Annotated in this window: 57 protein-coding genes; 42 read left to right on the top strand and 15 right to left on the bottom strand. The window is 50.2% G+C overall.

Annotation, left to right across the window (positions count from 1 at the left end):
• Positions 1–211: 211 nt before the first annotated feature.
• The 4 genes from MET42_RS0112740 to MET42_RS0112725 all read left to right on the top strand — a co-directional run bounded on the left by MET42_RS0112740 (position 212) and on the right by MET42_RS0112725 (position 4,177).
• Positions 212–391, top strand: coding sequence for a hypothetical protein (locus MET42_RS0112740; protein WP_019883446.1), 180 nt, complete (start codon positions 212–214; stop codon positions 389–391).
• A gap of 49 nt (positions 392–440) precedes the next feature.
• On the top strand, positions 441–698 hold the full coding sequence (locus MET42_RS0112735) for a hypothetical protein (protein ID WP_019883444.1): 258 nt from the start codon (positions 441–443) through the stop codon (positions 696–698).
• A 144-nt stretch (positions 699–842) separates the two neighbouring features.
• A complete protein-coding gene (pepN, locus tag MET42_RS0112730; RefSeq protein WP_019883443.1) occupies positions 843–3,449 on the top strand; it encodes an aminopeptidase N in 2,607 nt (868 codons plus the stop codon).
• 167 nt (positions 3,450–3,616) lie between these two features.
• Complete coding sequence (locus tag MET42_RS0112725; protein WP_232411576.1) at positions 3,617–4,177, top strand: hypothetical protein; 561 nt, start codon at positions 3,617–3,619, stop codon at positions 4,175–4,177.
• Between the two features lie 125 nt (positions 4,178–4,302).
• Here MET42_RS0112725 and asd read toward each other — a convergent pair whose 3' ends face one another.
• The 4 genes from asd to ilvB all read right to left on the bottom strand — a co-directional run bounded on the left by asd (position 4,303) and on the right by ilvB (position 8,642).
• Positions 4,303–5,151: an archaetidylserine decarboxylase gene (gene asd, locus MET42_RS0112720; protein WP_019883441.1), complete on the bottom strand. Its 849-nt coding sequence runs from the start codon at positions 5,149–5,151 to the stop codon at positions 4,303–4,305.
• Between the two features lie 163 nt (positions 5,152–5,314).
• The gene (ilvC, locus tag MET42_RS0112715; protein WP_019883440.1) at positions 5,315–6,331 is read right to left on the bottom strand and encodes a ketol-acid reductoisomerase; all 1,017 of its coding nucleotides are present in this window, start codon (positions 6,329–6,331) and stop codon (positions 5,315–5,317) included.
• Positions 6,332–6,387: 56 nt separating this feature from the next.
• Positions 6,388–6,879, bottom strand: coding sequence for an acetolactate synthase small subunit (gene ilvN, locus MET42_RS0112710; RefSeq protein WP_018987330.1), 492 nt, complete (start codon positions 6,877–6,879; stop codon positions 6,388–6,390).
• The gene (ilvB, locus tag MET42_RS0112705; protein WP_019883439.1) at positions 6,879–8,642 is read right to left on the bottom strand and encodes a biosynthetic-type acetolactate synthase large subunit; all 1,764 of its coding nucleotides are present in this window, start codon (positions 8,640–8,642) and stop codon (positions 6,879–6,881) included. Before ilvB ends, ilvN begins: the two co-directional genes overlap by 1 nt.
• A 205-nt stretch (positions 8,643–8,847) precedes the next feature.
• On the opposite strand from ilvB, the gene MET42_RS0112700 reads away from it, so the two are divergent.
• From MET42_RS0112700 to MET42_RS0112570, 27 genes are all read left to right on the top strand, one after another.
• Positions 8,848–9,171, top strand: a complete 324-nt coding sequence (locus MET42_RS0112700; RefSeq protein WP_019883438.1) for a hypothetical protein — start codon at positions 8,848–8,850, stop codon at positions 9,169–9,171.
• A 63-nt stretch (positions 9,172–9,234) separates the two neighbouring features.
• Positions 9,235–9,852 (top strand): 30S ribosomal protein S4, encoded by a 618-nt coding sequence (rpsD, locus tag MET42_RS0112695; protein ID WP_019883437.1) that lies wholly within the window; start codon positions 9,235–9,237, stop codon positions 9,850–9,852.
• A gap of 194 nt (positions 9,853–10,046) precedes the next feature.
• Positions 10,047–10,289, top strand: a complete 243-nt coding sequence (gene hemP, locus MET42_RS0112690; RefSeq protein ID WP_019883436.1) for a hemin uptake protein HemP — start codon at positions 10,047–10,049, stop codon at positions 10,287–10,289.
• Positions 10,290–10,370: 81 nt separating this feature from the next.
• The gene (locus tag MET42_RS0112685; RefSeq protein ID WP_019883435.1) at positions 10,371–11,240 is read left to right on the top strand and encodes an energy transducer TonB; all 870 of its coding nucleotides are present in this window, start codon (positions 10,371–10,373) and stop codon (positions 11,238–11,240) included.
• Positions 11,241–11,286: 46 nt separating this feature from the next.
• Positions 11,287–12,030 carry a MotA/TolQ/ExbB proton channel family protein gene (locus MET42_RS0112680; RefSeq protein WP_019883434.1) on the top strand — a complete coding sequence of 248 codons (744 nt, stop codon included), beginning with the start codon at positions 11,287–11,289 and terminating at the stop codon, positions 12,028–12,030.
• Positions 12,030–12,446, top strand: coding sequence for a biopolymer transporter ExbD (locus tag MET42_RS0112675; RefSeq protein ID WP_019883433.1), 417 nt, complete (start codon positions 12,030–12,032; stop codon positions 12,444–12,446). Before MET42_RS0112680 ends, MET42_RS0112675 begins: the two co-directional genes overlap by 1 nt.
• Positions 12,447–12,467: 21 nt before the next feature.
• A complete protein-coding gene (locus MET42_RS0112670; protein WP_019883432.1) occupies positions 12,468–13,607 on the top strand; it encodes a PepSY domain-containing protein in 1,140 nt (379 codons plus the stop codon).
• Between the two features lie 60 nt (positions 13,608–13,667).
• Entirely contained in the window at positions 13,668–13,874 is a 207-nt protein-coding gene (locus MET42_RS0112665) for a hypothetical protein (protein ID WP_019883428.1), read from the top strand.
• Between the two features lie 358 nt (positions 13,875–14,232).
• The gene (locus tag MET42_RS0112660; RefSeq protein ID WP_019883427.1) at positions 14,233–14,781 is read left to right on the top strand and encodes a HugZ family protein; all 549 of its coding nucleotides are present in this window, start codon (positions 14,233–14,235) and stop codon (positions 14,779–14,781) included.
• A 2-nt stretch (positions 14,782–14,783) separates the two neighbouring features.
• Complete coding sequence (locus tag MET42_RS0112655; RefSeq protein ID WP_019883425.1) at positions 14,784–15,827, top strand: hemin-degrading factor; 1,044 nt, start codon at positions 14,784–14,786, stop codon at positions 15,825–15,827.
• Between the two features lie 80 nt (positions 15,828–15,907).
• Positions 15,908–16,753: a hemin ABC transporter substrate-binding protein gene (locus tag MET42_RS0112650; RefSeq protein WP_232411574.1), complete on the top strand. Its 846-nt coding sequence runs from the start codon at positions 15,908–15,910 to the stop codon at positions 16,751–16,753.
• A gap of 46 nt (positions 16,754–16,799) precedes the next feature.
• On the top strand, positions 16,800–17,876 hold the full coding sequence (locus MET42_RS0112645) for an iron ABC transporter permease (RefSeq protein ID WP_019883422.1): 1,077 nt from the start codon (positions 16,800–16,802) through the stop codon (positions 17,874–17,876).
• A gap of 2 nt (positions 17,877–17,878) precedes the next feature.
• Positions 17,879–18,685 carry an ATP-binding cassette domain-containing protein gene (locus MET42_RS0112640; RefSeq protein WP_019883421.1) on the top strand — a complete coding sequence of 269 codons (807 nt, stop codon included), beginning with the start codon at positions 17,879–17,881 and terminating at the stop codon, positions 18,683–18,685.
• Between the two features lie 180 nt (positions 18,686–18,865).
• Positions 18,866–20,959 carry a TonB-dependent siderophore receptor gene (locus MET42_RS0112635; RefSeq protein ID WP_019915187.1) on the top strand — a complete coding sequence of 698 codons (2,094 nt, stop codon included), beginning with the start codon at positions 18,866–18,868 and terminating at the stop codon, positions 20,957–20,959.
• A gap of 302 nt (positions 20,960–21,261) precedes the next feature.
• A complete protein-coding gene (locus MET42_RS0112630) occupies positions 21,262–23,493 on the top strand; it encodes a TonB-dependent siderophore receptor (RefSeq protein WP_232411572.1) in 2,232 nt (743 codons plus the stop codon).
• A gap of 16 nt (positions 23,494–23,509) precedes the next feature.
• Positions 23,510–24,808 carry a PepSY domain-containing protein gene (locus MET42_RS0112625; protein WP_232411569.1) on the top strand — a complete coding sequence of 433 codons (1,299 nt, stop codon included), beginning with the start codon at positions 23,510–23,512 and terminating at the stop codon, positions 24,806–24,808.
• Between the two features lie 211 nt (positions 24,809–25,019).
• Entirely contained in the window at positions 25,020–25,694 is a 675-nt protein-coding gene (locus MET42_RS0112620) for a response regulator transcription factor (protein WP_019883416.1), read from the top strand.
• On the top strand, positions 25,687–26,952 hold the full coding sequence (locus MET42_RS0112615) for a HAMP domain-containing sensor histidine kinase (protein WP_019883415.1): 1,266 nt from the start codon (positions 25,687–25,689) through the stop codon (positions 26,950–26,952). Before MET42_RS0112620 ends, MET42_RS0112615 begins: the two co-directional genes overlap by 8 nt.
• A gap of 144 nt (positions 26,953–27,096) precedes the next feature.
• Complete coding sequence (locus MET42_RS0112610) at positions 27,097–29,271, top strand: TonB-dependent siderophore receptor (protein ID WP_019883414.1); 2,175 nt, start codon at positions 27,097–27,099, stop codon at positions 29,269–29,271.
• Between the two features lie 8 nt (positions 29,272–29,279).
• Complete coding sequence (locus MET42_RS0112605) at positions 29,280–29,960, top strand: Fe2+-dependent dioxygenase (RefSeq protein ID WP_019883413.1); 681 nt, start codon at positions 29,280–29,282, stop codon at positions 29,958–29,960.
• A gap of 6 nt (positions 29,961–29,966) precedes the next feature.
• On the top strand, positions 29,967–31,007 hold the full coding sequence (locus tag MET42_RS0112600) for an alpha-hydroxy-acid oxidizing protein (RefSeq protein ID WP_019883412.1): 1,041 nt from the start codon (positions 29,967–29,969) through the stop codon (positions 31,005–31,007).
• A gap of 19 nt (positions 31,008–31,026) precedes the next feature.
• Positions 31,027–31,308, top strand: coding sequence for a PepSY domain-containing protein (locus MET42_RS0112595; protein WP_019883411.1), 282 nt, complete (start codon positions 31,027–31,029; stop codon positions 31,306–31,308).
• A 7-nt stretch (positions 31,309–31,315) separates the two neighbouring features.
• On the top strand, positions 31,316–31,861 hold the full coding sequence (locus MET42_RS0112590; RefSeq protein ID WP_019883410.1) for a cytochrome b/b6 domain-containing protein: 546 nt from the start codon (positions 31,316–31,318) through the stop codon (positions 31,859–31,861).
• Between the two features lie 195 nt (positions 31,862–32,056).
• A complete protein-coding gene (locus MET42_RS0112585) occupies positions 32,057–33,472 on the top strand; it encodes a TolC family protein (RefSeq protein WP_232411567.1) in 1,416 nt (471 codons plus the stop codon).
• A 15-nt stretch (positions 33,473–33,487) separates the two neighbouring features.
• Entirely contained in the window at positions 33,488–34,741 is a 1,254-nt protein-coding gene (locus MET42_RS0112580) for an efflux RND transporter periplasmic adaptor subunit (protein WP_019883408.1), read from the top strand.
• Positions 34,742–34,745: 4 nt separating this feature from the next.
• Entirely contained in the window at positions 34,746–35,462 is a 717-nt protein-coding gene (locus MET42_RS0112575; RefSeq protein ID WP_019915186.1) for an ABC transporter ATP-binding protein, read from the top strand.
• The gene (locus MET42_RS0112570; RefSeq protein WP_019883406.1) at positions 35,455–36,684 is read left to right on the top strand and encodes an ABC transporter permease; all 1,230 of its coding nucleotides are present in this window, start codon (positions 35,455–35,457) and stop codon (positions 36,682–36,684) included. Before MET42_RS0112575 ends, MET42_RS0112570 begins: the two co-directional genes overlap by 8 nt.
• Before the next feature lie 25 nt (positions 36,685–36,709).
• Here MET42_RS0112570 and MET42_RS0112565 read toward each other — a convergent pair whose 3' ends face one another.
• Both MET42_RS0112565 and nadC read right to left on the bottom strand, forming a co-directional pair.
• Complete coding sequence (locus tag MET42_RS0112565) at positions 36,710–38,500, bottom strand: GspE/PulE family protein (RefSeq protein WP_029512442.1); 1,791 nt, start codon at positions 38,498–38,500, stop codon at positions 36,710–36,712.
• A gap of 794 nt (positions 38,501–39,294) precedes the next feature.
• Positions 39,295–40,167 (bottom strand): carboxylating nicotinate-nucleotide diphosphorylase, encoded by an 873-nt coding sequence (nadC, locus tag MET42_RS0112555; RefSeq protein WP_019883402.1) that lies wholly within the window; start codon positions 40,165–40,167, stop codon positions 39,295–39,297.
• 176 nt (positions 40,168–40,343) lie between these two features.
• Here nadC and MET42_RS0112550 point away from each other — a divergent pair, with 176 nt between their 5' ends.
• The 4 genes from MET42_RS0112550 to MET42_RS0112535 all read left to right on the top strand — a co-directional run bounded on the left by MET42_RS0112550 (position 40,344) and on the right by MET42_RS0112535 (position 44,677).
• Complete coding sequence (locus MET42_RS0112550) at positions 40,344–40,967, top strand: glutathione S-transferase family protein (protein WP_019883401.1); 624 nt, start codon at positions 40,344–40,346, stop codon at positions 40,965–40,967.
• Positions 40,968–41,227: 260 nt separating this feature from the next.
• Entirely contained in the window at positions 41,228–41,416 is a 189-nt protein-coding gene (locus tag MET42_RS0112545) for a hypothetical protein (RefSeq protein ID WP_019883400.1), read from the top strand.
• Between the two features lie 158 nt (positions 41,417–41,574).
• The gene (locus tag MET42_RS0112540) at positions 41,575–42,237 is read left to right on the top strand and encodes a PEP-CTERM sorting domain-containing protein (RefSeq protein WP_019883399.1); all 663 of its coding nucleotides are present in this window, start codon (positions 41,575–41,577) and stop codon (positions 42,235–42,237) included.
• 85 nt (positions 42,238–42,322) lie between these two features.
• A complete protein-coding gene (locus tag MET42_RS0112535; protein WP_232411565.1) occupies positions 42,323–44,677 on the top strand; it encodes a TonB-dependent receptor domain-containing protein in 2,355 nt (784 codons plus the stop codon).
• 67 nt (positions 44,678–44,744) lie between these two features.
• Here the strand turns inward: MET42_RS0112535 and MET42_RS0112530 are convergent, their stop codons facing one another.
• The 7 genes from MET42_RS0112530 to MET42_RS0112500 all read right to left on the bottom strand — a co-directional run bounded on the left by MET42_RS0112530 (position 44,745) and on the right by MET42_RS0112500 (position 51,529).
• Positions 44,745–45,677, bottom strand: coding sequence for a PEP-CTERM sorting domain-containing protein (locus tag MET42_RS0112530; protein ID WP_019883397.1), 933 nt, complete (start codon positions 45,675–45,677; stop codon positions 44,745–44,747).
• Positions 45,674–46,342: a PEP-CTERM sorting domain-containing protein gene (locus tag MET42_RS0112525; RefSeq protein ID WP_019883396.1), complete on the bottom strand. Its 669-nt coding sequence runs from the start codon at positions 46,340–46,342 to the stop codon at positions 45,674–45,676. Before MET42_RS0112525 ends, MET42_RS0112530 begins: the two co-directional genes overlap by 4 nt.
• Before the next feature lie 458 nt (positions 46,343–46,800).
• On the bottom strand, positions 46,801–47,130 hold the full coding sequence (locus MET42_RS0112520; RefSeq protein ID WP_019883395.1) for a hypothetical protein: 330 nt from the start codon (positions 47,128–47,130) through the stop codon (positions 46,801–46,803).
• Between the two features lie 80 nt (positions 47,131–47,210).
• Positions 47,211–48,305, bottom strand: a complete 1,095-nt coding sequence (gene mnmA, locus MET42_RS0112515) for a tRNA 2-thiouridine(34) synthase MnmA (RefSeq protein ID WP_019883394.1) — start codon at positions 48,303–48,305, stop codon at positions 47,211–47,213.
• Entirely contained in the window at positions 48,302–48,733 is a 432-nt protein-coding gene (locus tag MET42_RS0112510; protein WP_019883393.1) for an NUDIX hydrolase, read from the bottom strand. The genes mnmA and MET42_RS0112510 overlap by 4 nt, the downstream gene beginning before the upstream one ends.
• A 145-nt stretch (positions 48,734–48,878) precedes the next feature.
• The gene (locus MET42_RS0112505) at positions 48,879–49,520 is read right to left on the bottom strand and encodes a YchE family NAAT transporter (RefSeq protein ID WP_019883392.1); all 642 of its coding nucleotides are present in this window, start codon (positions 49,518–49,520) and stop codon (positions 48,879–48,881) included.
• Positions 49,521–49,594: 74 nt separating this feature from the next.
• Positions 49,595–51,529, bottom strand: coding sequence for a U32 family peptidase (locus MET42_RS0112500; RefSeq protein WP_019883390.1), 1,935 nt, complete (start codon positions 51,527–51,529; stop codon positions 49,595–49,597).
• A gap of 110 nt (positions 51,530–51,639) precedes the next feature.
• On the opposite strand from MET42_RS0112500, the gene MET42_RS0112495 reads away from it, so the two are divergent.
• The 7 genes from MET42_RS0112495 to MET42_RS0112465 all read left to right on the top strand — a co-directional run bounded on the left by MET42_RS0112495 (position 51,640) and on the right by MET42_RS0112465 (position 56,567).
• Entirely contained in the window at positions 51,640–51,924 is a 285-nt protein-coding gene (locus tag MET42_RS0112495) for a CopG family ribbon-helix-helix protein (RefSeq protein ID WP_019883389.1), read from the top strand.
• The gene (locus MET42_RS0112490; RefSeq protein ID WP_019883388.1) at positions 51,924–52,223 is read left to right on the top strand and encodes a type II toxin-antitoxin system RelE/ParE family toxin; all 300 of its coding nucleotides are present in this window, start codon (positions 51,924–51,926) and stop codon (positions 52,221–52,223) included. The genes MET42_RS0112495 and MET42_RS0112490 overlap by 1 nt, the downstream gene beginning before the upstream one ends.
• Before the next feature lie 134 nt (positions 52,224–52,357).
• Positions 52,358–53,611, top strand: coding sequence for an adenosylmethionine--8-amino-7-oxononanoate transaminase (gene bioA, locus MET42_RS0112485; RefSeq protein ID WP_019883387.1), 1,254 nt, complete (start codon positions 52,358–52,360; stop codon positions 53,609–53,611).
• Complete coding sequence (dacB, locus tag MET42_RS0112480) at positions 53,611–55,020, top strand: D-alanyl-D-alanine carboxypeptidase/D-alanyl-D-alanine-endopeptidase (protein ID WP_019883386.1); 1,410 nt, start codon at positions 53,611–53,613, stop codon at positions 55,018–55,020. The genes bioA and dacB overlap by 1 nt, the downstream gene beginning before the upstream one ends.
• Before the next feature lie 112 nt (positions 55,021–55,132).
• The gene (locus MET42_RS0112475) at positions 55,133–55,546 is read left to right on the top strand and encodes an FKBP-type peptidyl-prolyl cis-trans isomerase (protein WP_198289772.1); all 414 of its coding nucleotides are present in this window, start codon (positions 55,133–55,135) and stop codon (positions 55,544–55,546) included.
• A gap of 169 nt (positions 55,547–55,715) precedes the next feature.
• Entirely contained in the window at positions 55,716–56,141 is a 426-nt protein-coding gene (locus tag MET42_RS0112470; protein ID WP_019883384.1) for an OsmC family protein, read from the top strand.
• Between the two features lie 21 nt (positions 56,142–56,162).
• Entirely contained in the window at positions 56,163–56,567 is a 405-nt protein-coding gene (locus MET42_RS0112465) for a VOC family protein (protein WP_019883383.1), read from the top strand.
• A gap of 86 nt (positions 56,568–56,653) precedes the next feature.
• Here the strand turns inward: MET42_RS0112465 and MET42_RS0112460 are convergent, their stop codons facing one another.
• Both MET42_RS0112460 and coq7 read right to left on the bottom strand, forming a co-directional pair.
• Positions 56,654–56,971 (bottom strand): DUF2322 family protein, encoded by a 318-nt coding sequence (locus MET42_RS0112460; RefSeq protein WP_019883382.1) that lies wholly within the window; start codon positions 56,969–56,971, stop codon positions 56,654–56,656.
• A 25-nt stretch (positions 56,972–56,996) separates the two neighbouring features.
• Positions 56,997–57,656, bottom strand: a complete 660-nt coding sequence (coq7, locus tag MET42_RS0112455; RefSeq protein ID WP_019883380.1) for a 2-polyprenyl-3-methyl-6-methoxy-1,4-benzoquinone monooxygenase — start codon at positions 57,654–57,656, stop codon at positions 56,997–56,999.
• Positions 57,657–57,671: the final 15 nt, after the last annotated feature.

The following is a 57,671-nucleotide window of genomic DNA, read 5'->3' as shown; positions in this document are numbered from 1 at the left end:
AGGAAGCACTTTGATACGATGTAATTTTAGTTGCGAATCTAACACTTTTAAAAGTAAAGATTAATTTGGGAAAAAATGATTTCAAACTGACTAGCTATTCTGCATGGATTTCCACTTTTCCTACACACTTTTCAGCAACTGTCTGATACCACTATCTTTCTCAGAAACTATCATTTAACTACTAAAAATTTAAATTAAATGAGGAGGCTGTATGTCATCGTTCGTTCTGTATCTTATCGGGTTCGCTATTCTGATTGGCGGGATTGCATGGGCGCTAGTTGAAGCGGGTGTGCCGCATTTGTATATCGTGATTGCTTCAGTGATACTCACCGGTATAGGCATATTAAAGGCTGTGTCACATACAAGAACTAAGGATATCTCCCGTAGCTAAAAGGGGGGCGGCTTTACTGTCACCAAATCAAGTTTCTGAAGTGAGTGTAATGAATAATCTGAATAAAACTGATTTAACGCTGGATGGCTTGAGTATTGTTGGTCTGTATCTGGAAGATGTATTTTCGGTATGGGAGCATTTCGACAAAAACGCTAACAAGTACTTTACCGTTTTTATGATCAATAACTCCCGCATCACCGTGCCAGCAACTGAAGCAAATGCGGCGTTGCTTTATAAGAGCGGCCAACCGGTGTCTGAATTTGTCGTGAACGATGGCATTGTGGATGAGATTGAAATTACCAAATAGCAGCGTTGCCCTAGGCAAACTGGGCAGCTGCTGCCCGATTCATGATATTTCGTAGCAACATTTGCATGCAATTGCATTAAACCAATTGGCCTGAGCCAACTCTCAAATATAATCCTTTATATTTCCTATTCTCAGGTTATCCAAATGCGAACCGAAAACGCTGTTGCACCAAAAACCATTTACCTCAAAGACTACACGCCTGCGCCGTATAACGCTGCGCAGGTGAATTTGAGTTTTAACCTTCTGCCAGGTAAAACCATCGTCACGTCTGAAGTGAAGTATGTGAAAAATTCGGCGGGTGTTTCAAATGATCTGGTGTTGGATGGTGATGACCAAACAATCGTTTCTGTTTCGATTAATGGTCAGCCATTTGATGGTTACACCGTGGCTGATGGGCAAATGACGATAGTGAATCCAGGTAATGAATTCACGTTAACCATCGTCGGCGAGATTGACCCGGCGGCGAATACGGCGCTGGAAGGCTTGTATCAATCACAGGGCAACTATTGCACGCAGTGCGAGGCGGAAGGCTTCCGGCGGATTACGTACTATCAAGATCGCCCTGATGTGTTGAGTGTGTTCACCGTGCGCATTGAGGCGGATGCCAAGTTGTATCCGGTGTTGCTCTCAAACGGTAATTTGCAGGAGGAGGGCGGTTTGGCGGATGGCCGTCATTTCCTCGTCTGGCATGACCCATTCCCTAAACCTTGTTATTTGTTTGCATTGGTGGCAGGCGATTTGGAGCGCGTGGCAGATACGTTTACAACTATGTCTGGCCGTAAGGTGGATTTGCATATTTATGTGCGGGCAGGCGATGAAAAGCAGTGCGACCATGCGATGGAATCGCTGAAAAAATCGATGAAGTGGGATGAGGAAGTATATGGTCGCGAGTATCAGCTCGACTTGTTCAATATTGTCGCGGTAAGCGATTTTAATATGGGCGCGATGGAAAACACCTCGCTCAATATTTTCAATACGGCGCTGGTGCTGGCGCATCAGGAAACCGCGACCGACAGCGATTTTATGAGTGTGGAAGGCGTGATTGGTCACGAGTATTTCCACAACTGGACCGGTAACCGCGTGACTTGCCGTGACTGGTTTCAGCTGTCGCTCAAAGAAGGTTTTACTGTGTTCCGCGACCAGGAATTCAGCGCGGATATGAACTCGCGTGCGGTACAACGCATTGACGATGTGAACGGTTTGCGTCGCTTGCAGTTCGCTGAAGATGGCAGCCCGTTGGCGCATTCGGTACAGCCGGACCAGTTTATTGAAATCAGCAACTTTTACACTAAAACCATTTATGAAAAAGGCGCTGAGCTGATTCGCATGCAGCATACTTTGCTGGGCGCGGAGACGTTCCGCAAAGCGACGGATTTGTATTTTGACCGCTATGACGGTCACGCCGTGACCTGTGATGATTTTGTGCAGTGTATGGCGGATGCGTCTGGTCGCGATTTATCGCAGTTCTTCCGCTGGTATAAACAGGCTGGCACGCCAACACTACAAGCCAGCAGCCATTACGATGCAGCGCATAAGACCTATACGCTGACGTTTAAACAATCTCAGCTGGATACCCCAGGGCAGAGTGATAAACAGCCCTTGCATATCCCAATTGCGGTTGGCTTGCTGGATGCCACGGGTAAAGAGATTCTGTCGACACAAGTGCTGGAAATGACGGCACGTGAACAATCATTCACTTTCGCTGGGATTGCCGCCAGGCCAGTGCCTTCCATTTTGCGCGGCTTCTCGGCGCCGGTGAAACTGGAAACGGATTTAAGTGATGATGACCTGCGCTTGCTGCAAGTGCATGACACTGACGGCTTTAACAAATGGGAGGCGGGCCAAACATTGGCTTTGCGCACTATTCAGCGCGTGATGGCAGACCCGCAAGCGGATATTGCCCAGTTTGTCGCTGATTTTGGCCGCTTGATTGAGCAAGGTTTAAATGGGCAGGGTGATAAAGCCTTGCTGGCACGTGCGTTGAGTTTGCCGATGATAGGCGTGATTGGGCAGTATCTGCCCGTGGTCGACCCGGCGGCGATTGATGCGGCGCGCACCAGTATCCTGACGCAGATTAAACGTGCCCATAAAGATACGTTAGCGGCGCTATACGACGCGAACAGCAACCCCGGCACATTCTCGGTAACGCCTGAAGCCATGGGCCGCCGCGCCTTGCAAAGTGCTGTGCTGGAGATTCTCACCGTAACCAACGGCACCGGCTGCGCTGCACGTGCCAAGGCGCACTATGACGCCGCTGATAATATGACTGACCGCGTTGCCGCACTGGCTTGCCTGAGCGACAGCACGCAGCCGCAACGCGCGGAAGCATTCTCGGATTTCTACCAGGAATTTGAAGCTTATCCGCTGGTGGTGGATAAGTGGTTTTCATTGCAAGCCTTGGCTAATCGCGAGGCGATTTTTGATGACCTGGCCATGTTGCGCAAGCACCCGGATTTTAATATCAAGAATCCGAATCGCGTACGCTCACTGTATACCGCGTTTGCGATTAATAACCCGGTCAAGTTCCATGACCCTAGCGGCAAAGGTTATGCTTTCCTGCGTGATGCGATTATCGAGCTCAACACGATTAACCCGCAAATTGCCGCGCGCATGGTGACACCATTGCGCGAGTGGAAGCGCTACACACCTGCATTGCAAGCGCAGATGAAAGCGGCGCTGGAAGCTGTATTGGCCACGCCTAGCTTGTCTGGTGACGTGTTTGAGGTGGTGAGTAAGAGCCTTAACGGCTAGCTAGCGCTTGTAGCGGTAAACAAGGGAGGCAATAGCCTCCCTTTTATTTTTGCATGGTGCGTTGGACAAGGGCATCCAGCGTTTTTGTGCTTTAATTTAATTTACATTTTCTATATATGGTATTGTTCAGATTCGTCTTGGCATTTTCAATCATGATAGGGGGATGTATGAATAAGCGTTTAACAATGACGTGTATCACAACCTTGTTCGCGGGCAGTCTGATATTCACCACGAATCTAGCCATTGCGGATTGTCCCGGTGATCCGCCGAAGATTCGTGTGCCAGGCTCTACGCCATGGATCATCCCTTCTAATACTGTTTTCGAGAGAGGAAAAAATTATTGGTCTCAGGACAATACACTTTTCCTGACTTTTCAAAAGGACACGAATTTGGTGCTCTATAAACAAATTTCATGTCACCCTAAAAAGTTTAAAGCTATCTGGAATACCCGTACCGCTGGGTTGCTGGCAAAAGCGGTCTTCCAAAAAGACGGTAATCTGGTGCTTTATAAGCCGGATGGTGTCTCTAATTATTGGAACTCGATTGCAGAGGCCAAAAAGCGCGATAAGAAATGGACTGACGCTCTACCACCTTATGAAATTGATAGTCAGACTTACACTACTCAATTTGGGCCTGCCATATTGGTGATTCAAAATGACAATAACCTTGTGATTTATGACACTGGTAATAAGCGGCCATTGTGGGATTCTCGGACCGCTGCACATTAATGCTTTTATGATGAGTAACGCTTTTTCGTGAGTCTTGAAGTTAGGCGCTCACAGCTTAGTACAGCGTTGAAATGTAAACGGGCTAGTATATAACTAGCCCGTTTATAATCTGGAAAAGATTCGTTTTAGTGCCCCATGGCCTCACCCAGCCGTATCGGTTTACCTGCATGCCAGCTGTCGTTAAATTTCAATACATCCTTTTCAAACAGCATGACAACGGTAGAGCCCAGCAGGAAGCGGCCCATTTCTTCGCCTTGTTTTAAGGTGATGTTGCGGTCACTGTAATCCCATTGCACCACTTTGCCCGGACGTGGCGGGTTGATAATGCGGTCTTTGGCATCGTGCCAGACGGTGGCCATGCTGCCGACAATGGTGGCGCCGACCAGCACCAATACAAACTTGCCATGCTGCGCGGATTCAAACGTACACACCACGCGCTCATTACGCGCAAACAGGCCAGGTACATTGGCCGCAGTCAGTGGATTCACCGAGAATAAATCGCCAGGCACGTAAGTCATGCTCAGCAGTTTGCCATCGCAAGGCATATGGATGCGGTGATAGTCTTTCGGGCTTAAATACAGGCAGGCAAAACTGCCGTTGGCAAAGTTGGCCGCTAAATTTGCATCGCCGCCGACTAACGCTTGTGCCGTGTAATGGTGACATTTGGCCTGGAATATCTGGCCTTGTTCAATTTTGCCAAACTGGCTGATCGCGCCATCTACCGGGCACACAAAAGCATTGTCTGCCAACGGTCGGGCACCTGGTTTTAATGGGCGGGTAAAGAACAGGTTAAATGAGGCGTAGCTGGCAATATCACCATTGAGTGCTTCTTCCATATTGACATGGTATTTGCGCACAAACCAGCCGATAAAGGCTGTGGTCAGGCCACCTGCTTGCCAGTGCGCCAGTTTGCCGGCGGCAGCGGTGAGTAATTGTTTGGGGGCGATGTATTGCAGCAGAATGGCGAGTTTCACTTCTATCCCTTATTGAGCAGTTCTTGTTTGTTGCAAGAGCTGGTTTTTTATCTTGTATTTATTCGTGATTCTACAAATAAAAAAGCACAGGCGATATATCGGCCTGTGCTTTTTGCCTATGACTGTTAAATTAAACAGTTTTCGGCTTGGTTAAATTCCAAAATTAGTTCTTGGATTGATCAACCAGTTTGTTTTTAGCGATCCAAGGCATCATGGCGCGCAGTTTGTTACCGACTTGCTCGATTGGGTGAGCAGCGTTCAAACGACGGCGTGCAGTCATTTCTGGATAGTTAGTGCGGCCTTCCAGGATGAACTGTTTAGCGTAGTTGCCGTTCTGGATGTTAGCCAGGCACTGACGCATTGCATCTTTAGACTGGCTGTTGATCACTTGTGGGCCAGTCACGTACTCACCATACTCCGCGTTGTTGGAGATGGAGTAGTTCATGTTGGCGATGCCGCCTTCGTACATCAGGTCAACAATCAGTTTCAACTCGTGCAAGCACTCGAAGTAGGCCATTTCTGGCGCATAACCAGCTTCAACCAATGTTTCGAAACCGGCTTTAACCAGTTCAACCGCGCCACCACACAGTACCGCTTGTTCGCCGAACAAGTCAGTTTCTGTTTCTTCACGGAAGTCAGTCTCGATCACGCCACCTTTGGTGCCGCCGTTAGCTGCAGCGTATGACAAAGCGATGTCTTTGGCTTTGCCAGAAGTGTTTTGGTAAACCGCGATCAGTGAAGGAACGCCGCCGCCTTTGAGGTATTCGGAGCGTACAGTGTGGCCTGGGCCTTTAGGGGCGATCATGATCACGTCCAGATCGGCGCGTGGCACGATTTGGTTGTAGTGAATGTTAAAGCCGTGGGCGAATGCCAATGCTGCGCCTTTTTTCAGGTTAGGTGCGATTTCGGCGTGGAAAATTTCTGCCATGGTTTCGTCTGGCAGCAATACCATCACAACATCAGCTTCTTTCACTGCTGCAGCGATTTCGAGTGTTGTGTGGCCAGCGCCTTCAGCTTTAGCCCATGAGCCGCCGCCTTTACGCAAACCGATGGTGACGTTGACGCCGCTGTCGCGCAGGTTAGCTGCGTGCGCGTGGCCTTGGGAGCCGTAGCCCACGATAGTCACTTTTTTGCCTTTAATGATGCTTAAGTCGGCGTCTTTGTCGTAATAAACGTTCATGTCTGCTTTTGCCTTTCAATACAAATGCTTAGGTAATAGTGTAGAAATACTGTCGATTAAACTTTAAGGATGCGGTCGCCGCGACCAATGCCGGACGCGCCCGTACGCACGGTTTCCAGAATCGCACTGCGGTCGATGGCTTCAATAAACGCATCCAGTTTGCTGCAAGAGCCGGTAAGCTCAATGGTGTAACTATTGTCGGCCACATCGATAATACGGCCGCGGAAAATGTCGCACATGCGCTTCATTTCGTCTTTATGGACGCCGGTGGCTTTGACCTTGACCAGCATCAGTTCGCGCTCAATGTGCTTGCCATCGTTGAGGTCCAGCACTTTGACCACGTCAATCAACTTGTTGAGTTGCTTGATAATTTGTTCAATCACATCATCAGAGCCTGTCGTCACAATGGTCATGCGTGACAGGGTGGGGTCTTCAGTGACCGCCACAGTGAGTGATTCAATGTTGTAACCGCGTGCGGAAAACAGGCCTGCCACGCGTGACAGGGCGCCTGCTTCGTTTTCCATCAGCAGTGAAATGATATGACGCATTATTCTTCCCCTTTCAGGCGGCTGGCCGTGCGTGGGCTTAACACCATTTCAGATAAGCCCTTGCCGTTTTCAACCATAGGGAAGACGTTTTCGGTTTGGTCGGTTAAAAAGTTCATAAATACAAACTTATCTTTTTTATCAAACGCTTCTTTGAGCGCACCTTCTACGTCGGCCGGATTGGTGATCTGCATGCCAACGTGGCCATAAGATTCAGCCAGTTTGACGAAGTCCGGCAGACTGTCCATATAAGACTCGGAGTAGCGGTTCTCGTAGAAGAACTCTTGCCACTGACGCACCATGCCAAGGTAGCGGTTGTTGAGCAGAATCACCTTGATCGGCAGGCCGTATTGGGCACAGGTCGACAGTTCCTGGATGTTCATCTGGATACTGCCTTCACCGGTGATACAGGCCACTTGCGCGTTTTTATCGGCAAACTGACAGCCCATGGCGTATGGCAAGCCCACGCCCATGGTGCCAAGACCGCCGGAGTTGATCCAGCGGCGTGGTTTGTCAAATTTATAGTATTGCGCTGCCCACATCTGGTGCTGGCCGACGTCAGAAGTCACATAGGCTTCGCCTTTGGTCACTTCCCATAGTTTCTGCACCACGTATTGTGGTTTGATCACGGTATCTGAATAGGCGTAATCCAGCGATTGCACGCCGCGCCATTCGTTAATCTGTGTCCACCAGTCAGCGGTATCCGTGGTCTGGTTTTCTTCCTGGGCCAGAATTTCATTCATGTCGGACAGGACAGACTGCACATCACCGACGATAGGCACGTCAACCTTCACGCGCTTGGAAATGCTGGATGGGTCAACGTCAATATGAATGATGGTGCGCTTCTGGCTGGAGAAGTGTTTCGGGTTGCCGATGACGCGGTCATCAAAGCGCGCGCCAACAGCCAGCAACACATCACAGTGCTGCATGGACATATTGGCTTCATAGGTGCCGTGCATGCCCAGCATGCCAACAAACTGCCTGTCTGTCGCCGGATAGCCGCCTAAACCCATCAAGGTGTTGGTGACTGGGAAGTTGAGCGCTCTGGCCAGCTTGACCAGCTCAGCTGCGCCGTTACCCAATACCAGGCCGCCGCCGGTGTAAATCATCGGCCGTTTGGCAGCCAGCAGTAATTTGACCGCTTTTTTGATCTGACCGCTGTGACCTTTTAAAATCGGGTTGTAGGAACGCATTTCTACCGTTTTGGGGTAGATAAAGTCAGCCACGTGCGCAGTGATATCTTTAGGAATATCCACCACTACCGGGCCTGGGCGGCCGGTTTTGGCAATATAAAACGCTTTTTTAATCGTTGGCGCGATATCTTTTACGTGCTTCACCAGAAAGTTGTGTTTTACACAGGGGCGCGTTGCACCCACCATGTCGACTTCCTGAAAAGCATCCATGCCGATAGCGGGCACGGGTACCTGGCCGCTGATGACGACCAGTGGGATTGAATCCATATAGGCCGTGGCAATGCCGGTGACCGCATTGGTCGCCCCCGGGCCGCTGGTGACCAGCGCGACGCCGACGTCGCCGGTTGCACGTGAATAGGCATCTGCCGCATGGACGGCCGCCTGTTCGTGGCGCACCAGAATGTGTTTGAAACCATTCTGTTTATAGAGTGCGTCGTAAATGTGCAAGACCGCGCCACCTGGATAGCCAAATACGAATTTGACTTTCTCTTCATTCAGGCAGGAGACAACGATGTCCGCACCTGTCATGGATTTGGCGTGGGTGTCTGTCGCGGAGTGGGCTGAAGCGTCCATAAAACCTTGATTTTTCGGCTAATAAATGTTGAACCCTATACATTAGCTTGCTTTACTAATTTGGTCAAGATTGTCGATCAATCGAGGAGGGTGATATCGCCGGAATGTTGGGTGTATGCCTAATTGCCGGATTGGCTGTGCTGTGGATTGCAAACAATAGTTGACATCATAAATGAGAAACATTATCATTTGCATAAACGATTAAATGAAAGTCATTGCAATGCAAGTGAATTACGCAGCGCCAGCCAGTCATTTGTTTGATCCGGATTTGCCAACGGCCAGTGCGGTGTTGGTCTCGCTGAGTTGTGTCGCCACACGTTATGCCGTGAATCCTTCTGAGGATCTGGCGTTGCTGGGTTGCAGTTTAGCGCAGACGCTGACAGCACCTGAGTATGCGGAAAGTGGTTTGATTCAATCTGCGGCCAAGCAATTGCTGCAGGATTGGCAAGCGTTGCTGCAGGCGCATCAGGAGTTTGCGCTGCAGCAGGCGGTGACTGATTTTGTGGAGCAGTCGGCCACGCTGCAATAGCAGGCTGCTGACGGCAAATTTAAAGAATAGTAATAAAGATAAATCAAGAAAGGCTATAGATTCATGGCAAGAACCACAGGACCCAGACTGAAGATTATGCGCGCATTGGGCGTTGAGCTGCCCGGATTGTCACGTAAGTCAATTGAAAATCGTCCTAATCCACCAGGACAGCATGGCCAGCAGGCATCTCGCCGCCGTCGTTCTGACTTTGCAGTCAAGCTGGTGGAAAAGCAGAAGATTCGTTTTAACTATGGCGTGAGCGAAAAGCAAATGCGCCGTTTGATCCTCGAAGCCCGTAAAGGCAGCGAGCCAACGGGTGAAAAGTTGATGTCTTTGCTGGAACGTCGTTTGGATAACGTGGTGTTCAGGGCTGGTTTTGCGCCGACAGGGATTGCCGCACGCCAACTGGTGAACCATGGTCATGTATTGCTCAATGGTAAATCGGCCAACATTGCGTCTATTCGCTTGCAAGTGGGTGATGTGGTGGCTGTGAAAGAGAAAAGCCGCAAGATCCCGATGGTGGTCGATGCATTGGCAACCCCAAGCCTGACGATTCCTGAGTGGTTGTCAGTAGAAGCAGCATCTGCAACCGCAAAAATCGGGCATTTGCCATCTATTGAAGATGTGCCGTTCCCGGTGGATGTGCAGCAAGTGGTTGAGTATTACTCAAACCGCGTTTAATTTTTCGCTGGTCAGGCCCTGATCAGGTTTGGCCGGTAAAGCATTTGAGCAGTGCTCCTAACCCCAACATGTCATTGCTCAAATTCGGCGTGATGTTATGCGCCAACCTATCCCTGGTAAGGGTGTTCCTTGAAATCCTATGCCGCGATGCTTTTGCATATAAGTCGGCCTTTTTTTAGACTGGATGTTAATGCATGGCTAGCCGCTTGCAATCATCGCGCCACTTGCAATTACCCCTGGGTGAAGCGCAAAATGCGGCCAGTGTTTCTTTGCGTCGCATGCCGACTATTGAAGCAAATCAATTGTTGGGCGATGCTGGTGTGTTGGCGATTGTGCATGGTGGTGATACTTATCAGTTGACCCGTACCAAACAAAATAAATTACTGTTGACCAAGTGTCATGCGATAAAGACATCAGTATTGGTGCAACAAGATTAGTTGAGGTTTTCTGCGTGAAATGTGTATGTAATACTGGCAACCTAGCGTTGCCTTTTGTGGTTTTGCCGGAGGAGTGTGCGAATGGTGCAACGTGAGTCTTTGCAAGGGTTGTCATTAAAGCCCGCGCGTGCGTCAGCGCCCCAGCTACCTGAGCTGAGCCTGCATCGTCGTCAACTGGGTGAGTTAGCCGGGATTTTCCGCTGGTCTGTACTGGCCACCGAGGATTGGCTACAACGCGATAAGCGCCAGGACTGGCATGGCTTGGGTATGCTGCTGGTGGTTGCCTTGCATGCCGCAGTCATTGCCTCGCTGGTGTTATATCAGGAGCCAATTGTTATTGAGCCAAAGCCTGAGCCAATGACGGTTTCCCTGATCACGTTGCCGGCCAAGAAAGAAGAGGCGCCTGCGCCGGAAGTGGTGCCTATCATCAAGCAGCAACCGGTGGTGAAACCGGTCATCAAGCCTAAAGATACACCGGTGAAGCCGATTGAGCGCCCGGTGCCCGTGGTCGAACGTATTGTGGAAGCTGCGCCTGACCAGCCGCGTTTTGAGGCCAGCACGCAGGCATCCGCACCACCGTTAGAAGCGCCAGCGGCCGCCGCGCCAAGCAAGCCCGCGCCCGTTGCCTCTGCACCTCCCAAGCAGGAGGTGGTAGAAGAAAAAGAAGAGCCGCCGAAATTTGGTGTGGCCTACCTGAATAATCCGAGACCTGAATATCCTAGACTCTCCCACCGTGCTGGTGAAGAGGGTAAAGTGCTGATGAAGGTGCTGGTCTCTGTGGAAGGTCGCCCGGAGTCGGTAGACGTGATTAGTAGCAGTGGTTTCGAGCGCCTGGATAAGGCGGCAGTTGCCGCGGTCAAGCAATGGCGTTTTGAGCCAGCACGCAAGGGTGGCAAAGCATTGAGTGCTTATGTCAATGTACCATTGTCATTCTCGCTGACGCAGAATTAAGCAAGTTTCGAGAATAAGTTAAGTTTCAAGTGAAAGGGAATTTTTGATGCAATCAACAAGTGGTTTGGCTTTTATCACCGAAGGCGGTGTGGTGTCGGTTTTAGTGGCACTGATTTTACTGACGATGTCGGTGCTGAGCTGGTATTTTATTCTGGTTAAAACCTGGCAAGTATTCAAGCGCAAGCGCGATGTGTCTGCTTATGTGCGTCAATTCTGGCGTAAGGCAACCTTGCAAGAAGCCTTACAAGAGCCGCAGTTGCAATCGCCGGCGTTTCGCCTGGCAGTGACGGCAGCCGAATCTACCCAGCATCACCAGCAGTATGCCAGCCAGTCATTGGGTGCGGCTTGCAGCCAGGATGAGTTTATTGCGCGCCAATTGCGTCGCACTCTGTCGCAAGAACAAGCGGCATTAGAGAGTGGCCTGTCAGTGTTGGCTTCTGTTGGCAGCGTGGCACCGTTTGTCGGTTTGTTTGGTACGGTGTGGGGGATTTACCACGCTTTAACAGCGATCGGTCAATCTGGCGTTGCCACCATTGATAAAGTGGCTGGTCCGGTGGGTGAAGCGTTGATCATGACGGCGATTGGTCTGGCGGTGGCGATTCCTGCTGTGCTGGCTTATAACGCGTTTATCAAGGCTAATCGCGGCATCATGGCCGAGCTGGAGAGTTTTGCGCAAGACTTGCATACCTTGCTGACGACCGGCGCGCCATTAGTGATTAAAGCAGGCGGCAAACCAGCAAATGTGACTGAACTGCATGCCAAAGTGGCAAACAAAGGTGGCAATGTATGATGGGGCAAAATCCATTTAGCGCCGGTGAGCACACTCAACCCATGAGTGAAATCAACACCACGCCGTTGGTGGATGTGATGCTGGTGCTGTTGGTGATCTTTATTATTACTGCGCCATTGCTGACGCATGCGGTCAAGATTGATTTGCCGCAAGCGACCTCGCAACCGCTGGAAGAGAAACCGGAAGTGATTGACCTGGCAGTCGATGTGGATGGCAAAATTTTCTGGAATGACAGCGAAGTGTCAGTCGCTGACTTATCTGCACGTATGACAGATGAAGCGGCCAAGCAACAACAGCCGGAATTGCAGATTCGCGCTGATAAAAACACACGCTATCAAGTATTGGCTGAGGTGCTGGCAAAGGCGCAAACGGCTGGCATGAAAAAAGTGGGTTTTGTCAGCCAGCCGCAACCATAAGCCCGCAAACTGAGTATTTCTATGTCGACGCAGTCCTCTATCCGTACCTGGGCGTGGGTGCATAAATGGTCCAGCCTGGTCTGCACGGTCTTTATGTTATTGCTGTGCCTGACCGGCCTGCCATTGATCTTCCACCACGAGATTGGTGACTGGCTGGGCAATCATATCGAAACACCACAGATTGCGCATCAAGGGCCGCTGGCCAGTATGGATGCCTTGCTCGCATCGGCCAAAACCAAGCAGCCAGGCATGGTGCCTTTGTATATGTACCGTGAAGAGGATGAGCCGCTGCAATGGGTCATCAGCATGGCCAAAACTGCGACAGCCGAAAGTGGTTTCAAGCAGGTGGTGCTGGATGCACGTACCGCGCAAGTGCTTGGCGAGCCGCCAGTGGAAGAGGGCTTTATGTACGTCATGTTCAAGTTGCATGTCGACTTGTTCGCTGGCTTGCCTGGCATGCTGTTTTTAGGCTTGATGGGTTTTTTGCTATTGGTGGCGATTATCTCTGGCGTCGTGCTGTATGCGCCATTTATGCGCAAGCTGGCATTTGGTGAAATTCGCCGTCAGCGTGGCAAAAAGCTCAAGCGGCTGGATGTACATAATTTCCTCGGGATTGTCATTCTCAGTTGGGCCTTGGTGGTGGCTGCCACCGGAGTGATTAATGCCTGGTCAGACTTGCTAATTAAGTACTGGCAGTTTGACCAGATGTCACAAATGATTGCGCCTTATAAAAACTTGCCGCCACCTGATCGCTTTGCGTCATTGCAGGCGTCTGTACAAGTGGCACAACAAACTGAACCGGACATGCAATTGGGCTTTATTGCCTTCCCCGGTACCGCCTATGCCAGCCCGCATCATTACGGTATTTTCATGCGTGGCGATTCCCCTATCACCAAGCGTTTGTTTAAGCCTGTGCTGGTGGATGCGCGTACGGCAACCTTGACCGATAGTCGTGACTTGCCGTGGTACCTGGTGGCTTTGCTGGTGTCGCAGCCGCTGCATTTTGGCGATTACGGCGGCATGACCTTGAAATGGTTATGGGCCGTGCTGGATGTGATCACGATTATTGTGTTGTGGACCGGTTTGATGCTGTGGTGGAAAAAGCGGCATCAGTATGTGCCGGATATCCGTTCGAGAATTACGCTAAGTGAGGCCTATTAAACGCAGGACTACTGTGGGTTAGGCATTGCAAATGCGCTTAACCTACAAGTGAGGTGAATAATGGTGACACATCTATTTATGCCGAATAAACAACTTTCGCAAATCTTCTTCTGGCCGTTGCTGATCGCTGTGGTCTCAATGGCTGGCTTGATCTTCGCCCTGGTCGTCGATGATGCGCGCGAATACCTGGCTAATGCAGCTATCGCGATTCCTGTGCTGGTTGCGGTGTTTTTCTACTGGATATACCCGCTGTTTTCACGTCGCTAACCACCTCTTGGTGAGCGACCTATGCTCGCTTCCGGGTGGCCATTCTGCATTCGCTTTAATGATCAGGCGCCCGCCTGCTAGTGCTTCATATTTCACATCAGCTCGCTAGCGCTGATAGTGAGCATCTTTTCTTTTTTCCTTACCCTCGTTTTGCGCTGTATGCATGATTCATTAATTCTTTGTTGTAAATAAGAATGATTATCATATAGAATATCATTAATTGATATGTCACTCATTCATGGGTGAGATGGCGACCATAGCCCAAATCAGCGCATGTTGAAGAAGCGTATTTTCAGCAAGCATTGTGCAAGCAAAAATAAACAATGCCTTGTTTCATGAATCTAAGGAGAAGAAGTAGATGAGCGATACCGAAAAGTTGCAAGCCATAGGCGCGGAAGCCGCGGCATTTCAGGGCCAGTTTCAATCAATCCAGCTGGCCACTACCAACGCACAAGGCTTGCCAGAGGCCAGTTATGCTGCCTATGTTGCACATGAGCATAAATTCTATGTCTACGTGAGTGAATTGGCGACGCATTGTGCCAACCTGCGCGACACCGGCCGTTGCTCCATGATGTTTATTGAAGCAGAAAAAGAAGCGGCGCATTTGTTCGCCAGAAAACGTCTGGTATTTCAATGCGCTGCTCAAGAAGTGGCCAGGGATGATGCCAAATTCGACCTCGTCATGGGCTTGTTCTTTGACAAGTTTGGCAAGTTTATGGATGTGATCAGCAAACTGACGGACTTTCACCTGATTGAATTAACGCCTGCGCATGGCAGCTATGTGTCCGGGTTTGCCAAAGCCTATCATTTGAATGGTCAGGACTTGACGCAAGTCACGCACCGCAATGATCAGGGCCACGCGTCTCCAGACAAGGCCACACAGCAAAAGATGGATCAATTGGCCTGATCATGAATTTGCCGTTAACGAATGACCTTTTAGCTGCTATTCGTGAACAGTTTGCACTGGCACGGGAGGCTGGTCTCGCGCGTCATCGTGAGATTGCAGAAAACTTGCATATTTCTGAAGGGGAGCTGATTGCCGCACATATTGGTGCGGAAGCTACCACTTTGATGCGGGCAACACGATTACAACCGCGTTGGGCTGAGGTGCTGACGGCACTGGCATCTTTGGGTGAGGTGATGGCGCTCACACGGAATGCCTCCTGTGTGCATGAGAAAGAAGGCCGCTACGCTGCGGTGACTGGCGCCAGTGTGTGTGGCGTGCATATTGATTTGCATTGCCATTTTGCGCAGTGGCAGCATGGGTTTGCGGTAGAGGAGTCTGGTGAAAAAGGCGTGCAACGTAGCCTGCAGTTTTATGATGCGACAGGGACTGCGGTGCATAAAGTGTTTTTACGGCCGCATAGTGATTTGTCTGCTTATCTGGCGCTCGTTGATCACTATGCCGATGCGAATCAGCAGCCTGGAATCACTGTGCAGTCACTGCCAGTCGCAGGAGTGGAGGCAGATTTCCCTGCATTCCTGGCTGCCTGGGATGCGGTGAATGATGCCCGTGACCTGCATACGCTGCTGGCGCAAAGCCAGGGCAGCGCGCTGCCTTATTTGCAGCAAATGCGCGCTGAGTCGGTGCAAGCTGTGTCCGTCAATGCAGCCAGAACATTGCTGGAAAATGCAGCGACTGAAGCTGTTTCAGTATGCATCCTGGTGGGTAATGCGGGTGTCACGCAAGCGCATCAAGGTGCCGTAGATAAAGTTGTCGTCATGGGGCCATGGCTGAATGTACTGGATCCTGGCTTCAACTTGCATTTGCGCGAAGATCATATTGCGTCTGCATGGGTGGTGGTTCAGTCCAGTGTGCAAGGTATGTTCTCAGCGCTTACTTTATTGGATCAGTCTGGCGCCTTAATCGCATTGTTTGCTGCTGATCGTGTGGCTGGCAAGCCTGAGGCTGGCGCCTGGGTAGCACTGATCGATCGTTTACCAAAGGCTTAATCTGTATGTTGACTCTTGATGACTTAGAAAAAACTGTCAAACCTCTGCCTCGCCGTCACTTTTTAACTCAGCTGGGCGCGATGATGACAACGATTGCTTTGCCGCAGCTTGCATTAGCGAATGAGTCTGGCAAAAAAGTCGCCCGTCGCATTGTCAGTGTGGGTGGCGGGTTGACTGAAATCATTTATGCCTTGGGTGCCGAAAAAGAGCTGGTAGGGGTCGATACGACCTCGCTGTATCCGCAGGCGGCGACCAAGCTGCCTAGCGTAGGCTATGCCAGGGCATTATCCAGCGAAGGCATTTTGGCTTTGAGTCCGACGCTGGTATTGGCCAGTGAAGATGCCGGGCCACCAACTGTGTTAAGGCAGATTGGCACGGCAGGCGTACCGGTGACCGTGTTGTCTGCCAATGATAGATTCGAGGGCGTAGTTGAACGCATTCAGCGCGTCGGTGCATTGATTGACCGTAGTGCACAGGCCAGCCAGCTCGAAAATCAGTTAAAACAGGATTGGCAGCGCGCACGTGCACCTATCATCGCGCGCAAAACGCCAGCCCCCCGTGTGTTATTTATCTTATCGCATAGCCCTGGGCAGGTGATGGTCGGCGGTAAAGGCAGTAGTGCGGATGCCATGATTGCCTATGTCGGTGCGCGTAATGCCATCGAAGGCTTTGAGGGTTTTAAGCCATTAACACCAGAGGCGGTCATTGCCGCCCAGCCGGATATCATCTTGCTGACAGAGCAGGGTATGAGTGTGGTCGGCGGCGTGGATGGGGTCTTGAAGTTACCCGGTCTGGCTCAGACAACCGCTGGTCAAAAACGTCGCGTGGTCGCACTGGAAGCCATGTTTATGTTGGGCTTTGGCCCACGCTTGCCGCAAGCCGTTTCGGCATTGGATCAAGTGCTCACCAAAGCCATGCAAGGCTAGCTCTCCACAAGGAAGGTTGTGCCTGTAACAGGCATGACCAATCACTATGACACTTTCAATTTCACCGCCATCCCGTATGGTCAAATCACGTTTGTTTTTCTCTCAACAGCTCACACACCGGCCGGCATGGTTGCTCATGCTGGTATTGATATTGGGCGTATGGGCGGCTGCTACCATGGGCGCAGTCACCATCACCTGGAGTGATTGGTTGGCGATATTGCAAGGCGACGATGAGCCGCTGTCAGGCGGGGCTTATGTCTTGTGGCATTTACGGCTACCACGCATCTTGTTTGCCGTGATGATAGGCGCGGCCTTGGCATTATCTGGTGCGCTTACGCAAGGCTTGTTTCGTAATCCGCTGGCTGACCCGGGCTTGCTGGGCGTCACTAGCGGTGCCGCCTGTGCTGCCGCATTGACCATTGTGCTATTGGCTGGCAGTGGCATTGAAGTCCCGGTTGCCTTGCGTTACTGGTTGCTACCGGCAGCGGCTTTTGCTGGCGCAGTCGCAGTCTGTTTTATTTTAGATAGCGTGGCACGCTGGCTAACTGCAGATTCGATCGCCGGGTTGCTATTGACCGGCATCGCACTCAACGCCCTGGCGGCGGCAGTGATCGGCTTATGCACCTATCTGGCCACAGACGAGCAATTGCGCAGTTTGACTTTCTGGACACTGGGCTCACTGGCTGGTGCAAACTGGGCATTAACCACGGCATTGCTGGTTGCGCTTATATTGGCTTTCTGGGCATTGCGTCGCTTGACGCATACGATGAATGCATTGGCATTGGGGGAGGCCGCAGCCGCGCATGTGGGTGTTAATGTGCGCGCGTTGCGGGTGCGTGTCATCATGCTGGTGGCCGTCTTGTGCGGGTTCGCGGTGGCATGGTGCGGCATGATTGGCTTTATCGGTCTGGTCGCGCCGCACATTGTGCGTTTGCTGGTCGGACCAGACCAGCGCCGCCTGGCACCGCTGGCCATGTTGGTTGGCGCCATTTTGCTGCTGCTGGCGGATACTGCTGCCAGAACCGTGGCCATTCCGGCTGAAATCCCGGTCGGTATTTTTACCGCATTGCTAGGCGCGCCTTTTTTCCTCATCCTGTTAGCCAGAATGCGTAGAGGGAGTTAGGCATGTCACATTCGCACACGTCTGCAACCGAGTTGCTGTTGTTTAACCAGGTCACCGTCGCGCTTGGTAAACGTCAATTTGGCCCGTTCACCCTGTCTATTCAGCCGGGAGAGCAAGTTGCCATTTTAGGCCCCAGTGGCGCGGGTAAGTCTACCTTGCTCAAGCTGCTGGCACGCGAATTAACCCCTGCCAGCGGGCAGGCACAGTTTGAACAACGGTCCCTGCATGACTGGTCACTGGCAGAGCTCAGCCGTCGCCGGGCCATTTTGCCGCAGTCGCATGAGGTCGCCTTCGGTTTGCCGGTTGATTTAGTCATTGGCCTCGGTCGTGTGGCGCGCACTTATGACCCGCAGTTAAGCAGCATTGTGCAGCAGGCGGCCGAACAGGCCTGTGCGGCACATCTGCTTGGCCGCCGCTTTGATACCTTATCCGGCGGTGAAAAAGCGCGCGTGCAAATGGCCCGGGTATTTGCCCAGCTGTGGGACGTCGAGCAGGGCTTATTGCTGGTGGATGAGCCGTTAGCCGCGTTGGACCCGGGTTTGCAGTTCAGCTTGATGGAAGCGATTTATACCTTCGCTTCCAAACGAGGTCACGCCATTTTGGCCATCCTGCACGATATTAATCAGGCGCTGCAAGGCTTTGAACGCCTGATTTTTATCAAACATGGCGCCATGGTGGGCGACTATCAAACGCCACATGTCACTCTGCCATTGCTTGAGGCTTTGTATGAGGTCAGATTGGCCAGCGCCGTGACTGACACTGGTGAGGTGATTGTGGCACCTAGCTTGAAGCAGAAAATATCTGCGTAAAATTTGCACCAATATGTTTTATTCTGCTTTAAATATTGAATGATAATTGTTATCATTCAATATTTAAAGCAAGCCAACGAGTCATTACTCCTGTAGCCAGCAATTTATTGACAGGGGAGCCTCGTGCGCAATTCAAAATTACAATATTCATTCCGTCGTCGTAGCCTGGTAGCCGCGCTAATGCTGGCTATCCCTTATTTAGGATATGCTGAAGAGTCGGGACATAAGGAAGAGATAGAGTCTCTGCCAGAGGTGAAGGTCACCTCTCAGGTAGAAAAAGATCAACCCTCAGAAAAAACAAAATCTTATACGGTGAAGTCTACTTCAACCGCCACGCGTTTAAATACCAGAATCCGTGAGACCCCGCAGTCCATCTCGGTCGTGACACGTGAGCAATTGGATGATTTTCGTGTCTTGACCGTCAATGATGCATTGTCTTACGCAACCGGCATCAAAGTTGAGCAGTTTGAGACAGACCGTACCGAATATACCTCGCGTGGCTTTAATATCACCAACTTTCAGGTAGACGGCCTGAGCACGCCGATTAGTTTTAGCGGGACAAACTACGGCGATCTGGATATTGCCACGTATGACCGTATTGAAGTGCTGCGTGGCGCCAATGGATTGTTAACTGGTCCTGGCAATCCTTCTGCAACCATCAATTTTATTCGTAAACGTGCGACAAGAGATTTTCAGGCTAAAGCCAGCGCCTCCCTTGGTTCTTGGGATAACAGGCGCCTGGATGCCGATATCTCTGGCGCTGTGAATAGTGATGGCAGTGTACGTGCACGCTTGGTCGCAGCCCATCAGGAGAAGAACTCTTATCTTGACCGTTACAGTAGTACACGAGATGTGGTCTACGGCATTATTGAGGCAGACCTCACAGAGAACACCAGTTTCTCGATTGGCCATACCTATCAAAGAAACGACGCCAGCGGCAATATGTTTGGTGGTTTGAGTTTATTGTATTCTGATGGCAGCAAGCGTCCTTACAAAGTGTCTGATTCGACCGCGCCGAGCTGGAGTCAGCGGAATGTAGATACCAATATCAGTTTTGCTGAGTTAACGCATTACTTTAATAATGAATGGAAGATTAAAGGCCAGCTTACGCAAAAGGCCGTCACCTCTGCTGGGCCGCATGATTATGTTTCAGGTAGTGAAGACCGGACCACTGGCCTTGGCTTACAAACCAATCCATTCTTTTATACCTTCAAGACACAAGATTATGTGGCGGATATTTATGCCAGTGGGCCGTTTGAGTTGGCCGGCCGCAAGCATGAGTTGGTCGTCGGTACCACTTTAAGCCGCAGTAATATGAGGGAGTTTTCTCGCAGCGTGGCGGGCGTGTCACTCGACAGCTTTGATGCTGCCGGGGATGTTCCTTATCCTGCATTTGGGGCTGAAAGTAAAAGCTCTGATTATTCAATGAGAACGACCAATATTTATACTGCTGCCAAGTTGAACCCGGTGGAGGGTTTAAAAGTGACCGTGGGCGGCAATTTGTTAAGCTACAAATTGGACGGTAATGCTTATACTTTGCCTCAGGAGGCCAAGGAAGATAATAAGTTCACTCCTTATGTGGGTGCTATATACGATTTGACCAATGCGCATTCGTTATATGCCAGTTATGCGGGCATTTACAGGCCGCAAATCGAACGAGGCACCAACGGCAAGGTACTTGCGCCATTGCAAGGTAAAAACCATGAAGTGGGCGTTAAGAGTGAGTGGTTTAACAAAACGCTTAATAGTTCATTTGCGTTGTTTAAAACCGAACAGGAAAATCAACCGGTAGTCAGCCCACTGTCGACACCCACTAACACCGTGTACGAGGCCATAGAGGCGACGAGCAAAGGCTATGAGTTTGATGTCTCCGGTGAAGTGAATGACCATTTGAGCATGAGTGCAGGCTATACACGCTTGACGAGTATTAAAGGGCAGGGTGGGGCGAGTGCAAACACTTACACGCCCAAGCATATGGCGCATTTGAGCCTAGTGTATAAAGTGCCATTTGTGCAGAATTTAAAAGTCGGCGCAAGCGTCAATTGGCAGAGTGACATCTATGTGGATATTGGCACCGTGCGCTATGTGCAAGATAGTTATGCTGTTTTAAACCTGATGGCTAATTATAAAATCGACAATCACTGGGATGCTGCCGTCAATGTCTATAACGTGACAGATGAAAAGTATTTGTCGAGCTTTAGATATTCCGCGTATGGACAAGCTTTTTACGCAGCGCCAGTGAATGCCATGGCTACGCTTACCTGGAAATATTAACCAAACAAATCATATGGGTATTTGAGCGATTGGCTTGGGTTAAAAATGGCATGATCAACATTGGCTGTTAAGGTCCGCACCGGAAAGTGACGTTGTCGGGGCGACCTTGCAATATCCGCTTAATCCATCAGTTGTTTTTATGCAAAATAATTATCGAGATAGGTGTTTTTGTGTAAAATAGCTTGTGTTAATAAATGAGAATTATTATCATCAATTCATGTAAATAGCTGGCAGTCAAATAAGCTAAAAAAAGGCTACTGAATGTTCAGTGGCCTTTTTTATTGATGGTAATTTTTTAACGAATGATGAGAGCTTTAATGATCTTTATAGATAAAAGTGGCGTTTCCAATATGCAGCTGCTACCCAAGAAATCGGTTGTGGTTGTCATGTTGGCTTTTGCTGCAATCCCTGTATTTGCACAAGATACCGCATCTGAAAAGGATGACACGGTCACGTTGGAAGAGGTCAAGGTAAAAGCATCGGCAGATGCAAACGCTAAAGGCTTGATGAAGCCATATGCTGGCGGCCAGGTGGCCAAAGGCGGCCGGGTTGGCGTGATGGGCAATCAGGATGCTATGGATACGCCTTTTTCAATCAATGCTTACACCAATGAACTCATTCAAAACCAGCAAGCTAAAAGCGTCGGTGACGTGCTATTGAACGACCCTTCTGTGAGGGTTGCACGTGGCTTTGGTAACTTCCAGGAATCGTATTTTATTCGTGGTTTTCAATTGTATTCAGACAGCGTTGCTTATAACGGCTTGTATGGACTGTTACCCAGGCAATATATTGCGGCAGAGCTTTTTGAACGTGTAGAAGTGTTGCGTGGTGCTTCTGCATTCTTAAATGGCGCCAGCCCCAATGGAGATGGTATCGGTGGCTCTATTTCATTATTGCCAAAGCGTGCGCCAAATGAGCCGCTAAGCGTGGTGAATGCTGGCTGGAGTTCTGGTAACCAGCAATTAATTTCTGCCGATGTTGCCAGACGTTTTGGACCAGATGATCGTGCTGGTATTCGACTGAATGTTTCCAAGCGTGATGGCGGTACAGCGGTTAATAAAGAACATGCTGATGTGGATCTGGTTTCACTGGCGTTAGATTGGCGCGGTGAAAAATTACGCTTGTCCGGTGATATTGGTTATCAGGATAACCACTTGAAGCAAACGCGCACCAATGTCACTCTAGATGCTGCGACCGGTGTACCTCGTGCACCAAAGAGCGATTCAAACTGGGCTCAGCCCTGGTCCTACTCTAACGAGAGGGATACTTTTGGTAGCTTACGTGGTGAATATGATCTCTCTGAAAAGATCACTGCTTATTTTGCTGGTGGCTTTCGAGAGTCACATGAAGCTAACTCTTTGGCAAATATGACTGTAAGTAATTCAGCGACTGGTGCCGGTAGTTTCTTTAGATTTGATAATACCCGCGAAGATTCTGTTAGAACGGGTGAGGTAGGCTTAAAGGGTAAGTTTGAAACTGGCTCTATCAGCCATGATGTAGTTTTGAATGCAAACTTGTATCATTTTGAAAAGAAAGCCGCTTATGCGTTTGGTAGCTCTTTGGCTACCAATTTGTATTCGCCTACTTATTACGCCCTGCCAACAGCAGGATTTGGTGCCGGTGTTCTAAGTAACCCAAGTACGACAGGTAGAACTATTTTGCGAAGTGTGGCATTAGGTGACACAGTCTCTATGTTAGATAGTCAGTTGTTGGTAACCTTAGGTTTAAGGCACCAAGAGATTGTCGGGACAACTTATAGCTACACTGGCGTGTTTACTGATTCTTATGATAAGAGTAAGTTGAGTCCAGTTCTGGGCGTAGTTGTCAAACCTTGGGATGGTATCTCGTTATATGCCAATTACATTGAAGGCTTGTCGCAGGGAGCAACAGCGCCTGGAACTTCAGCTAATCCAGGACAGACGCTTGCTCCATATGAAACAAAGCAAAAAGAAGTTGGCGCCAAATTCGACTTCGGTAAAGTTCGTGTCACTACGGCTTACTTTACTACTGACAAACCGCGCGGTTTTGTAAATGCGGCCAATGTCTTTACTTCGCAAGGTAAGGAAGAGCATCAAGGACTAGAGTTGATGACTTATGGCCAAATTTTGCCAAGTTTAAGGGTGCTAGGGGGTATTACCTGGTTGGATACCAAGCAGAAAAATACAGAAAATGCTGCCTCTGAGGGCAAGCAAACGATTGGTATTCCAGATCGACAAGCAAATTTTGGCGTAGAGTGGGATGCATTTATGCTACCTGGATTAACTTTCGATGCGCGAGTGATTACAACGGGACATTTTTATGCCAACAGCTCGAATACACAACGTGTTCCAGGCTGGACGCGATTAGATATCGGGGCTAGATATGCAACCGACATCAAAGGTCATTTGTTTACTGTACGCAGCCGTATTGATAACGTTACAGACCGTGACTATTGGGCTTCTGCTGGTGGCTCTGCAAGTGATACCGGTAATTATGGCTATCTTGTATTAGGCGCCCCACGCACTGTGACGATTAGTGCACAACTTGATTTCTAGTTTGAGGTGATGTGATTTGCGTTCGTCTTTGTTATTGATTCATCGCTGGCTAGGCCTGGCAAGCGCCTTATTCTTATTGCTTACCGGCCTGACTGGCGCAGTGATTTCCTGGGATCACGAGTTAGACGAGTGGCTGAATCCCGCCTGGATGCATAGTGAGTCACAAGGTTTGCATCAATCGACACTAGCACTTGCAAAACAGGTGGCTGAGCGCTATCCACAAGTGCAAGTCAGTTCTATTCCGCTGAAGGTGGAGCCGGGGCATACGCTGGCGATTGGTGTGCGGCCGCTACCGAACCCTCCCAATGGACTTGAGCCAGTCACGTTTAACCAGGTGTTTATCGACCCTGTGACTGGTGACGAGTTAGGCAAGCGCGAGTGGGGTGCCGTGTGGCCTGTGGATCGCACCAATGCAGTCTCGTTTCTGTATAAATTACATTACAGCCTGCACCTGCCCGAAATGTGGGGCATAGACCGCTGGGGCATCTGGTTGTTGGGTGGAGTGGCGATCATCTGGCTCATTGATAGTTTTATCGGCTTTTACCTGACCTTGCCCAAGTCTGCCAATAGGCCTAAAACCAAGCTGCATAAAGCACAGCGACATAGCCATCAAGCAACATTTTTGCAGCGCTGGTGGCCAGCCTGGAAAATGCGCTGGAACAGCAGTACGCATAAGCGCTATTTTGATATGCATCGGGCATTTGGCTTATGGACATGGCTGTTGCTGATTATTCTGGCATTTTCGGCGTTTGCGCTGAATCTGCGGCGAGAAGTGTTTATGCCAGTCATGAAGTCTGCTTTCACGCTGACGCCTACGCCTTCGGATGTGCGTCCACGTTTACCCGGGCCGCAACAATTGCCGCCGAAGGTGGATTATGAAAAGGTGCTGGATCTAGCGATCAATGACGCGCGTGCGCAAGGTTGGCAAGAGCCTGCGGGGCGTATTTCATATAGCGCAGCTTACCAATTATTTAATGTGGATTTTTATCACCCTGATGCCGATCATGGCGTGGCAGGCGCTGGACATAAGCGGTTGTATTACGATGGGCTGGATGCACACTATGTTGGCAAGCGTATTCCCTGGGAAGGTGGCGTTGGGGATGTGATCGTGCAGGCACAGTTCCCGCTGCATTCTGGCCGGATTCTTGGCTTGCCAGGCCGCATCCTTATTTCAGTCATGGGGCTGGTGGTTGCAATGCTTTCTGTGACCGGTGTTTATCTCTGGTGGAAAAAGCGTAAAGCCAGGAAAGTATCTTCCACTATTGTGCAAGGACAGGCACCTGCACCTGGCCGCATGCGTTCTGCCACACGCTGACCTGAGATTTCGAAGACTTCGACATCGCTCAAGGTCAACTCTCATTATCCAGTATTGATCAAGTATTGAGGTAAGGCCGCCGGGCCGCCTCAATAGCATTAGTTTTTTCTATGGCTGATATGCAATAATTTAGCCTTTATCCCCGCCACTGTTTATTTCACAAGTGAAAGTCAGTCTTACCAAATGGGCGGCCAGCTAAGGAAGAACTCACATGCGTATTTTGGTCATTGAAGATAACAAGGATATTCTGGCGAATATTCTTGATTACTTTTCAAAAGAGCATAAGGTCGATTGCGCACAGGATGGCCTGTCCGGGCTGCATTTGGCGGTGACGCAGGAGTTTGACCTCATCATCCTTGATGTCATGTTGCCCGGAATAGATGGCCTGCAATTAGCCAGCCGCTTAAGAAATGATGGCAATGTGTTCACCCCTATTATCATGCTGACTGCGCGTGATACCTTGGCCGACCGATTGAAAGGCTTCGAATCTGGCTCCGATGACTACTTGGTGAAGCCTTTTTCACTGGCTGAATTAGAAGCCCGCGCACTGGCGATATACAGGCGCAGCAAAGGCATTAATAACAATATACTCATGGTGCACGACCTAACCTTTGATATGAAGGGCTTGGTCGTCAGGCGTGCAGGAGTCATCCTGAAAATTCCGCCTTTGGGGCTGAAGCTTTTGGAAACGCTCATGCAGCACAGTCCTAACACCGTTAAACGCGGTGACCTGGAAGAGCAGTTCTGGGGGGATGCCGTCACCCGCGGCGATAACTTGCGCGCGCACATACATCAGTTGCGTACTGAAATTGACAAGCCATTTGATGTGCCATTAGTGCACACCATTCACGGCATTGGTTATCGTATCGGGCTTGAAAATGAATAAGGTCTCAATCAGATGGCGGATTGTGATCGCTTTTGCGCTGATCACTTTATTTGTCGCTGGCGCCTTTACCCTTGGCATTTATAAAATTGTCCATGCCATGGAGGATGAATTGCTCTCGCAGGAGATGCATGCAAAACTCGGACTGATTGTGGCTAACCCAGCTCGCTCGGATGACACTTTGAAAACGCTGGGCCTGCATTTATTCAGTGCTGATACGCCAGCAGACCCTAATATTTCTAAATATTTAGTGAATCTTAAACCTGGCTTTACTGAGGTTGAGGCCAGCCCATACAGTTATTATTTCTATCGACAAATAATTGATGGGCAAGATTACATCCTGGTGCAAGACCAAAGCATGTATGAAGATGGATTCGAACGGAATTTGTTTCTTGCCTTGAAGTCAGGCTTCTTTCTGACTATTTTGCTGGGTATTCTGGTTGGCTGGTTATTGGCCCGGCAAATCATCTCACCAATCAGCAGGCTCTCCGAGTTATTTTCTCGCCGGACATTGGACTCGCTTGATGACGAGTCAATCGCCAGCAAGTTTTCGCAGGATGAAATTGGACAGGTCGCCCAGGCGTTCGAGGATGCCTATGCCAGAGTCAAGGATGCATTATGGCGTGAACGGCTATTCACCAGTGATGTGAGTCATGAGTTTCGTAGCGGGCTGATGATTATTTCTTCCAGCTGTGAATTGTTAATGCAATCCAGGGCGAAGGACACCGCTGATTACGCAAGAGTTGAGCGCATTGCCCGTGCGAGTCTGGAACTGCAGCAATTGATCGAGTCATTACTGATCGTGGCGCGCGCAGAATATACCGCCATCAACCCCACCAAAACGCAAACGCTGGAACAAATTGCGCAGGAAGCATTTCAACGCTGGCAACCCGGGTTTGAGGAAAAAAATATTATCTTTAGTTTGATCAAGAAGCAGGCGCCCGAGTCTCGTCTATTGAACGCTGATTTATTGTTGACTGCCTTATCAAACCTGTTGAAAAATGCATTGAATTACACCCACAGTGGTAAAGTGGAAATCATCATTAATCAAGCGTCTATTTCAGTTGTAGATACAGGCATCGGCATTGATTTTGATCAGCAAAGCCAGGTCCTGAGGCCATTTATACGTGGCAACGAACTCCCGTTGGATGGGCTGGGTATGGGGCTGTCTTTAGTCCAGCGGATCTGTGAAAACCAAGGTTGGCGTCTCAGTTTGTTTTCTGAGCCTGGACGCGGGTCTACATTCACGATCAATTTGTAGCTTATTCACAAAAAAATCACAAAATACCCACGAAATACTAATGCTGCTTTATTTATCATGACTGCTTATGAGAAGTATTCTCATTAACAGATAATTAGCATTACGCATAAAAGGGATATGATGACACGAAATAATACGCTACGCATGCGGCCGATTGCCGTCATGGTTAGCTTGCTTAGTTTGGGTGGGCAAATGGCATATGCTGAGGGCGATGACCAAAAAAGCCAAACACTGCCAGAAGTTGAAGTTAAAACTCAACGTATTCAAGACAAGCCAAATAAAGGCTATCAGGCGACCAAAACCCGCGTTGGTAAAACTTACCAGGATCCACAAGATGTACCACAAGCGGTGACCACGCTGACCAGGGAATTGCTGCATGATCAGCAAGTGGGCTCATTGCGTGAAGCTTTGCGTAACGTGGTTGGTTTGTCTGTCAATGCTGCTGAGGGCGGCCGTGCTGGCGATAACTTCAACCTGCGTGGTTTCTACACTTTCGGTGACTTGTATCTGGATAACATGCGTGATACTGCACAGTACAACCGCGAAACATTTAACCTGGAGCAGGTAGATGTATTACGTGGTTCTGCAGCCATGTTGTTTGGTCGCGGCCAAGCGGGCGGCGTGATTAACCAGGTTTCCAAACTGGCTGAATTGCGTGATAAAAATACTCTGACCGCAAGTGGCGGTGAATACAACTATCACCAGTTTACCGGTGACTTTAATAAACAACTGACTGAAACAGCAGCCATTCGTGTCAATGTGATGGATAGACACGATGAAACTTATCGTAAGAATCCTGCAACGGGTGATCACCCATCATTTGACCGTCAAGGGATTGCGGTGAGTTTTGGTGCTGGTATCGGAACAGAAAATGAGTTCTACCTGAACCATATTTACACGCAAACTCGTGATGTGCCGGACTTCGGTATTCGTTTCTTTAACAAGCGTCCGTTAAACGATGCTGCTAATGGTCGTTCTGATAGAACTTTCTGGGGTAGCAATCAAAACTTTGATGACAGTGATACGCGTATGACTACGGGTATTTTCACGCACAAATTTAGCGATGATACACAGTTGCGCACCCAATTGCGCCATGCGAATTACAAGCGGGCGTATTGGGCCAAGACACCATATAACAACGGTACACTTCCTTTGCCATTTGAGACGAATGCTAATAATGTCACACGTTACATGGATTATGAAACCATTAACTTGCAATCTGACTTTAGTACCAAGTTTGAGCTGGCCGGGATGAAGCACTCGGTGATTACTGGTATTGAATATTTGAGAGAAGACTCTTTCAGATCCTCATTGTTGGATACAAATCCAAGCGCGACTATTGCTAGCTTTTCACGCCACATCAAAAACTATGCTGCACGTGTTACATTCGAAGCTAATAACTATGCTGCCTATGCACAGGACAGTATCGAGTTTATGCCTAACTGGACATTGCTGGCCGGTGTTCGTCGTGACTATATGAGCTCAGATAACTACACGGCAAACAACGACACCATGCGTCATTTGAAGTTTGGTGAGAACAGCTACCGTACAGGCTTGTCCTGGCAGCCAAACCCTGACCGTCATTATTACCTGACATATAGTGATTCTTTCAGCCCAACAGCTGATTTGTATCAGTTGTCAGTTAAAGCGCAACCGCCTGAGCGTAGCCGTTCTTATGAGTTGGGTAGCAAATGGCTGTTCCTGGATGGCGACCTGTCTTTCCGTACGGCTTTGTTCAGTACAACAAAAGACTGGGAGCGTAACCAGGACTTGGAAGCAACGGCTGCAATCCTGACCAACCGTCGCCGTACCAATGGTGTCGAATTTGAAATGACCGGTAAGTTGACCGATCGTTGGGATGTGTTTGCAGGCGTTGCTTTCCTGGATGCACGTATTATCAACGTAGCGCAGATACTGAATACCACGACAGGTGCGGTGACTTATGCAGACGAGCGCCTGGCTGGTCAGCGTGCACGTAACACCCCAATTGGTACGTTCAACTTGTGGACAACCTATGCATTGAACGATGCGTGGAAAGTCGGCGGCGGTGTTGAAGCCAAAGGCGAGCGTTATGCTTACAACCCGAGTGCAGCGAACGCCAATGCCAGCTTTACGAATGGTCACTTCAACCCGAATGCTGCACCAGGTTACGCTCGCGTTGACTTGATGGCCGCATACGAGCAACCTAAGTGGGCCGTGCGCTTGAACATCAAAAACTTGCTGAATAAAGAGTATTATGATGCCGTGTATGACAACGGTGGTTTGGTGACTCCGGGCAATAAACGCCAGGCGATCATCACTACCGAATATAAATTCTAGGAGTTGATTTGCTGCTGACGTTACCGGATGTATTGCTGGAAGATGAACTAACTACCATCCGAGGCCTGCTTAAACAGGCGCAATGGATAGATGGTCGCAATACTGCCGGGGCGCAGGCAGCACAAGTCAAAAATAACCAGCAACTGGCCGAACAGGATCCGTTGCTGGCAAACATTCGAGGGATCGTGTTGCAGGCATTGCATCGCGATCCTTTATTTTTTTCGGCAGCCTTGCCGGATAAAATTTTGCCACCGTTTGTGAACCGTTATGCGGGGCAAAACAATCACTATGGCTTTCATGTGGATAGTGCGATGCGTAGCATGCCGGATGGCAGTGCGCGCGTGCGGGCAGATGTGTCTGCCACCTTGTTTTTTAATGATCCGGATGAGTACGATGGCGGCGAACTGGTGGTGCAGGATGTGTTTGGCGATCAGCGCATCAAGCTCAAGGCCGGGTCTATTGTGATTTACCCTTCCAGTTCAGTGCACGCGGTGACGCCCGTCACGCGTGGTGAGCGCTTGGCCAGTTTTATGTTTATTCAGAGCATGGTGCGTGACGCTGCACACCGGCGCATGTTGTTTGATATGGATATGGCATTGGTCAGGTTACGTCAGCAGCACGGTGAAACGGCTGAAGTGGTTCAGCTCACTGGGATTTATCACAATCTTTTACGGCAGTGGGCTTTATAAACACGCATGCAAGTACTCCCCTTATTGCAACACTACGCGCAACAAGCGCAATCTGGTTTGCCTGCTGATATCTGGCACTATTTACAATCTGATGCAGGCAGCGGGCAGCAGAGCCTGGCGAATGTGCAAGGCTGGCAGTCGATCAAGCTTTACCCGCGCCCGCTGGCAACTTTAAGCCATCCTAATACCCGTTGCGAGCTGTTTGGTGAGCGTTGGGAGCATCCGATTATGCTGGCGCCGGTGGCTTATCAAAAGTTGTTTCATGCCGACGGCGAAGTAGGCACTGCGGTGGCGTGTAATGCCCAGCAAGGGCAAATGCTGGTGAGCAGCCTGGCTAGCCAGTCGCTTGCCGAGATTATTGCGCAGGCACAGCAACCATTATGGTTTCAGTTGTATTGGCAGGGTGACCGTCCGCGCACATTGGCCTTGCTGCAAAAAGCCCTGGCTGCCGGATATAGCGTCGTGGTGTTTACTGTGGATGCGCCAGTCAAGCAGGCGGTGATGGATTTGCCCGAAGGTATTGCTGCTGTTAATTTGAGCCAACCCTTGACGCCTAAGGCGATTGGGCCTGGACAAAGCCAGGTGTTTGATGGCTGGATGTCGCAAGCCCCTGATTGGGAGGATGTCGCCTGGCTGCGCGAGCAATGCCCCGTGCCGTTCTTACTTAAGGGTCTGATGCATGTCGAAGACGCCATACAGGCCGCAGGCCTTGGCTGTGATGGACTTGTTATTTCCAACCACGGTGGGCGCGTACTGGATACGACGCCCACCGTGGTGGACGTATTGCCTGCGATTGCGGATGCTGTCGGCGGACAATGCAAACTGATTGTCGATAGTGGTATACGTAGTGGGCAAGATGTATTTAAAGCGCTGGCATTGGGCGCGGATGCAGTCTGTATCGGGCGGCCTTATGTCTGGGGGCTGGCAGCAGAAGGGGCGCTGGGCGTCGCTAAAGTCATCCGCACACTACGTGATGAACTGGAAATGACCATGGCATTGACCGGGGTTGCCAATTTAAAGGCGCTACACAAAGTAGCCCTGTTTTAATGATTGAAAAGGAAGTAACGTGAATACATTATTCATTCGCATAGTATTGGCTGCAACACTCTCTATCTCAGCCACGAGTGCGTTTGCCGCTGCAGACTGCAAGTCCTACCCTAAAGAAGAGTGGGCTTCTGAGGATACGCTGAAAGAAGCCATGGAGGCTGAAGGATATACCATCAAGAAATTCAAGATTGATGGTAACTGCTATGAAATTTATGGCCGTAGCAAAGAGGGTAAAAAGGTCGAGATTTATTTCGATATGAAAACGCTGGCGATTGTGAAAGCGATTGGCCTCAAAGACTAATATTTTCATGCAAGCACGCGCGGATATCTTGTGGCCCTGGTGGCTGCGGCTTAGTCACTGGCTGGTGGCCGCTGGCGTGATTGCTTTGTGGTTGATGAGTTATGCCTGGTATGAAACCGACTGGATACACCGTTCAGTCGGCTATGCGGTGCTGGGCATTGTGGCTGTGCGTATCACGCTAGGCTGTTGCACCAGGCTCAGCAGTGGGCGTTTTTATCTGCCGCGCTGGCGTGCTATACGCACGCATATCGCCGAGATGCGGCAAGGACATCTTAGTCCTTATCAAGGGCACAATCCCTTGGGGCAATGGTCGGTCTACCTGATCTGGCTACTGATTGCCGCGCTCTCACTGACTGGCTGGCTCAGCCGTACAGATGCCTTATGGGGCGAAGACTGGCCGGTAGATCTGCATGCTGTGCTTAGCCTGGGTTTGCTTGGTCTGATTGTGGTACATGTGCTGGCAGTGGTTGTGGTGTCACGGCTGTCTGGCCAGCATTTGTTATCACAAATGATACATGGGCGTTCGGCGCCACTTAAACGCAAATCTCGCTGAATGCGGATGCCAGCTGGCATGCTCTCCGTATTCTCCCCCCAAATCCTGCCTGTTTTTACTTTGTATAAAAGTATCAAAATGTATCGCTCTCTTTAGTCGCACAGCGGCTTCATTTAAGATGGCACATCTGCTGATATCCGTGATGATTTATGAATCTTATTCTGTGGCGCTGTCTTGTTGATTTCGAGTGATCGCATGCGCAAATATTTATGTTTAATGTTGCTGCCTGGCCTGGTGTATGCGCAGGAGTCGCTTTGGTACGATGATGGTGATCCGCTGGACACACAGGTACACACGCTGCCAAAAATCCCGGGTGAGTATCGCGGCAATGCCGCTGACTGCAGCCCTGTAGACCTGCAGCAGCCACTGACGCTGGCCGATGTGGTCGACATCAGTTTGTGCCATAACCCGCAGACCAGCGAAGTCTGGGCCAGCGCCCGTGTGCAGGCAGCGCAATTGGGTGTGGCTAAATCGGCCTATTTACCCAGTGTGACCAATACCGTCTCCAGCAATATGGGCGTGCTCAGCCCTGAATCTGCAACGCGCGGTAATCCCAATCTGAATATCGCTAACAGTGTGGTGGCGAGCTATCTTTTGTATGACTTCGGCAACCGTAAAGCCAATGTAGAGAATGCGCGCCAGTTACTGCTAGCTGCCAGTGCTACCCAGAGCCGTACGGTACAAACCGTGTTGCTGAATACCATTATTGCCTACTACCAGGTACAGGCCAATATTGCGGCACTGACAGCCGCCCAACAGGCAGAGCGTGCAGCAGAGGAAAGTTTTAAAGCGGCCAATGCGCGTTACCAGGCTGGTGTGGCGACGCCCGCCGATAAATTACAGGCGCAAACTGCCTATGCCCAGCTCACGTTGCAACGCATTACCATAGAAGGCACACTCCGCGTCGCTTATGGTGCATTGGTGAACCTGATGGGATCGCCTGCCAACCGGCCTGTGAAGTTAGCCGCCAGTATGAATGACGCACCGCCCAGCATTCTTGACGATGTCAGCGCATTGATTGAGCAGGCCGGGCAGCGCCGCCCGGATTTGATGGCCAGTGAAGCACAGGTACGCGCGGCCGAGGCCAGCATTGCTGCCAGTCAAGCGGCCAGCAAACCGACCATCAGCATGGGTGTTTCCAATAATCTGCAAGATGGCTCACAGTATGCAGCCAATAGCGCAACCACATTGGGCGTCACCGTTTCTATTCCACTGTTTGCCGGCTACGCGCCCACCTACCGCATACGCGCGGCTGAAGCGACGGCTGACCTGCGGCTTGCCCAGCGTGACCGTTTACGTTTGCAGATTTCGCTGGATGTGTGGAGTGCCTATCAAAACTTGCGCACCGCATTGCAAGCGATGACAGCCAGCAAAACCCTGCTGGAAAGTGCCGAGCAATCGTATCGGGTGGCGCTAGGGCGGTATAAGGCCGGTGTCGGCAATATCATTGATACACTCAATGCGCAAAGCGCACTGGCGTTGGCACGTCAGCAAAACATCCAGGCCGGACTGAATGCCAATATCGCACGTGCCACCCTGGCACAAGCCATTGGCGAGCTTGACCATGCCATGATTCAGTCACTGCCAGGCGCTCACGCGACCTCTAACTAAAACGGACACGTATTTATGAAGCGCATCAAAAACATACTGGTGGTATTGCTGTTAATCGCGATAGCCGCGACAGCCTATTGGTATTACAAGCAGACCCACCAACCCAAGCCGGAAGATTTATACCGATTGGATGAAGTGACACAAGGACATGTTGAGCAAACGGTATCGGCGAATGGTACGCTCAATCCGGTTAGCCTGATCAGCGTTGGTACCCAGGTCTCAGGTATTGTGAGAAAAATGTATGTCGATTTTAATGATGTGGTTAAAAAAGACCAGGTGCTGCTAGAGCTGGACAGTACTTTATTCAATGCGCAGATTGCGCAATCTAAAGGCAGCGTTAGGAATAATGAGGCTGCGGTGGAACTGGCGATTGCCAATGAAAAACGTATGCGCCAGTTATATGCGCAAGAGTATGTGTCCAAGCAGGAGCTGGATACCGCCGTGCAGGTATTGAAGTCAGCCAGGGCGCAACTGGAGACTGCACGCGGCTTACTGGCACGCGATGTGACCAACCTCAATTTCAGTATTATCCGCTCGCCGGTATCTGGTGTTGTTGTCAACCGGGTGGTCGATGTAGGGCAAACGGTGGCTGCCAGTTTCCAGACGCCGACCTTGATCCAAATTGCACAAGACTTGGCCAATATGCAGATTGACACCAGTTTTGCCGAGGCGGATATCGGCAAGATTAAAGAAGGGCAGAAAGTGAATTTTAATGTCGATGCCTTCCCTGACCGTAGCTTTGAAGGGGTAGTGAAACAACTGCGTTTGAATTCAACCAACACTTCGAATGTGGTGACCTATAACGTGGTGGTGTCGGTTGATAACCAGGATCTAACCTTGCTGCCTGGCATGACTGCCTACGTGAATATTATTGTGGATAAAGCCCGGCATGCTTTGCTGGTGCCGAATGCCGCCTTGCGCTATAAACCAAAACTGAGTGCCTCTGCGACGCCCGATCGGTCAGCACCAGAGGTGGGTGGCGGTGAAGGCAAGCGTGGCTGGCGCAAACATGGCGCTAAAGGCGAAGGGCAAGGCCCATCCACTAGCGCAGCAATGGGTGGGGCCATGGGCAAAATTTATGTATTGAGGGCTGGCCAACCGGTGATGATACGCGTGCATACCGGCATTACCGATGGTCGCTCAACCGCAGTGTCTGGTGAGGGCCTGGCTGCGGGTGACAAGGTGATTGTCAGCGAGTTGCAAAGTGACAACTCTGCCAATAAAGGGCAGGGTAATAATAATGGCCCGCGTGGGCCGAGAATGTTCTAAACGCATGCAAAAATCAGTGATTGAGGTACATCATCTCTACAAAGCCTATCAAACGGCGGCAGGGGATTTTCCGGTATTAAAGGACGTCAACTTGCAGGTGTTGGCTGGGGATTATGTCGCCATCATGGGTCCTTCCGGCTCTGGAAAATCGACCTTTATGAATATTCTGGGTTGCCTCGACATGCCTACGGCAGGCAGTTATGTGCTGGATGGCTACGCGGTGGCGACCATGGCTGCGGATCAGGTGGCAAAGGTGCGTAATCAAACGATAGGTTTTGTGTTTCAGGGCTTTAACCTGCTGGCACGCGCCAGCTTGCTGGATAACGTGGCCTTGCCGCTGGTTTATGCCGGTGTCAGCAAAGAAGAGCGTCATGCACGTGCCAGGGTATTGCTGGAGAAAGTGGGGCTGAGCAAGCACATGCATTCCCATCCCAACCAGATTTCTGGCGGGCAGCAGCAGCGGGTCGCCATTGCCCGTGCTTTGGTTAATCAGCCACGCTTGATTCTGGCTGATGAGCCCACTGGTAACTTGGACAGTACCACCAGTGAAGAAATCATGGCCATTTTTGACAGCCTCAACCAGGAAGGCATCACCATTGTGCTGGTTACACACGAAACTGATATTGCCGAACATGCCAAGCGGCAGGTGCGGTTTCTGGATGGCAAGATAGTGCAGGATACCGGTAGTGCATCAAGTGTCGCCGGAAGTGAGTATGTTTAGCGCCATGCTGGGGGAAGCCTGGCATGCCATGGGCGCTAATCGCTTACGCACGTTTCTGACCATGCTGGGGATGGTGATCGGTGTGGGTGCGGTGGTGCTGATGATGGCGATCGGTCAAGGGGCTGAGGCTTCGGTCAAACGTTCTATCAGCGCCATGGGCAGCCATTTGTTCGTGGTACTTTCCGGCCCACCAAGAATGGGCGGGGCTCGCACCGCAACCGGTAATGCGCCTTCGCTCAATGTACGCGATGCGAATGCGATTGGTGAGCTATATGGCGTGGTCGGCGTCGCGCCAGTGACCATGGGCAAAGGGCAAGTCGTCTATGCCAGCAATAACTGGAATACCGATATTATTGGCACCACGGCAGAGTATATGGACATCCGTGGCTGGGGATTATCGGCCGGCTATCCGTTTTCAGCTTCGGACACCCGCTCTGCTACACGCGTTGCCTTGCTGGGTAGAACCGTGGTGCAAAACCTGTTTGGTGAAGACGAGGATGTTGATCCCATCGGCAAAAAAATCCGTATTAACCAGCGCCCATTTGTTGTGCTGGGCGTACTTGATAGCAAGGGGCAGACACTGGACGGGCGTGACCAGGATGACACTATTATTGTGCCACTAACGACGGCGCAGCGAAAATTATTTGGTAACCAGTTGCCCGGCACTGTGCGGCAGATCATGGTGCAGGCCGAGTCTGATAATGTGATGAGTATGGTAGAAGAGGCGCTGAATAGTTTGCTCAACCAGCGTCACAATATCCGCGAAGGTGCCGACAGCGATTTTTCGGTACGTAACCTGACGGCGATTGCCAATTCGGCGGCCGAAACTGCGCGCACCATGTCTTTGCTGTTAGGGGCGATTGCTTCAGTGTCTTTACTGGTCGGTGGCATCGGCATTATGAATATTATGCTGGTGTCAGTGACTGAGCGTACGCGCGAAATTGGTATCCGCATGGCCATTGGGGCGAGGGAAACAGATATTCTGATGCAGTTTTTGCTGGAGGCCATCATGATCTCCATCGTTGGCTGCCTGATCGGCATCGTCATTGGTGTGACGGGCGCGGTGCTGGTGAGTGTGTTCACGCAGGCCGAGGTGATTATCTCAAGCGCATCAGTATTGATTGCATTTAGCGTCGCCGCCAGTATTGGTGTGTTTTTCGGCTTTTATCCGGCCAGAAAAGCGGCCCGCTTAAATCCGATTGAAGCTCTGCGCTATCAATAGCAATGCATTGTTTGGGATAGGACTGCTAGTCCATTTCAATCGGTGGGGCGACTTTAAGCACTTCTTCGACCGTGGTCAGGCCAGCTGCCACTTTTTCTGCCCCATTTAACATCAATGGTTGCAGGCCTGCCTGTGTGGCGGCTTGCCGTAACTGCAACAAGTCCGTTTCCGGGGTAATCAGTTTGCGCAAGGCCGGTGTAAGGGTCAACATTTCATAAATGCCGGTGCGGCCACGGTAGCCGGTTTTCCGGCACTCCTGACATCCCACGGCCTTCATGACTTTTGCCGGTTTTTTGGCTTTAAACGGGCGCGTGACGCTGGCCCATTCATCGTCTGAAATCTCAGTTTCGGTTTTGCAATGCGGGCATAGCGTGCGCACCAGGCGTTGTGCCATGATGCCAAGCAAGCTGGAGTGAATCAGGTAGGCCGGCACGCCCAGGTCCAGTAAACGGGTCACGGCAGAAGGGGCATCGTTAGTGTGCAGGGTGGATAACACCAGGTGGCCAGTCAGTGCAGCCTGAATCGCCATATCCGCGGTTTCCTGGTCGCGAATCTCGCCCACCATAATAATGTCTGGGTCCTGCCGCATCAGGGTGCGTATGCCTTCGGCAAAGCCCAACCCAATATTTTGCGTCACCTGCATTTGGTTGAAAGCAGGTTCAATCATCTCAATCGGGTCTTCCACCGTACACACATTCACTTCATCGGTCGCCAGTTGTTTCAGCGTGGTGTAGAGCGTGGTGGTTTTACCAGAACCCGTCGGCCCGGTGACCAGAATGATGCCATTCGGTTGACGCGTCCATTGCGCCCATTGTTCACTCTGGCGTTTAGAAAAGCCAAGTAGCTGGAAGTCTTGTACCAGAATATCCGGTTTGAAAATCCGCATCACCAGCTTCTCGCCAAACGCAGTGGGCATGGTCGATAAACGTAATTCGATTTCCTTGCCATCTCCGCTGACCGTTTTGACACGGCCATCCTGCGGGCGGCGTTTTTCCACCATGTCCATGCGGCCCAGCAGTTTAATCCGGCTGGTAATCGCGTTCATGATATTGCTGGGTAATTGATACACCTGATGCAATACGCCATCAATACGAAAGCGCATCAAGCCCATATTACGGCGCGGTTCGAGGTGGATATCACTGGCACGTTGCTCAAACGCATATTTAAACAACCAGTCGACGATATTCACTACATGTTGCTCATTGGCATCCAGCTGGCGGTCTTTGCCCAGCTCAATTAATTGTTCAAAATTTTGTACGCCGACAATTTGCCCGGCCTTGGCCGCGTTGGCAGATTGAATCGCCGCAGAGAGTTGGTATATCTCGGGCAAATAGCGCTGCAAGTCCAGCGGATTCACCATCACCACCTGTATGCGTAATTTGAGCAGGCGCTCCAGGTCGTGCAGCCACGCCTGGTGAAACGGATCGGCGGTGGCAATGGTCGCGATGCCATCCTTGACCGTGATTGGCATGATGCGCAAACGTTCGGCATAGGCTTGTGACACAATTTGCGCGGCAGCACTGAAATCGAGTTTCAGCGGGTCAATATGGTAGTAAGGGACTTCGGCCTTATCCGCCACATAGCGGCTTAGGCTCTCCACCGTCAGTAATTGTGATGGCTGCTGCTGGTCTGGCCATTTTTGCTCAGCCACAATCACAATCGGGTGAATTTTGGAGCTGTCCCGCTTGCGGTCTTGATGCAGTTTTTCTGCCCATGCCTTGTCGATACAGCCATCCGAAACCAGCATGCGCAGCAAATCACCCAGACGCAGGCTTTCCAAGGTTTTGGGTAGATTAAATGGGGCTGGGCTATTCATGTCATGTTTGGGCAGGAGTACCAGCCTATGGTGCAAAAATCATGCCATGGAAAAGTGGCAGGAATGGTCACTTTGGGGTAAGTGATCATGCAGAGAAAAAGTATTCTTTTTTCGCCTTGTTGGCGAGTTACTTTTCTTTATTTTCCCAAAGCGAAGGCTATCTCTATGATCGATCTATTTCGCCTCTCGGCGACCATTCTTTCTTATGCTTGTCCATAAGAAAGAAGGCAAAGAACAAGACACCCCAACTTCCGCTTTTATCCTGTGCTACTCGGTTTGCCGGGCGTCCATCGAAACTCGCCCTGACAAGCCACACAGAACGTGGCTTGTTGCGGAGCTCGGACAGCCGATGGCCGAAGACTCCCGCCAACCCTGCGTTGCTCGGCGCGGCAGATGGGGACCCCGAACACCTAATGAGCGCCATCGTTTAGAAGGTTTAACAAAAGAATCTGGTTTTTGAATCGTCCGAACTAAACCAATGCAAGTTAGATGAGACAAATCCCATCCCATCCCATCACGCTGAGTAGCGGAGACAAAATAAGAGTAGAGGGAGCGACTGTCTGAATCCAGCGGTGGGCTGCGTAGTGTGCAGCCCGCTAGGTTGAGTTTCGTGACCGGCTTATTTTGTTGAGCAACGTAAGGGAGCCTTTAGGCCGTGATGGCTGGGTGCCCTCTTCTTTGGTTACTTTCTGAGGGGCAAGCATCAGAAAATAACTCGCCAGCAAGGCGAAAGAGTTTCTGCTTCAAGCATCACTGCCTGTGCCGTTTGCTCAAAGAGTTACTTTCAAAATGATCTATAGCTTCATCTGAATCCGCATACTCAAGTCCACCGCTTGTATGTTTTTAGTCAGCGCACCAATCGAAATTCTGTCCACGCCTGTTTCTGCAATCGCCCGCACTGTTGTTAAATCCACATTGCCCGAGGCCTCGAGCAAAGCGCGTTTCTGGTTCATGGCGACGGCTTGACGCAGCGCTTCCAGCGTAAAATTATCCAGCAAAATGCTGGTGGCACCAGCAGTCAGCGCTTGTTGCAGTTCATCCAGGTTTTCCACCTCAATCTGGATATTCTCAGTCTGCCGTAATGCAAACGCGGCTTGTAACACGGCGGTGATTGAGCCTGCAGCAGCAATATGATTTTCCTTGATCAGAATGCCGTCGTATAAAGCTAGCCGCTGGTTGGCGCCACCGCCGGTGAGCACGGCGTACTTTTGCGCCAGGCGTAAGCCGGGCAGCGTTTTTCGCGTGTCGAGAATTTGTGCCGGTAAACCAGCAATGGCATCTACATAGTGGCGGGTATGTGTTGCCACGGCCGACAAGGTTTGCAGAAAATTAAGGGCTGGCCGTTCTGCACTCAGCATGGCGCGCGCATCCCCATGAATATTGACCAATGGCTGATTGGCTTGCACACGTTCACCATCCTTTACCAGCCAGGTCAGTTGTATCGCCGGGTCCAACTGCTCAAAGCACTGTGCGAGCCAGGCGCAGCCACAAATGACGGCGTCTTCGCGGCTAATGATGGTCGCTGAGGCTTGTGTGCCAGCCGGAATCAGGGCGGCTGTCAGGTCGCCGTTACCGATATCTTCTGCCAGGGTCGCGCGTACCTGTTCAGCGATGATGGTCTGGTCGAGATAATCGGGTAAGTGTTGGTAAAGCGGGAATGTGGTCATCTGGTTGCCAGCAAGGTTAAAAAATATGCATGTGACATTCTAAGCCCATGCTAAAAGCTATTATAATAAAAGCGCCCCAAGACATGCGATAAGACCAGCGTTTTTTAAGCATAAGCTTTTCGTGATGGGGTATTTTTTTCGGTTAAAAGTATCAATCTTCTGGCTCACATCACACTATGCAGCTTTTATATACGGTAAACAGTCCTTACGCGCGCAAAGTGCGTATTGTGGCCATCGAAAAACATGTCGATCTGACCTTAACCGAGGTGGTGTTGTCGGCGCCGGATTGCCCGGTGAGCCAGCATAATCCCTTAGGTAAAGTGCCAGTGCTGGTGCTGGATGATGGCGATGCCTTGTATGATTCGCGCGTCATTGTTGAATACCTGGATCACCGTACGCCGGTGGCGCACCTGATTCCACAAGATCATTCAGCCAAAATTAAAGTACGCCGCTGGGAAGCCCTGGCGGATGGCATCTGTGATGCGGCAGTCGCGGTGATGCTGGAACAACGCAAACCAGAGGCACAACAGTCTGCCGGCTGGATTGAAAAGCAGTTTGCCAAGGTGACCGCTGGTTTGACCGCGCTGGATGAAAATTTGCTCAAAAAGAAGTGGTGTGTCAACGAAACCTTCAGCTTGGCCGATATTGCGCTGGGCACCGCCCTGGGTTACCTGGATTTGCGTTTTAAGAGTGTCCAGTGGGAAGGTAAATACTGGCAAGAGAAGTTTCCCAACCTGGCCAAGCATTATGGCGTGCTGGTGAAGCGCCCTAGCTTCAAACAAACCATGCCACAGCCCTAACCTGGCTTCATGACAGAGTGCCTGCTATCAATGCGGGTATTCTGCTTCGTTTTTCCTCTATTTTACGGTCTTGTTCCTGACGATAGTCACAGGGTGAGACGCTATTCGCCTAAGCCATTGTTCCGGTTTTGTTTTTCTCTGAAATTCCCATTTTTACCATTAACTATTCTTTACGCGTGCACTTTGTTAATTTATTATTGATAAACTAAATGATAATTGTTATCATTTAAAAATAAACAAGACAATGATGAATAAATTCTATGCAAGCTGTCAATGCGCCGGTTAAAAAAAGATTGCTCGAATTACTGGATGAGCTGATTGCTCATGATGGTTTCGGCAGCATCAAGGTGGATATTCGCTTGTTAAAACGTGGGCAAAAAGAAGTAATTATCGATTGCGGCAAGCAATACCGCTTTGTGGTCGACTTTGACGCCATCGTAGAAAAATAAGCAGAACTTATTCTCTCCATTTCAGTTTTACAACCATGCGAATATCAGCATGGAGATTGAAATACTCAACGGTGTGGGTCCGTGAGACTTAATTTTAGAGGTAGCGCGATGGCCTTCGAGAGGAAGGGGAACAAGCGCTCGTTGAGGAGAATTAAATTATGAAAGTTTCAGCGTTAATTATCGCTTTGGGTATGGCATTCAGCAGTTCTGCTTTTGCGACGACGGAAAAATGGGATTCAGCAACCCCTTGGGGTAGCGCCACTACTGCGCAATATGCAGAGTGGAATGTATTTTCTTATGTAGATCCTTTCGTTAAGCAAGACAATACACCTGACGTTGCATTGACTGGCGCCACTGCCACGCTGACCGAAACGTCTGGTACAAGCTTTATTACCGGCAGCCAGAATATTTACAGCTTCTCATCTCCAACTGCCTTCACAGCAACGTTAACTGGCGCCACTAGTGGTGTTTTTGATGTTTACCTGCGTGTGGCTGCATTTGGTGTGATGCCTTCATTGACTGCAACCTTAAACGGTACTTCTGCGACGGCAGTGACTCAGCTTTTAGGTACCACTAACAGTTCATTCGGTACTGTGGATGAAGGTGAGTACTACTGGAAATGGAGCAATGTCACAGCTTCGTCCTTGTATACCTTTAAATTCAACGCTTCTAGCTCAAGCATGAGCTTGGATCAGTTGGCATTGGCTACTGTTTCTGTTCCAACTGTGACACCTGTTCCAGAACCAGAAGCATTCAGCATGATGGCATTGGGCTTGGGCCTGATGGCATTTGCTGCACGCCGCTCTGCAAAAAAAGCCTAATTTAGCTTAGTGCGATGACAACAAAGGGGCTGATAAAGCCCCTTTGTTTTTATATACCGCTTATGAATGAAGTAGTGAACGCTTTATGATGACACGTCTCAACGATTACTGGCGATTGATAATAAAAAACACTTACGCTGTTTGCCAATGCGGTCTGGTCTGTTTAGTGTTGGTATTTTCGCTGCAGCATCAGGTGCTAGCAGCAGAAGATGCTGTGAAAGATAAAGAGTCTGACAAAGTTGAGAACTCTTCAGAAAATCTCGAACAACAGGCAGTCACGCCTAAACAGAATAAAAAAGCGGAGTTGGACGATGTTGATACCTTGCCTGAAGTGTCCGTCAAAGACGTCAGAGTAAAAGAGGATTCTGGGATTAACTCAACGCAATCCATTACAACAATTACCTCAGAACAATTACAACGCTCACAGTTCAGTAATATTTTTGAGGCAGTGCGATCCGTGCCTGGCGTTTCTACCTCTGGTGGACCACGTGCCAGCGGCATGACTTTCAGTATACGTGGCTTTGCGGATAACGAAGATGTTGTGGTTAAAGTAGATGGCGCACCGAAGGCTTTTGAGAAGTACCGAATGGGAGGGACTTTTATTGAGCCAGAGCTGCTTAGAAGTATTGAAGTGCAACGTGGGCCTCAAATTTCCAGTGGCTCTGGTGCCCTGGGCGGCACCATTATTGCGCAGACAAAAAATGCTGCCGACTTTTTGCGGCCGGGGCAAACCGTTGGTGCTAAAGCCAAATTCGGCTATGGCAATAATAATGATGAATATTCGCGCTCATACATGCTTTATGCACGCCCTCATGAGCGTATAGATATTCTTTACAATTACTCTAACCGTCAATCCAATAATATCACCCTGGCAGACAAAACTAAGCTCGACAATTCTGCCATTGAGTCAATCTCGCAGTTACTTAAAGTTTCAATCTTTCCTAGAGATGATCTGGAAATGATTACCTCTCTGGTGAAGTTTACTGATACAGGCATGCAGCCTTATGATGCCACTGGCGGCCAACCAGGGTTTTTTGGATATGTTCGTCGCGCGACTGATGATTTCAGTTGGACCGAAACTTTAAATTACACGCCGGACAATCCCTTGCTTAATCTGAAGGCAGTGTTTGCCGGGGGCTATACAAACTTACACGATCTTCTGAAACCTGGCTGGTCCAACATTAACCCCAGCAATAGTTTCTGTAATGGCATCATTTTTACACCTAATCCCAGTAATAAAACAATTTGTCCGGGTGACCTGAATGATTACTACAATTACAAAACCAGAACGATAGATTTGAGTAATACCGCTATCATTGCCAAAACTGACAATGTGGAGCTAAGCCTTCTGGCTGGCTGGCAATACAATAGTCGCGAGCGCGAAGTGTCAAGGTTCTATGAGAACAGTAATTCATCTGTCCAAGTGAATAGTTATCCCGGAGGGCAAAACCTCACTGCGCCATCAGGTAATCGGTCCTATAAGGCGTTTTATCTGCAGCCAAATATACAATGGGGGCAGCTCAATATTAAACCCGGTTACCGGCGAGATGATTATGAGGTGGAAGTTACTGGCGCACTCACGAAAAAGCGGCTGGCTCAATTTGGCCAGTCAGACAAAATAGAGTTTACTGCGGAGACTTTTAGTCTGGGTCTCGCTTATGACCTGTTCCGGCGTAATAGTCCTGAAAAATTGACGATTTATAGTAATTATGCGCAAGGATTCAGGCCGCCTTTGTTAGATGAGTATTTTACTGCTGGTGGTTTTGGCAGCAGATGCCTGTTTCCACAAACGCCGTCAACAATCTGTGGTGATTTATATAATTTGCAGAATTCCGAGTCAACTGAGGCAGGTATCAGTTATCAGAACCCAAGGCTATGGGGGACGAATGTTTTTCTGAGTAGCAAACTTAACTTTTACCATATCTATACTGGAAATTTATTTACTTCAATGCGCTATGATACCGCGCAAGGAAAATATACGCAGGATGGCTGGGAGCGGCGTAATGGCATAGAGTTTGAGAGTTTCCTGCAATACCAAGGGTGGTTTATGCGAGGATCTTACTCAAAAATCTCGGGTGAGTTGAACAATGGATTAACGGCTGTGCCTTTGTATACCGTTCCTGGCAATGCATTGAATATCAATATCGGTAAAGAAATTACGAGCAGTATTGATGCCAATCTGACTTTCCGTAAGATATCAGATCGTGATGTGATTTTGTCAGGGGACGGCAGCGCTTCTTCCCCTTATACCTATGGTATACAGAACGGTTATGTATTATGGAATGCGGGTGTTAACTGGCGAGCATCGCCGAATGTGACTTTGCGGTTGATTGGTGAGAATTTGACTAACAATCAATATCGATTTGACAACGCCATGGGAGGTTCGGGTATTCTTGGCCCCGGTCGTAATGTGAAGTTTTTTGCTGAACTCATGTATTAATCTTGCAAAAGAGCCGGTTAAAAAAAGCCCCAGAAAAATTCTGGGGCTTTTTTTACGGATGGCGAACTTAAGCTGCCCGGCGACGCGCTGATAAACCGATCAAAGCCAACCCTGTCAGTAGCAGGGCGTAAGTATCAGGTTCAGGCACAGTGGTTACATTGACCTGCCAGCCAATATCTTTGAAGGCGGCATAATCTAATAGGGTTGGTAGTTCACGGGTGCCTGGCGTTGTACTTGGATCCATCAATGTTTCCTGTGCCACGCCCTGATAGGTGCTCATGGTGTCATTGGCCCAATGGCTGCCATATTGATCAAGTGGCACGGCGCTGCCGTAAGCAGCAACGGAGGCAGCTCCGGTGAAGTAGCCGTTATCAATTTGTGCCAGCCAGGAGTCTGCTTCGCCGTAACCCAGAATGTGCCCAAGTTCATGTGTTGCTGTGGTCAGGAAGTCTGGGTGGCCAGCGGTCAGGCCGCTGGTATCGCTGCCAAAATACCAGTCATTGGCAGCATTGAACCAGATCATCCCGCCCCAAACTCCATAATCTGTTGCTGTTGATCCAGTGGTATTTTCTTGTCCACGTGTGGTGACTGCATCAATAAAGGTATCAGAACCACTGGCTATCAGATTGAATCCTGTGTTGGCAAAGCCCAGAACGCCGGGCGCAGAGTTTGAGCCGCCGACATAAATACGCAAGGTGTCCGCAGCAATATCGATATTGCTCAGTGTGATCAAGGGGCCGCCTAAGCTTGGATGCGTGATTTGCACCGACCAGCTATCGCCTGCTTGTGGTGTAATGGCGGTCAGGGCGTCTGTAAAGCCACTATAGAATGACGCAGCTTGCTCTAGTAAAGCCCTGCGTTCAGTCATCGGCGTGCCTGTCGTCAGGTCGGTAAAAAAGCCTCTGGTGTCATAAGTATAGTCAAACTCTATGGTCAAGGCATGTGCGGGCAGGGTGAGCAGCAAGCCTGCTGCCGTGAGTACTTTGTGTAATGATTTCATGTGGGCTTTCTTTCTCGTCGGCCAAGTATTAACAGTGACAGTCCGGCCATCAGTAATGCCCAGGTGTTCGGTTCAGGCACCGTTGACAGTGGTGTGACTGAACCAAGCCCTGCGCCATATACATTTTGGAGTGCCGTGATCATCATGCTATCTAATGGGAAAGTGGGGCCGGTATATGCAGCATTTGCTATTGTGTCGTCAGGCGACTCATCTGCATTGATGTAATGACCCATGCCTAAAGAGTGTCCAAGTTCATGTTGGGCAACTGAATAGAAGATTGTTTGCGTCCAGCCCAGGCCAAAACGCTGGCCATTAAAGACGACATCACCAGCCAGTCCATTGGCCGCTGTATTTTGTGGAAAATAAGCGTAGGCATTTGCATCGCTGATGTAAGGGACGACACCGATACGGATATCTGCCAAGCCTGTGGGATCGTATTGCCCGGTTTCCGGCAATGGGCCGCCGGCGTCAGCAACTTCAATAAAGTGAATGGGTAAGACTGCAGCATAGTCAGCAAACGCCTGTTCAAATGCGCTGCGCATGATGTCTACTGAAAGCGATTGCCCATTGGTGCTGATCACGCCGCCGTCGAACAGATTGCTGAAGCTGTAGGTCAGCGTGATGTCTGAGCCTATGCCATTAGGCTGTGGCCAACTCGCGTACATAGGATAGTAACCACCCCACGCGGTGCCAGAGAGCAGGCATGTCAGTAGCGATGCGTTTCGTATACGTTTCAACCAGGGGCTCATCGCTGCCCCCTGCTTCTTTTCGCGGCAAATATGCATGCCAGTGAAATCAGTACGCCGTGAATGCGTGTCATGTGAACCTCTCCTCATTATTTTATAAATCCTTTGGGAATCTATATGCTAATTGATAATGAGAATGATTGTCAATTTCAACTATAGGTGGCAATAGGCATTGAGATTATGCGACATGGGTGAGCAATGATGCTGAATTAAAAGCTTTGTCGATTGCTGAGGCAGGGTATAAGTGAGTGAACACTTTTGTAGCTGGTGAAGCTGTCCGCTGCAACATATATAGATATCAGGCAGCAGGGCGGGGCGTACAGTATTGTTACAGGAATTTTCTGATTAAGCAGACAATTCCTGCACGTGCATAGGGATTACAGCGGCGGTATGTCGTCGTCAGCCAGCAATTGCAGGTTGTTTTTATGACGCAGGGTTTGCCGTTCATTCAGGCGTTTTTGCGCCGGGCTAGGGAAGTCAGTAAAGCTGATCAGGCTGCGATCAATCAATATGCTGATTAAGTCTTCCAGCACACGTGCCAACTGGATATCACTTTCACGAAAGGTGTGATGTTTTTTTAGCTCATCATCCAGAAAACACAGATATTCGGTATCTGCATTATCAATTTCAACCCAGTCTGCGGCCACTTGCGTATCTGGGCTTGTCGCAATAATTGCACCTTCTTTATTTTTTAATACGTAGGCCATTAGGTGTCATTCCTCGTCACTTGGCGTTCATTTTGATTATATTATGCAAGCAGAAGCAATAACCATGCCTTGCGAATGGGTTAAATGGCGCCGGTAATAATGCCGCCGCCCAGGCAGACATTACTTTCATACACCACCACGCTCTGACCAGGGGTGATGGCCCACTGGTGCTGGCCAAAGCGAATGGTGGCTTCTTCAGCATTCACCGCATCCACTTCACAAGGCGCATCGGGTTGGCGGTAACGTGTTTTGGCCGCATATACCCAGTTAGTTTGAGGCTCTTCACCGCTGATCCAATGTAACTGGCCCGCTTTTAAACCATCGCTTTGCAGCAGTGGGTGGTCATGACCTTGCACGACAATCAACTCGTTATCCGCCATATGCTTGGCGGCAACAAACCATGGCTCGCCATTGCTCTCGCGGCTACCGCCAATTTTAAGGCCCTGGCGCTGGCCGATGGTGTAATACATCAAGCCTTCGTGTTCACCAACCACTTTGCCTTCAGGCGTGCGCATGATGCCAGGATGGCGCGGTAAATAGCGTTGCAAAAACTCCTGGAACGGACGTTCGCCAATAAAGCAAATACCGGTGGAATCCTTTTTTTCTGCATTGGCCAGGCCATGCTCACGTGCAATTTCACGCACTTCACGTTTGAGGTGTTTACCCAGTGGAAACAGTGTTTTTGAAAGCTGTGCCTGATTCAGGCGCGACAAAAAGTAACTTTGGTCTTTACTGCCGTCATCGGCTTTGAGCAGTTGAAAGTTGCCAGGTTGAATCGGGTTTTCACGTACTTGCGCATAGTGGCCGGTGGCGATCAAATCCGCCCCCATGCCCATGGCATGGTCTAAAAATGCCTTGAATTTGATTTCGGCATTACACAGAATATCCGGATTAGGCGTGCGGCCAGCCTGGTATTCCTGTAAAAAGTTAGCGAACACTCGCTCTTTATACTCGGCGCTAAAATTCACGGTTTCGATGTCGATACCGATCTTGTCAGCCGCCGAAACGGCATCAATTAAATCCTGGCGTGAAGAACAGTATTCGTCAGTATCATCGTCTTCCCAGTTCTTCATAAACAAACCGGTGACCTGGTAGCCTTGTTGTTTCAACAACAAGGCCGTGACGGAGGAATCTACGCCGCCGGACAATCCGACGATGACATGTGGCTTACTCATAATGCTTGGCCCAAATGCTTCAAAATGTCTAAAGAATAACGTTTACCTGCCAGGTAATCCTGCACACACAATAACACTTGCGGACTACGCATCAGCTCGCCTTCCGCAGCGATCTCGGCTTCAGATTTCCACACCGTGCGGAGTATGCCATCGTCCAATGCCTGCGCTGGGTAATGCGCGCCCAGCTTGCCGGTAAAGGCAAAGCGCAAATAGGTAATACCATTGAGCGGATGTTGCCAGTGGTAAATGCCCACCAATGCTTCAGGCGTGAAGTCGTAAGCGGTTTCTTCCAGCGTCTCACGGATCGCCGCAGCGATAATCGTCTCATTTTCTTCCAGGTGCCCGGCAGGCTGGTTAAAGCGGTTGCCACGGTCTGTGGTTTCCTCAACCAGCAAAAACTTGCCGTCCTGTTCAATGATGGCAGCCACGGTGACGTTAGGCTTCCATTGCTGGGAGGATTTCGATGGATTTGAAGCGGAGGAATTCAAAATACGCAGGTTTCGTTAAAAGCGCTATTTTACCGCTAAGTGATTGATTGGGGGAGGGTTAATTTAGCTGTGTGCGATTGTTTTACTATGCGGCTCCAGCGAGTTGCGGAAACAACCCGGTCAACCCATGCGCGATAAATTCCACCGACATTGCCGCCAGAATCAGCCCCATCAAGCGCGTAACAATATTGATACCTATGGTGCCGAGGTAGTGTGTAATACCATCGGCGAGTTGCAATAATCCCCAGATAAACAGTGCAATGAGTGCAATCGGTAGCATCAGGCTGATGTGCCCCCAAAAGCCGGGATGCTGTTGTGCGGTAAGAATCATGCTGGAAATTGCCCCTGGCCCGGCCAGTAGCGGGATGCTGAGCGGCACAATTGCAATTACCTCACGCTCGCTTAAGTCTTGTGCTTCTTCGGCGGTTTGGCGTGTGCCGCTTTGTTTGCCATGCATCATCGAGATCGAAATCAGCAGGAGTAAGATGCCGCCGCCGACTTGAAACGAGGGAATGGTGATGCCGAAGAAATCCAGAATCAGGTCACCAATAAAAGCGGAGACACCTAATACAATCATGACGGTGATCGCTACCGTGCGTGCGGTGCGCGCCCGTTCAGCCTTGCTCCAGCCGCTGGTGGCGCTGATAAAGATCGGCAGGCTGCCAATCGGATTGACAATGGCGATGAGGGCAATTGCGACTTTGAGCAGGTAGGCGTATTCAGTCATGGCCGATGATAATGTTAAGGTGCTCAAAGCTTGCCTGAAAACAATAGCCTTGGCAAATGACCAAGGCGATGCATTTAGGCCGGGCGTTTGTCGAAGAAAGTAACCGGCTGCGGTGGTGCAATTTGCAAAATATGCTTGCGCACTTTGCCCATGACATGCATTTCGCATGGTTTGCAGTCAAATTTGAGCGTATAGCGATCGTTGCCGCTGATAAGCGTCATCGGCTCTGCCGTCACTGTGCCTTGTACGCCAATCACGCCTTTAGCCTCTTTTGGACACAAGCCGTGGCTAAAGCGTAAACAGTGTTTGGTGATCATGACCGGCACTTCGTCCAGCTCTTCATTGGCTTCATAGGCGCTGGCGATCAGTTTGACGCCGTGCTTGTGATAAAAGTCGCGTGCTTTCTGGTTGTAGACGTTGGCCAGGTAGCTCAGGCTATCTTGCGGGTAAATGGCTGGTGGTTCGGCCGTAGCGCGTAGTGGCGGGCGCTCATAGCCCATGGTTCTGATTTCCAGCAATTGTTCAACAGCATCACGGCGTAATTGATTAACGGCGGAAGCTGGTAAAAACCAGAATTGAGTGAGTTCCAGGCTGATTTCTCTGGCAACAAAGTCGGTATTGCCTAGTTTGGCTAGATTCTCCCTGAGCGAGGCTTCGGCTTTTTGCGTGTCGTTAGCAAGCTGTTTCTCGGCATCGTATTGAGCCGTGGCGCTAAAGCCTTGTTCGTCATTCAGTGTGAGTGCAAAGCCATCTTTGGTTTCGTAAAACACAGCATCCAGTGCGATTTTGCGTGTGGCTGAGTCTTTTTCCAGTAAGCGCATAAACGCATGGTCGCGGTTGCGATACAGTTGCGTATTGTTGCGGATATCCGCTGGCATTTCGTTTGGAAACAGGCGGTACGTGTATTTGTCCAGTGCCTGTACCGTGTTCACACGCAAGCCGACCAACTCTTTATGCACATCAAAAAAGCAGACGCCGTCACCATTGTGCAATGCAATGTCAGTGGCCACATCGATAAAATCCTTACCGACTTTGCGTACCGTACCCAATGTTTCTCCCGAGAATTTTGGAGTATCAAACGCACCAATATCCGCCTGGCGGCCATTGGCAAAATAATCGGTGGCACTACGGTTAAAGGTTTTTTCCGGCTGCGGCGTGAAGGTGTAAGTAGCGTGACCGGCGGAAGATTTAGCGTATTGCGGCATCTCTTCCAGAATCTCGTCCAGCAACTCGCGATAATGCGCCGTGGCATTTTTGACATAAGGCAGGTCTTTGTAGCGACCTTCAATCTTGAAGCTGCTCACGCCCGCTGCGATCAGGGCGCGCAGGTTGGCACTCTGGTCGTTATCTTTCATCGACAAATAATGTTTGTCTTTGCCGATGATGCGGCCTTTCTGGTCTTCCAGCGTATAAGGCAAGCGGCATTCCTGCGAGCATTCGCCACGGTTGGCGCTACGCCCCGTATGCGCGTGACTGATAAAGCACTGACCGCTAAACGCCACACATAGTGCGCCGTGGATAAAGTATTCCAGATTGGCTGTGGTCGCGTCTGCGATTTTTCTCACCGTGGCAATATCCAGCTCACGCGCCAGCACAATCTGGCTAAAGCCTACCTGGTCCAGAAACTGTGCTTTTTCAACGGTGCGGATATCGGTTTGGGTGCTGGCATGTAGCTGGATAGGTGGTAAATCCAGTTCCAGCAAGCCCATGTCCTGCACAATCAGGGCGTCGACGCCGCTGTCATACAGTTGATGCACCAGCTGGCGCACGCCTTCAAGCTCGTTATCGTGAAAGATGGTATTCAGTGCGACAAACACTTCGGCATGAAATTTATGCGCATGTTGCACCAGGCGCGCAATGTCCTGCACCGTATTCGGCGCCTTGGCGCGCGCACCAAAGGCCGGGCCGCCGATATACACCGCATCGGCGCCGTGATTAATGGCTTCAATGCCGTAATCGGCATTTTTGGCCGGGGCGAGCAGTTCGAGATGTTTGCGGGTTTTTTGCATGGATTATGCATATAAATCAATAAGATGCGAACTATATCACAAAGCGGCGTTTGACAGGTAAAGGTTGAGGTGTTACCTTGGTAACACTTTTGTATATGAAAGGCCCTGCAATGGCTACAACCAGTTTAAAGCTTTCGGAAGAACTTAAAGAGCGCGTGGCGAAACTTGCAGAAGCGAGTGGCAAAAGTGCGCATGCATTCATGGTGGATGCGATCGCGACGGAGGCTCAGCGCATCGAAGAAGATCAAGCATTTTTGGCGCGTGCAGAAGCTTCGCTCAAACATTACAAAGAAACTGGTATTTCTTACGCTGCAGAGGATGTGCATGCTTACATCTATGCAAAGCTCAAGGGTGAACCACTGCCAGCGCTTATCCCGGTAAGAGATAAGAAATAATGGTTGCTAAAGCCACACTTGAATACTCGTTAGAGTCACAAAGTGACCTTCTCAGATTAAGTCTTTTTCTGTTTGAAAAAGATCCAGAAGCGGCCTTGGACGTATTTGAAATTATCAAAAGTGCGATAGCAATGCTTGCAGACCACCCGTTGGCCGGTCGCTTAGTCGGACTTGCATTGAGAGAGCTAGTGATTTCTCACGGAAGGACTGGATATGTGGCCAGCTACCATTACGACAGGCTGGAACATAAAGTACTCATTCTTGCGATCAAACACCAGCGGGAAAATGATTACCATTAGTCGCATGCACATGGTGTTACCTACTGCCGCTCAAGTCATGGAACTCAACGCTCTTGAAAAATAATAGCCAGCCTTTATCAAATCAACTTCTTCTGTCTCGCTCCCTGCAAGCCGTCTGGCATCCTTGCACGCAAATGAAACACCACGAACGTTACCCGCTGGTGCCTATTGCCCGCGGCGAAGGTGCATGGCTGTTCGATAGCGAAGGCAAAGCTTATCTGGATGCGGTGAGTAGCTGGTGGGTGAATCTGTTTGGGCATAACCAGCCGGTGATTAAAGATGCGATCAAAGCGCAGCTTGATCAGTTGGAGCACGTGATGCTGGCCGGGTTTACACATGCGCCCGTCGTTGAGTTGTCAGAAAAACTTGCCGCGTTAACAGGCTTGGGCCACGCGTTTTATGGCTCAGACGGCGCCAGTGCTACCGAGATTGCGCTCAAAATGAGTTTTCATTATTGGCGCAATATTGGGCAGCCGCAAAAAACCAAATTTATCAGCCTGCAAAACAGTTATCACGGCGAAACATTAGGGGCGCTTAGTGTCACTGATGTAGCGATTTTTAAAGATACCTATGCGCCATTGATTCTACAATCGGCGCAAATGCCGAGTCCGGATAGTCGTTTGGCTGAATCAGGTGAATCAGACGAGGCTTACGCTTTACGTTGTGCCGAGGCTCTGGAAACGTATGTGGCTGAGCATCATGCCGAATTAGCCGCGTTTATTATTGAGCCGCTGGTACAAGGTGCTGCGGGCATGGCAATGTATCACCCGGTGTATTTGCAGCGGGCGCGTGAAATTTGCAGCTGTTACCAGGTGCATATCATCGCTGATGAAATCGCCGTCGGTTTTGGCCGCACCGGCACTTTGTTTGCATGTGAGCAAGCGGGTGAGCGCGTGAGTGATATTGCGGATTTTATCTGCCTTTCAAAAGGTATTACCGGCGGTTATTTGCCGCTGTCGGTGGTGCTGACGACCGATAAGGTTTATCAGGCCTTTTATCATGACCAGACAGTAAAAGGTTTTTTGCATAGTCATAGCTACACCGGCAATCCCTTGGCGTGTGCTGCCGCATTGGCAACCTTGAAACTGTTTGAAACGCGTGATGTACTTGGTGATAACCAGCACACTGCGCAGCAATTATGGTCGGCGGCCACAGGATATGATTTGCCGCTGGGGCATGTGCGGCAACGCGGCATGATTACTGCATTTGAAGTGGATACCCGGAACCAGCAATTTGCCCGTGACTGCTATGCCACTGCCTTGAAGCATGGCTTGCTGTTAAGGCCGATAGGCAACACGGTGTACTGGATGCCGCCCTATTGTCTGACCGCAGCCGATATTGCGCATCTGGTACAAACAACGCGAGCCGCCATCGTGGAGAGCTTGTAATGCGCTGGCTGCTGATATTGTGTGGTTGCTGGGTGACCGTGGCCCGCGCTGTGTTACCAACCAACTTGCAAGAGGCGTTAAACAAAGCACAATTGCCTGCTGATAGCGTGGCAGTCGTGGTGCAGCCTGTGGATGGCGGCGGGCCTATCATCAGCCATAATGCCGCCAAAGCCATGAATCCGGCCAGCGTGATGAAGCTGGTCACCACATATGCAGCACTTGAAGCACTCACGCCCGCTTACCGCTGGAAAACAGAGGTTTATCGCAATGGCACACTGAATCAGGGCGTGCTCGATGGTGATTTAATCATCAAGGGCTATGGCGACCCCGCATTGAATATCACTGAGTTTTGGCGCCTGTTGCAACAAGTGCAGCAGCAAGGCATCCGTCAGGTCAAAGGCAATCTCATTCTGGACTTGTCCGTGTATGCGCCAGAAGTCAGCCAGCGGCCCGTGCTGGACGACGAGCCCTGGCGTGCCTATAACGCTAATCCGAGCGCCTTGTTGCTCAATGGCCGCAACACCAGTTTCCGTTTTTCTGTGGCAAATGCAGGCAATAAGCCCGCAGTGCAAATCTCGCAAGAATTCGAGTTGCCGCAAATCCGTGTGATTAATACCATGCAGACTCGCAAAGGGGCGTGTAACGATTGGCGTGGCGACTTGCATTACAGCATCACGCCGCAAGCGGATGGCGTGACGGTGGCGTTTAGTGGTACCTTGCCTGACCAGTGCGATGAGCGCTACCTGGAGCTAAGCGTGCTTAGCGACACGCAATATGTATTTTTCAGCTTTAAAAAATTGTGGGCGCAATTGGGTGGGCAGTTCAACGGCCAGTTAGTGCTGGCGCCAGCGACGGACGCCAATACACTGGTGACGACCTGGTTATCTCCACCTTTGGATAGCGTGGTGCGCGATATCAATAAGTGGAGCAATAATGTGATGGCGCGCCAGTTGCTGCTGACCATCGGGCAAGAGGCTGGATTTACTCCAGCAGATGAGGCAGGTGCGGCATTGGCGCTTAAACAGGTCTTGCGTCAGCGTGGCTTGCAGTTCCCTGAGCTGGTGCTGGAAAATGGTTCCGGCTTATCGCGCAATGAGCGTATCAGTGCGGAACATTTGGCACAGTTGCTCGTCACAGCCTACCAGCGCCCGCTGATGCCGGTACTTATGGCATCTATGCCCATACTCGGCATGGACGGCACTACCAAAAAGCGCTTGGCAGAGGGGAGTAGCAAAGGCATGGCTTACCTCAAAACTGGCTCGCTGGAGGGGGTGAGCAGCATTGCGGGGTATGTGCAGGATATGGCTGGTAAACGTTATGTGCTGGTGGTGATTGCCAATCACGCGCGTGCTTCTGCAGTCCGCACGGTGCAGGATGCCTTGCTTAAACAATTGATTGAAGGCCGTTAGCCTGTGTCTGATAATTTGACGTTAAAAACGCGTAAAATAATGGTCGTTTTCTGGGAGTAAACAAGTGAAATCTGCAATCAAACTAATCGGTCTCAGCGTATTGCTGCTGGCCATGACAGGTTGCCAAGCGCAATCTAACTCGTCAAATACGAAGGAATCTGCACAAATGTCTGCCAATGTGACTGAATTACAAAAAATTGATACGGTGGTCGGTTCAGGTCGCGAAGCTGAAGTCGGCTTTAACGTCACCGTGCATTACACCGGCTGGCTGTACGACGCCAGCAAAGAAGACCACAAAGGCCAAAAATTCGACAGCAGCCTGGACCGTAATTCGCCATTCAATTTCTTTTTAGGTGGCAGCCAGGTCATCGAGGGTTGGGATGTCGGTGTGCAAGGCATGAAAGTGGGAGGCAAGCGTACGCTGATTATTCCTTCTGACATGGGCTATGGCGCACGTGGTGCAGGTGGCGTGATTCCACCGAATGCGGCCTTGGTGTTTGATGTTGAACTACTGGGCGTGAAATAAAAAATTTCTAGTTTCGTCGCCATACGTTGTTGCAAGCTCAAAAAATCTCGCTTACATACGTGATGTATGCCGCGCGATCTTTTTTTGAACTTGCGCCTAGTCTGGCTTAGAAACTGAAAATTTTTCCCGTTGTCGGGTACGTTTTTATACTTGTGAAATGAGAGTCTAAATGCAAGTCCAAGTGAAATGGATAGATGGTGTCAGTTTTGTCGGTGAATCCGAAACGGGTCATGCCGTGGTATTAGACGGCGCGCCTGAAAATGGCGGCCGCAATATTGGTATGCGCCCAATGGAAATGTTGCTGATAGGCATGGGCGCGTGTACTTCGTTTGATGTGGTGACCATCTTGAAAAAGTCCCGTCAGCCGATTGTCGATTGTGTAGCCGAGATTCAGGCGGAACGTGCTGACACGGTGCCTAAGGTATTCACCAAAATTCACGTGCATTTTGTGGTGACCGGTGAAGGTTTGAATGAGTCACAGGTGGAGCGTGCAGTGAAACTGTCTGCTGAGAAGTATTGCTCAGCCAGCATCATGCTGCAAAAAGCGTGTGAGATTACGCACGGTTATGAAATCAAAGCGCCCAGCTTTGAGTGAGCTTGATTAACGGAGCATTGCATGAGCATTCCTAAAGGCATGGTAGGCATCCGCCATGTGGCCTTGTTTATCAAAGAGCTTGAGTCTGCGATTGATTTTTATACGCGGATTGTCGGTATGCACATTGAGTGGCAGCCTGATCCGGACAATATTTATTTAAGCAATCATGGCGATGTGTTTGCCTTGCATCGCGTAGATTACAAAGCAGACCCATTACAGCGCCTGGATCATATCGGCTTCGTGCTGACAGATGCGCAGGCCGTGGATGACTGGTATGCGCATATGGTCGCCAATGGGGTGCGGATTACCGAGGTGCCAAAAAGTCATCGCGATGGTTCGCGCGGGTTTTATTGCCTGGACAGTGTAGGGCATTTGCTGGAGTTTATTTATCACCCGCCGATTACGCGCCATTTGCAAAGTGCATGATGTCTGGTGTGTCGGCACATTGACCTTGCCAGATAGTAAAAAAGCCTCCAACGATTGGAGGCTTTTTTATGGCTGCTTGTGCGGGCTTATTCGGTCACAAGCTTGATTGAAAGCGTTTGCTCTTTATCCAGCACATTGAGCAGGCGATCAATATTCGGGTGTTTGCCCGGGTGGTCTTCGGCGTCCTCTGTGTGCTCGGCGTAAAGCGCCAGGCCTTCTACCGCTGCATCGGTATTGATCTCACCAAACACCTTGAACAAGTGATGATAGACCTTGATGGAGCCCTGGGTGCCTGGCTTGTTTTCAAGCACACCAACTGGCTGGTTGTTTTCATCATACAGTTCAATGCGTTTCACGTGATCGGCATTGTCCAGTGTGAGGAGGTTGTCACTAAATTTTTGCATGGTTGACTCTAGGTTACTACAAATCTTACAAGTGATACGCCGTGCGGGTCATCACTTTTGAGGCCAAGCGCATCGCCAGCTTGACCGGGGCAGGTAAGGCGGCACCGCCCAATTGTTCGGCTGTTTGCGCGTGGTGCTCTTCGTCTTCTTTCATCTGAGCGACAATGGCGCGCGAAGCATGATCTTGTGCGGGCAGTTCCTGCAAATGGCTCTGCAAATGTGTTGAGACCTGATGTTCAGTTTCTGCCAAAAAGCCCAGGTTCCATTTGTCTCCCAGCAGGCCTGCCGTAATTCCCAGGCCAAAGCTGGCGCCAAACCACAGGGGGTTCAACAGGCTCTTGCGGCCACCCAACTCCTGCATGCGCTGCTCACACCAGGCCAAATGGTCGACTTCATCCCGTGAGGCTTGTTTCAAGGCTTCCACATTGGCTGGGTCACGCGACACCAGTGCCTGGCCGCTATACAGCGCTTGTGCACAGACTTCACCGACATGATTGATGCGCATCAGTGCTGCCGCATGTTTGCGTTCACTCTCCGTGAGTGCCGAGTCAGCGCCGATGTCGGCTGCCGGATAAGGTCGACTGGCAATGGCCGGGCTAAACACCGTGCGCAGGCCCATGTCCAGCACATGAATGGCTTTATCCAAGCTTAGTGGAGGTAGGCTCAATGGTGGTAAAGTCAACATGTACGCTTCCTTAGA

It is taken from the genome of Methylophilus sp. 42, assembly GCF_000384155.1.
Classification (GTDB): Bacteria; Pseudomonadota; Gammaproteobacteria; order Burkholderiales; family Methylophilaceae; genus Methylophilus.
The sequence above is the reverse complement of the archived record's forward strand: the minus strand, read 5'-3'. Positions and strand labels throughout refer to the sequence as shown.

Coding starts and splice junctions, on each gene's coding strand:
- MET42_RS0112740 (WP_019883446.1), top strand. CDS start 212: ATGTCATCGTTCGTTCTGTATCTTATCGGGTTCGCTATTCTGATTGGC.
- MET42_RS0112735 (WP_019883444.1), top strand. CDS start 441: ATGAATAATCTGAATAAAACTGATTTAACGCTGGATGGCTTGAGTATT.
- pepN (WP_019883443.1), top strand. CDS start 843: ATGCGAACCGAAAACGCTGTTGCACCAAAAACCATTTACCTCAAAGAC.
- MET42_RS0112725 (WP_232411576.1), top strand. CDS start 3,617: ATGAATAAGCGTTTAACAATGACGTGTATCACAACCTTGTTCGCGGGC.
- ilvC (WP_019883440.1), bottom strand. CDS start 6,331: ATGAACGTTTATTACGACAAAGACGCCGACTTAAGCATCATTAAAGGC.
- ilvN (WP_018987330.1), bottom strand. CDS start 6,879: ATGCGTCATATCATTTCACTGCTGATGGAAAACGAAGCAGGCGCCCTG.
- ilvB (WP_019883439.1), bottom strand. CDS start 8,642: ATGGACGCTTCAGCCCACTCCGCGACAGACACCCACGCCAAATCCATG.
- MET42_RS0112700 (WP_019883438.1), top strand. CDS start 8,848: ATGAAAGTCATTGCAATGCAAGTGAATTACGCAGCGCCAGCCAGTCAT.
- rpsD (WP_019883437.1), top strand. CDS start 9,235: ATGGCAAGAACCACAGGACCCAGACTGAAGATTATGCGCGCATTGGGC.
- hemP (WP_019883436.1), top strand. CDS start 10,047: ATGGCTAGCCGCTTGCAATCATCGCGCCACTTGCAATTACCCCTGGGT.
- MET42_RS0112685 (WP_019883435.1), top strand. CDS start 10,371: ATGGTGCAACGTGAGTCTTTGCAAGGGTTGTCATTAAAGCCCGCGCGT.
- MET42_RS0112680 (WP_019883434.1), top strand. CDS start 11,287: ATGCAATCAACAAGTGGTTTGGCTTTTATCACCGAAGGCGGTGTGGTG.
- MET42_RS0112675 (WP_019883433.1), top strand. CDS start 12,030: ATGGGGCAAAATCCATTTAGCGCCGGTGAGCACACTCAACCCATGAGT.
- MET42_RS0112670 (WP_019883432.1), top strand. CDS start 12,468: ATGTCGACGCAGTCCTCTATCCGTACCTGGGCGTGGGTGCATAAATGG.
- MET42_RS0112665 (WP_019883428.1), top strand. CDS start 13,668: ATGGTGACACATCTATTTATGCCGAATAAACAACTTTCGCAAATCTTC.
- MET42_RS0112660 (WP_019883427.1), top strand. CDS start 14,233: ATGAGCGATACCGAAAAGTTGCAAGCCATAGGCGCGGAAGCCGCGGCA.
- MET42_RS0112655 (WP_019883425.1), top strand. CDS start 14,784: ATGAATTTGCCGTTAACGAATGACCTTTTAGCTGCTATTCGTGAACAG.
- MET42_RS0112650 (WP_232411574.1), top strand. CDS start 15,908: ATGATGACAACGATTGCTTTGCCGCAGCTTGCATTAGCGAATGAGTCT.
- MET42_RS0112645 (WP_019883422.1), top strand. CDS start 16,800: ATGACACTTTCAATTTCACCGCCATCCCGTATGGTCAAATCACGTTTG.
- MET42_RS0112640 (WP_019883421.1), top strand. CDS start 17,879: ATGTCACATTCGCACACGTCTGCAACCGAGTTGCTGTTGTTTAACCAG.
- MET42_RS0112635 (WP_019915187.1), top strand. CDS start 18,866: ATGCTGGCTATCCCTTATTTAGGATATGCTGAAGAGTCGGGACATAAG.
- MET42_RS0112630 (WP_232411572.1), top strand. CDS start 21,262: ATGATGAGAGCTTTAATGATCTTTATAGATAAAAGTGGCGTTTCCAAT.
- MET42_RS0112620 (WP_019883416.1), top strand. CDS start 25,020: ATGCGTATTTTGGTCATTGAAGATAACAAGGATATTCTGGCGAATATT.
- MET42_RS0112615 (WP_019883415.1), top strand. CDS start 25,687: ATGAATAAGGTCTCAATCAGATGGCGGATTGTGATCGCTTTTGCGCTG.
- MET42_RS0112610 (WP_019883414.1), top strand. CDS start 27,097: ATGCGGCCGATTGCCGTCATGGTTAGCTTGCTTAGTTTGGGTGGGCAA.
- MET42_RS0112600 (WP_019883412.1), top strand. CDS start 29,967: ATGCAAGTACTCCCCTTATTGCAACACTACGCGCAACAAGCGCAATCT.
- MET42_RS0112590 (WP_019883410.1), top strand. CDS start 31,316: ATGCAAGCACGCGCGGATATCTTGTGGCCCTGGTGGCTGCGGCTTAGT.
- MET42_RS0112585 (WP_232411567.1), top strand. CDS start 32,057: ATGCGCAAATATTTATGTTTAATGTTGCTGCCTGGCCTGGTGTATGCG.
- MET42_RS0112580 (WP_019883408.1), top strand. CDS start 33,488: ATGAAGCGCATCAAAAACATACTGGTGGTATTGCTGTTAATCGCGATA.
- MET42_RS0112575 (WP_019915186.1), top strand. CDS start 34,746: ATGCAAAAATCAGTGATTGAGGTACATCATCTCTACAAAGCCTATCAA.
- MET42_RS0112570 (WP_019883406.1), top strand. CDS start 35,455: ATGTTTAGCGCCATGCTGGGGGAAGCCTGGCATGCCATGGGCGCTAAT.
- MET42_RS0112565 (WP_029512442.1), bottom strand. CDS start 38,500: ATGAATAGCCCAGCCCCATTTAATCTACCCAAAACCTTGGAAAGCCTG.
- nadC (WP_019883402.1), bottom strand. CDS start 40,167: ATGACCACATTCCCGCTTTACCAACACTTACCCGATTATCTCGACCAG.
- MET42_RS0112550 (WP_019883401.1), top strand. CDS start 40,344: ATGCAGCTTTTATATACGGTAAACAGTCCTTACGCGCGCAAAGTGCGT.
- MET42_RS0112545 (WP_019883400.1), top strand. CDS start 41,228: ATGCAAGCTGTCAATGCGCCGGTTAAAAAAAGATTGCTCGAATTACTG.
- MET42_RS0112540 (WP_019883399.1), top strand. CDS start 41,575: ATGAAAGTTTCAGCGTTAATTATCGCTTTGGGTATGGCATTCAGCAGT.
- MET42_RS0112535 (WP_232411565.1), top strand. CDS start 42,323: ATGATGACACGTCTCAACGATTACTGGCGATTGATAATAAAAAACACT.
- MET42_RS0112530 (WP_019883397.1), bottom strand. CDS start 45,677: ATGAAATCATTACACAAAGTACTCACGGCAGCAGGCTTGCTGCTCACC.
- MET42_RS0112525 (WP_019883396.1), bottom strand. CDS start 46,342: ATGTACGCGAGTTGGCCACAGCCTAATGGCATAGGCTCAGACATCACG.
- MET42_RS0112520 (WP_019883395.1), bottom strand. CDS start 47,130: ATGGCCTACGTATTAAAAAATAAAGAAGGTGCAATTATTGCGACAAGC.
- mnmA (WP_019883394.1), bottom strand. CDS start 48,305: ATGAGTAAGCCACATGTCATCGTCGGATTGTCCGGCGGCGTAGATTCC.
- MET42_RS0112505 (WP_019883392.1), bottom strand. CDS start 49,520: ATGACTGAATACGCCTACCTGCTCAAAGTCGCAATTGCCCTCATCGCC.
- MET42_RS0112500 (WP_019883390.1), bottom strand. CDS start 51,529: ATGCAAAAAACCCGCAAACATCTCGAACTGCTCGCCCCGGCCAAAAAT.
- MET42_RS0112495 (WP_019883389.1), top strand. CDS start 51,640: ATGGCTACAACCAGTTTAAAGCTTTCGGAAGAACTTAAAGAGCGCGTG.
- MET42_RS0112490 (WP_019883388.1), top strand. CDS start 51,924: ATGGTTGCTAAAGCCACACTTGAATACTCGTTAGAGTCACAAAGTGAC.
- bioA (WP_019883387.1), top strand. CDS start 52,358: ATGAAACACCACGAACGTTACCCGCTGGTGCCTATTGCCCGCGGCGAA.
- dacB (WP_019883386.1), top strand. CDS start 53,611: ATGCGCTGGCTGCTGATATTGTGTGGTTGCTGGGTGACCGTGGCCCGC.
- MET42_RS0112475 (WP_198289772.1), top strand. CDS start 55,133: ATGACAGGTTGCCAAGCGCAATCTAACTCGTCAAATACGAAGGAATCT.
- MET42_RS0112470 (WP_019883384.1), top strand. CDS start 55,716: ATGCAAGTCCAAGTGAAATGGATAGATGGTGTCAGTTTTGTCGGTGAA.
- MET42_RS0112465 (WP_019883383.1), top strand. CDS start 56,163: ATGAGCATTCCTAAAGGCATGGTAGGCATCCGCCATGTGGCCTTGTTT.
- MET42_RS0112460 (WP_019883382.1), bottom strand. CDS start 56,971: ATGCAAAAATTTAGTGACAACCTCCTCACACTGGACAATGCCGATCAC.
- coq7 (WP_019883380.1), bottom strand. CDS start 57,656: ATGTTGACTTTACCACCATTGAGCCTACCTCCACTAAGCTTGGATAAA.